The sequence below is a fragment of the Nonomuraea sp. N2-4H genome, from assembly GCF_045291505.1.
Lineage (GTDB): Bacteria > Actinomycetota > Actinomycetes > Streptosporangiales > Streptosporangiaceae > Nonomuraea > Nonomuraea fastidiosa.
This window is the reverse complement of sequence record NZ_CP147987.1, coordinates 6,382,922-6,438,626: the sequence shown is the minus strand read 5'-3', so window position 1 is coordinate 6,438,626 and position 55,705 is coordinate 6,382,922. Positions and strand designations below refer to the sequence as shown.

Annotated in this window: 53 protein-coding genes, 1 tRNA gene, 3 pseudogenes and 1 riboswitch (2 of these 58 cut by a window edge); of the genes and pseudogenes, 30 read left to right on the top strand and 27 right to left on the bottom strand. The window is 70.9% G+C overall.

What is annotated here, in order from left to right; translation table 11 throughout:
* Nucleotides 1–7, top strand: partial view of a hypothetical protein gene (locus tag WBK31_RS29470; RefSeq protein WP_378790282.1) — the 3' portion only. It extends 248 nt beyond the left edge of the window; 7 of the gene's 255 nt are visible here — the last part of the coding sequence; its start codon lies beyond the left edge, outside the window; it ends in the stop codon at nt 5–7.
* On the opposite strand, the pseudogene WBK31_RS29465 reads toward WBK31_RS29470, so the two are convergent.
* Nucleotides 1–96 (bottom strand): annotated as a pseudogene (locus WBK31_RS29465) (hypothetical protein); its annotated part reaches 15 nt to the left of the window's first position; the annotation flags it as partial. The gene WBK31_RS29470 and the pseudogene WBK31_RS29465 overlap by 22 nt on opposite strands.
* Nucleotides 97–275: 179 nt before the next feature.
* Complete coding sequence (locus WBK31_RS29460) at nt 276–449, bottom strand: hypothetical protein (RefSeq protein WP_364060449.1); 174 nt, start codon at nt 447–449, stop codon at nt 276–278.
* Between the two features lie 105 nt (nt 450–554).
* On the opposite strand from WBK31_RS29460, the gene WBK31_RS29455 reads away from it, so the two are divergent.
* Together WBK31_RS29455 and WBK31_RS29450 are read left to right on the top strand one after the other, a co-directional pair.
* The gene (locus WBK31_RS29455; RefSeq protein WP_364060451.1) at nt 555–1,340 is read left to right on the top strand and encodes an SURF1 family protein; all 786 of its coding nucleotides are present in this window, start codon (nt 555–557) and stop codon (nt 1,338–1,340) included.
* Between the two features lie 2 nt (nt 1,341–1,342).
* Nucleotides 1,343–1,657 carry a DUF3817 domain-containing protein gene (locus WBK31_RS29450; protein ID WP_364060453.1) on the top strand — a complete coding sequence of 105 codons (315 nt, stop codon included), beginning with the start codon at nt 1,343–1,345 and terminating at the stop codon, nt 1,655–1,657.
* A 42-nt stretch (nt 1,658–1,699) separates the two neighbouring features.
* Here the strand turns inward: WBK31_RS29450 and WBK31_RS29445 are convergent, their stop codons facing one another.
* The 3 genes from WBK31_RS29445 to WBK31_RS29435 form a co-directional block, all read right to left on the bottom strand.
* Nucleotides 1,700–1,891, bottom strand: coding sequence for a hypothetical protein (locus WBK31_RS29445; protein ID WP_364060456.1), 192 nt, complete (start codon nt 1,889–1,891; stop codon nt 1,700–1,702).
* A gap of 127 nt (nt 1,892–2,018) precedes the next feature.
* Nucleotides 2,019–3,086 carry a protein kinase domain-containing protein gene (locus WBK31_RS29440; protein ID WP_364060459.1) on the bottom strand — a complete coding sequence of 356 codons (1,068 nt, stop codon included), beginning with the start codon at nt 3,084–3,086 and terminating at the stop codon, nt 2,019–2,021.
* 39 nt (nt 3,087–3,125) lie between these two features.
* Nucleotides 3,126–3,980, bottom strand: coding sequence for an arylamine N-acetyltransferase (locus tag WBK31_RS29435; RefSeq protein ID WP_364060462.1), 855 nt, complete (start codon nt 3,978–3,980; stop codon nt 3,126–3,128).
* A gap of 72 nt (nt 3,981–4,052) precedes the next feature.
* Here WBK31_RS29435 and WBK31_RS29430 point away from each other — a divergent pair, with 72 nt between their 5' ends.
* The 8 genes and pseudogenes from WBK31_RS29430 to WBK31_RS29395 all read left to right on the top strand — a co-directional run bounded on the left by WBK31_RS29430 (nt 4,053) and on the right by WBK31_RS29395 (nt 12,533).
* The gene (locus WBK31_RS29430) at nt 4,053–4,736 is read left to right on the top strand and encodes a response regulator transcription factor (RefSeq protein ID WP_378786425.1); all 684 of its coding nucleotides are present in this window, start codon (nt 4,053–4,055) and stop codon (nt 4,734–4,736) included.
* Nucleotides 4,733–6,805 carry an ATP-binding protein gene (locus WBK31_RS29425; protein WP_406673491.1) on the top strand — a complete coding sequence of 691 codons (2,073 nt, stop codon included), beginning with the start codon at nt 4,733–4,735 and terminating at the stop codon, nt 6,803–6,805. The genes WBK31_RS29430 and WBK31_RS29425 overlap by 4 nt, the downstream gene beginning before the upstream one ends.
* Entirely contained in the window at nt 6,798–8,225 is a 1,428-nt protein-coding gene (locus WBK31_RS29420) for a DUF4153 domain-containing protein (RefSeq protein ID WP_406673490.1), read from the top strand. The genes WBK31_RS29425 and WBK31_RS29420 overlap by 8 nt, the downstream gene beginning before the upstream one ends.
* Nucleotides 8,226–8,237: 12 nt before the next feature.
* Nucleotides 8,238–9,416: pseudogene (locus WBK31_RS29415) on the top strand (amidohydrolase family protein); the annotation flags it as partial.
* Between the two features lie 109 nt (nt 9,417–9,525).
* Nucleotides 9,526–9,765, top strand: a complete 240-nt coding sequence (locus WBK31_RS29410) for an amidohydrolase family protein (protein WP_406675539.1) — start codon at nt 9,526–9,528, stop codon at nt 9,763–9,765.
* 149 nt (nt 9,766–9,914) lie between these two features.
* A complete protein-coding gene (locus WBK31_RS29405; protein WP_406675538.1) occupies nt 9,915–10,937 on the top strand; it encodes an alanine racemase in 1,023 nt (340 codons plus the stop codon).
* Between the two features lie 9 nt (nt 10,938–10,946).
* Nucleotides 10,947–11,327, top strand: a complete 381-nt coding sequence (locus tag WBK31_RS29400; protein ID WP_364060477.1) for a Rid family detoxifying hydrolase — start codon at nt 10,947–10,949, stop codon at nt 11,325–11,327.
* A 9-nt stretch (nt 11,328–11,336) separates the two neighbouring features.
* Complete coding sequence (locus WBK31_RS29395; RefSeq protein WP_378786431.1) at nt 11,337–12,533, top strand: hypothetical protein; 1,197 nt, start codon at nt 11,337–11,339, stop codon at nt 12,531–12,533.
* A gap of 110 nt (nt 12,534–12,643) precedes the next feature.
* Here WBK31_RS29395 and WBK31_RS29390 read toward each other — a convergent pair whose 3' ends face one another.
* Nucleotides 12,644–13,204: a TetR/AcrR family transcriptional regulator gene (locus WBK31_RS29390; RefSeq protein ID WP_364060483.1), complete on the bottom strand. Its 561-nt coding sequence runs from the start codon at nt 13,202–13,204 to the stop codon at nt 12,644–12,646.
* Between the two features lie 5 nt (nt 13,205–13,209).
* Nucleotides 13,210–13,824, bottom strand: a complete 615-nt coding sequence (locus WBK31_RS29385; RefSeq protein ID WP_364060486.1) for a LysE family translocator — start codon at nt 13,822–13,824, stop codon at nt 13,210–13,212.
* A gap of 102 nt (nt 13,825–13,926) precedes the next feature.
* Here WBK31_RS29385 and WBK31_RS29380 point away from each other — a divergent pair, with 102 nt between their 5' ends.
* A complete protein-coding gene (locus tag WBK31_RS29380) occupies nt 13,927–16,716 on the top strand; it encodes an AAA family ATPase (protein WP_364060489.1) in 2,790 nt (929 codons plus the stop codon).
* 86 nt (nt 16,717–16,802) lie between these two features.
* Here WBK31_RS29380 and otnC read toward each other — a convergent pair whose 3' ends face one another.
* From otnC to WBK31_RS29360, 4 genes are all read right to left on the bottom strand, one after another.
* The gene (gene otnC / locus WBK31_RS29375) at nt 16,803–17,441 is read right to left on the bottom strand and encodes a 3-oxo-tetronate 4-phosphate decarboxylase (protein WP_364060492.1); all 639 of its coding nucleotides are present in this window, start codon (nt 17,439–17,441) and stop codon (nt 16,803–16,805) included.
* Nucleotides 17,438–18,670 carry a 3-oxo-tetronate kinase gene (gene otnK, locus WBK31_RS29370; RefSeq protein WP_378786434.1) on the bottom strand — a complete coding sequence of 411 codons (1,233 nt, stop codon included), beginning with the start codon at nt 18,668–18,670 and terminating at the stop codon, nt 17,438–17,440. Before otnK ends, otnC begins: the two co-directional genes overlap by 4 nt.
* Before the next feature lie 113 nt (nt 18,671–18,783).
* The gene (locus tag WBK31_RS29365; RefSeq protein WP_364060498.1) at nt 18,784–19,674 is read right to left on the bottom strand and encodes a hypothetical protein; all 891 of its coding nucleotides are present in this window, start codon (nt 19,672–19,674) and stop codon (nt 18,784–18,786) included.
* Between the two features lie 53 nt (nt 19,675–19,727).
* Nucleotides 19,728–20,690 carry an AraC family transcriptional regulator gene (locus tag WBK31_RS29360; protein WP_378786437.1) on the bottom strand — a complete coding sequence of 321 codons (963 nt, stop codon included), beginning with the start codon at nt 20,688–20,690 and terminating at the stop codon, nt 19,728–19,730.
* A gap of 121 nt (nt 20,691–20,811) precedes the next feature.
* Between WBK31_RS29360 and WBK31_RS29355 the strand changes: the two genes are divergently transcribed.
* Nucleotides 20,812–21,369 (top strand): NADPH-dependent FMN reductase, encoded by a 558-nt coding sequence (locus WBK31_RS29355; protein ID WP_406673489.1) that lies wholly within the window; start codon nt 20,812–20,814, stop codon nt 21,367–21,369.
* Nucleotides 21,370–21,650: 281 nt separating this feature from the next.
* Here WBK31_RS29355 and WBK31_RS29350 read toward each other — a convergent pair whose 3' ends face one another.
* Entirely contained in the window at nt 21,651–22,508 is an 858-nt protein-coding gene (locus WBK31_RS29350) for an SAM-dependent methyltransferase (RefSeq protein WP_364060507.1), read from the bottom strand.
* A gap of 88 nt (nt 22,509–22,596) precedes the next feature.
* Between WBK31_RS29350 and WBK31_RS29345 the strand changes: the two genes are divergently transcribed.
* Both WBK31_RS29345 and WBK31_RS29340 read left to right on the top strand, forming a co-directional pair.
* Nucleotides 22,597–23,463, top strand: coding sequence for an alpha/beta hydrolase (locus WBK31_RS29345; protein ID WP_364060510.1), 867 nt, complete (start codon nt 22,597–22,599; stop codon nt 23,461–23,463).
* Between the two features lie 447 nt (nt 23,464–23,910).
* Nucleotides 23,911–24,846, top strand: a complete 936-nt coding sequence (locus WBK31_RS29340; protein WP_378786441.1) for a helix-turn-helix domain-containing protein — start codon at nt 23,911–23,913, stop codon at nt 24,844–24,846.
* Between the two features lie 69 nt (nt 24,847–24,915).
* Here WBK31_RS29340 and WBK31_RS29335 read toward each other — a convergent pair whose 3' ends face one another.
* The gene (locus WBK31_RS29335; protein ID WP_378786443.1) at nt 24,916–25,128 is read right to left on the bottom strand and encodes a DUF397 domain-containing protein; all 213 of its coding nucleotides are present in this window, start codon (nt 25,126–25,128) and stop codon (nt 24,916–24,918) included.
* Nucleotides 25,129–25,291: 163 nt separating this feature from the next.
* Between WBK31_RS29335 and WBK31_RS29330 the strand changes: the two genes are divergently transcribed.
* From WBK31_RS29330 to WBK31_RS29305, 6 genes are all read left to right on the top strand, one after another.
* On the top strand, nt 25,292–26,365 hold the full coding sequence (locus WBK31_RS29330; RefSeq protein WP_378786445.1) for a BTAD domain-containing putative transcriptional regulator: 1,074 nt from the start codon (nt 25,292–25,294) through the stop codon (nt 26,363–26,365).
* Entirely contained in the window at nt 26,362–28,671 is a 2,310-nt protein-coding gene (locus WBK31_RS29325) for a hypothetical protein (protein WP_378786447.1), read from the top strand. The genes WBK31_RS29330 and WBK31_RS29325 overlap by 4 nt, the downstream gene beginning before the upstream one ends.
* Before the next feature lie 125 nt (nt 28,672–28,796).
* Complete coding sequence (locus tag WBK31_RS29320; RefSeq protein WP_378786449.1) at nt 28,797–29,912, top strand: hypothetical protein; 1,116 nt, start codon at nt 28,797–28,799, stop codon at nt 29,910–29,912.
* A 274-nt stretch (nt 29,913–30,186) separates the two neighbouring features.
* The gene (locus WBK31_RS29315) at nt 30,187–30,786 is read left to right on the top strand and encodes a hypothetical protein (RefSeq protein ID WP_378786451.1); all 600 of its coding nucleotides are present in this window, start codon (nt 30,187–30,189) and stop codon (nt 30,784–30,786) included.
* 5 nt (nt 30,787–30,791) lie between these two features.
* Complete coding sequence (locus WBK31_RS29310; protein ID WP_406673488.1) at nt 30,792–32,213, top strand: hypothetical protein; 1,422 nt, start codon at nt 30,792–30,794, stop codon at nt 32,211–32,213.
* A gap of 5 nt (nt 32,214–32,218) precedes the next feature.
* A complete protein-coding gene (locus tag WBK31_RS29305) occupies nt 32,219–32,623 on the top strand; it encodes a hypothetical protein (RefSeq protein WP_378786454.1) in 405 nt (134 codons plus the stop codon).
* A 134-nt stretch (nt 32,624–32,757) separates the two neighbouring features.
* On the opposite strand, the gene dnaE is transcribed toward WBK31_RS29305, so the two are convergent.
* From dnaE to WBK31_RS29290, 3 genes are all read right to left on the bottom strand, one after another.
* Nucleotides 32,758–36,312 (bottom strand): DNA polymerase III subunit alpha, encoded by a 3,555-nt coding sequence (gene dnaE / locus WBK31_RS29300; protein ID WP_406673487.1) that lies wholly within the window; start codon nt 36,310–36,312, stop codon nt 32,758–32,760.
* Between the two features lie 231 nt (nt 36,313–36,543).
* Nucleotides 36,544–37,473, bottom strand: a complete 930-nt coding sequence (locus WBK31_RS29295; protein ID WP_406673486.1) for an aminoglycoside phosphotransferase family protein — start codon at nt 37,471–37,473, stop codon at nt 36,544–36,546.
* A gap of 28 nt (nt 37,474–37,501) precedes the next feature.
* Nucleotides 37,502–37,993: a carboxymuconolactone decarboxylase family protein gene (locus tag WBK31_RS29290; protein ID WP_364060525.1), complete on the bottom strand. Its 492-nt coding sequence runs from the start codon at nt 37,991–37,993 to the stop codon at nt 37,502–37,504.
* A gap of 129 nt (nt 37,994–38,122) precedes the next feature.
* Between WBK31_RS29290 and sigJ the strand changes: the two genes are divergently transcribed.
* Nucleotides 38,123–39,028, top strand: a complete 906-nt coding sequence (gene sigJ / locus WBK31_RS29285; RefSeq protein WP_364060528.1) for an RNA polymerase sigma factor SigJ — start codon at nt 38,123–38,125, stop codon at nt 39,026–39,028.
* A gap of 149 nt (nt 39,029–39,177) precedes the next feature.
* On the opposite strand, the gene WBK31_RS29280 is transcribed toward sigJ, so the two are convergent.
* On the bottom strand, nt 39,178–39,600 hold the full coding sequence (locus WBK31_RS29280) for a response regulator (protein WP_364060531.1): 423 nt from the start codon (nt 39,598–39,600) through the stop codon (nt 39,178–39,180).
* An 83-nt stretch (nt 39,601–39,683) separates the two neighbouring features.
* On the opposite strand from WBK31_RS29280, the gene WBK31_RS29275 reads away from it, so the two are divergent.
* Together WBK31_RS29275 and WBK31_RS29270 are read left to right on the top strand one after the other, a co-directional pair.
* Nucleotides 39,684–39,755: transfer RNA gene (locus WBK31_RS29275), tRNA-Arg, on the top strand.
* Between the two features lie 226 nt (nt 39,756–39,981).
* Nucleotides 39,982–40,761 carry an aminoglycoside phosphotransferase family protein gene (locus WBK31_RS29270; protein WP_364060534.1) on the top strand — a complete coding sequence of 260 codons (780 nt, stop codon included), beginning with the start codon at nt 39,982–39,984 and terminating at the stop codon, nt 40,759–40,761.
* Between the two features lie 30 nt (nt 40,762–40,791).
* Here WBK31_RS29270 and WBK31_RS29265 read toward each other — a convergent pair whose 3' ends face one another.
* Entirely contained in the window at nt 40,792–41,157 is a 366-nt protein-coding gene (locus WBK31_RS29265) for a hypothetical protein (protein WP_406673485.1), read from the bottom strand.
* Between the two features lie 97 nt (nt 41,158–41,254).
* Here WBK31_RS29265 and WBK31_RS29260 point away from each other — a divergent pair, with 97 nt between their 5' ends.
* Complete coding sequence (locus tag WBK31_RS29260; protein ID WP_406673484.1) at nt 41,255–41,983, top strand: phosphotransferase family protein; 729 nt, start codon at nt 41,255–41,257, stop codon at nt 41,981–41,983.
* Between the two features lie 9 nt (nt 41,984–41,992).
* On the opposite strand, the gene WBK31_RS29255 is transcribed toward WBK31_RS29260, so the two are convergent.
* A complete protein-coding gene (locus WBK31_RS29255) occupies nt 41,993–42,625 on the bottom strand; it encodes a TetR/AcrR family transcriptional regulator (protein WP_364060543.1) in 633 nt (210 codons plus the stop codon).
* 159 nt (nt 42,626–42,784) lie between these two features.
* Between WBK31_RS29255 and WBK31_RS29250 the strand changes: the two genes are divergently transcribed.
* Nucleotides 42,785–44,005: an FAD-dependent monooxygenase gene (locus WBK31_RS29250; RefSeq protein ID WP_364060546.1), complete on the top strand. Its 1,221-nt coding sequence runs from the start codon at nt 42,785–42,787 to the stop codon at nt 44,003–44,005.
* Between the two features lie 81 nt (nt 44,006–44,086).
* Nucleotides 44,087–44,752, top strand: a complete 666-nt coding sequence (locus WBK31_RS29245) for an AIM24 family protein (protein ID WP_364060549.1) — start codon at nt 44,087–44,089, stop codon at nt 44,750–44,752.
* Here the strand turns inward: WBK31_RS29245 and WBK31_RS29240 are convergent.
* The 3 genes from WBK31_RS29240 to WBK31_RS29230 all read right to left on the bottom strand — a co-directional run bounded on the left by WBK31_RS29240 (nt 44,749) and on the right by WBK31_RS29230 (nt 47,176).
* Nucleotides 44,749–45,780 carry a cellulose binding domain-containing protein gene (locus WBK31_RS29240; protein ID WP_364060552.1) on the bottom strand — a complete coding sequence of 344 codons (1,032 nt, stop codon included), beginning with the start codon at nt 45,778–45,780 and terminating at the stop codon, nt 44,749–44,751. The two genes, WBK31_RS29245 and WBK31_RS29240, sit on opposite strands and share 4 nt — an antisense overlap.
* A 168-nt stretch (nt 45,781–45,948) precedes the next feature.
* Nucleotides 45,949–46,815: a universal stress protein gene (locus WBK31_RS29235; RefSeq protein ID WP_378786664.1), complete on the bottom strand. Its 867-nt coding sequence runs from the start codon at nt 46,813–46,815 to the stop codon at nt 45,949–45,951.
* A 10-nt stretch (nt 46,816–46,825) separates the two neighbouring features.
* Nucleotides 46,826–47,176: a hypothetical protein gene (locus WBK31_RS29230; protein WP_406673483.1), complete on the bottom strand. Its 351-nt coding sequence runs from the start codon at nt 47,174–47,176 to the stop codon at nt 46,826–46,828.
* A gap of 91 nt (nt 47,177–47,267) precedes the next feature.
* A riboswitch (TPP riboswitch) is annotated at nt 47,268–47,380 on the top strand.
* On the opposite strand from WBK31_RS29230, the gene thiC reads away from it, so the two are divergent.
* Both thiC and WBK31_RS29220 read left to right on the top strand, forming a co-directional pair.
* Entirely contained in the window at nt 47,373–48,917 is a 1,545-nt protein-coding gene (gene thiC, locus WBK31_RS29225; RefSeq protein WP_378786667.1) for a phosphomethylpyrimidine synthase ThiC, read from the top strand. It overlaps the preceding riboswitch by 8 nt.
* A gap of 153 nt (nt 48,918–49,070) precedes the next feature.
* Nucleotides 49,071–49,415: a hypothetical protein gene (locus WBK31_RS29220; RefSeq protein WP_364060561.1), complete on the top strand. Its 345-nt coding sequence runs from the start codon at nt 49,071–49,073 to the stop codon at nt 49,413–49,415.
* Here the strand turns inward: WBK31_RS29220 and WBK31_RS29215 are convergent.
* The 5 genes and pseudogenes from WBK31_RS29215 to WBK31_RS29195 all read right to left on the bottom strand — a co-directional run bounded on the left by WBK31_RS29215 (nt 49,412) and on the right by WBK31_RS29195 (nt 53,877).
* Nucleotides 49,412–50,263, bottom strand: coding sequence for an SDR family oxidoreductase (locus tag WBK31_RS29215; RefSeq protein WP_364060564.1), 852 nt, complete (start codon nt 50,261–50,263; stop codon nt 49,412–49,414). The genes WBK31_RS29220 and WBK31_RS29215 overlap by 4 nt on opposite strands.
* 40 nt (nt 50,264–50,303) lie before the next feature.
* Nucleotides 50,304–51,263, bottom strand: coding sequence for a glycine betaine ABC transporter substrate-binding protein (locus WBK31_RS29210; protein ID WP_364060567.1), 960 nt, complete (start codon nt 51,261–51,263; stop codon nt 50,304–50,306).
* Entirely contained in the window at nt 51,260–52,036 is a 777-nt protein-coding gene (locus WBK31_RS29205; RefSeq protein WP_364060570.1) for an ABC transporter permease, read from the bottom strand. The genes WBK31_RS29210 and WBK31_RS29205 overlap by 4 nt, the downstream gene beginning before the upstream one ends.
* Nucleotides 52,033–53,087, bottom strand: a pseudogene (locus WBK31_RS29200) (ABC transporter ATP-binding protein). Before WBK31_RS29200 ends, WBK31_RS29205 begins: the two are co-directional and overlap by 4 nt.
* A gap of 124 nt (nt 53,088–53,211) precedes the next feature.
* Complete coding sequence (locus tag WBK31_RS29195) at nt 53,212–53,877, bottom strand: ABC transporter permease (protein ID WP_364060576.1); 666 nt, start codon at nt 53,875–53,877, stop codon at nt 53,212–53,214.
* A 384-nt stretch (nt 53,878–54,261) separates the two neighbouring features.
* Here WBK31_RS29195 and WBK31_RS29190 point away from each other — a divergent pair, with 384 nt between their 5' ends.
* A complete protein-coding gene (locus WBK31_RS29190) occupies nt 54,262–55,197 on the top strand; it encodes an alpha/beta fold hydrolase (protein ID WP_378786673.1) in 936 nt (311 codons plus the stop codon).
* Nucleotides 55,198–55,705 lie beyond the last annotated feature (508 nt).

Below are 55,705 nucleotides of genomic sequence, written 5' to 3'. Positions count from 1 at the left end.
GGGGTAGGTGTTGTCCCGCCAGGTGCCGCCCAGCTCGCCGGCCTTCTCCAGGATGACGACGTCGTGGTAGCCGGCTTGCTTGAGCTTGATGGCCATGCAGATCCCGGCGAAGCCGGATCCGGCGATGACGATGCCCGGTCCGCTCACTGGCCCTTCTCGGAGGTCCGTTATTGGACTGCGCATCCAACATAGGTCCGGATGCCCTCGGCGGGTCCAGCGTACGGGAACGACGAATCCCCGCCACGGCCTCCGCGGCGGGTGATGCAGTCGGCTGCCTACTGCAGCAGCAGGAACGCGACGACGCCGATGACGACGATGGCGGCGACGACTGCGATGATGGGGACGAGCGGCGACTTCTTCGGCTCGGCGGCGGCCTCCTGCTCGCGCGCGTTCGCGAACGCGCGGAAGGCCTGGGTGTTGCCCGCAGGATCGATGTGCTGGTCAGACATGGGCAGCAGCCTAGCGTGATCCCCTGCGTCGTTTGCGGCTTTTGGTGGGATCGATTGGGCCATCCTGATTACGAGACCTCCCTGCCCGGCAGATAGCTTGGAAGCATGCTGCGGACCCTGCTGTCGCCCCGTCTCCTGGGGCTGCACCTGCTCACCATCGGGGTCCTCGTCGCGTTCATCCTGCTCGGGCGCTGGCAGCTCGGCGTGTTCCAGGACTCCGGCAAGCCGCGCGCCACCGCCGACCCCGCGGCCGTGCCGGTCGCCACGCTCGCCCAGGTGGGCGGGCAGATGAACGGCGAGTACGTCGGCCGCAGGGTCACCGCGGAAGGCGTCTACGAGGCGGCCAGACAGCTCCTGGTCGCCGACCGGCGGGCCGACGTCGACGCGCCCGGCGGCAACGTCTCGCGCGACCACGGCTACTGGGTGCTCACGCCGCTCAGGCTCGACGACGGCACGCTGATGCCCGTCGTACGCGGCTGGACGGCCAAGGCCGACGACCCGGCGATCAAGTCCGTACCCGAGGGCAAGGTCACGGTGACGGGGCGGCTGCGTCCCCAGCAGGGCACCGACAGCGTGCAGCGGCGCGCCGAAGGGCTGCCGCCCGGTCAGGTGCAGACCGTCTCCACCGGAGAGCTGATCAACCTGTGGCAGGGGCAGAAGATCCGCACCGGCTTCGTCGTCGCGCAGCCGCCTTCGGGCTCGCTCACCCAGGTCAAGGTGAGTCCGCCCGTGGTCGGAGGAGAGCTGACCTGGCGTAACCTGGCGTATGCCGCCAACTGGTGGATCTTCGCGGTATTCGCCGTCTTCATGTGGTTCCACTTCGTCCGCGACGCGGTGCGAAGCGATCGGGACCGCCGCACGTCGTCCCCTGAAATGGTTCTGGAAGGTTAACGGTGGAATCGGCTCTCAAGCCCTTCCGGGCGCTCGCCTACGTCGTGGGCGTCATGCTGCTCGTGCTCTGCGTCGGCATGGTCCTGCGGTACGGCTTCGGCCAGGAGGCGATGTCGAAGATCGTCGCCCCGATCCACGGCGGCCTCTACATGATCTATCTCGTCGCGGCCATGAACCTGGGCATGAAGGCGCGCTGGTCGTGGCCGTACCTGCTGGGCGTCATGCTCGGCGGCACGGTGCCGTTCCTGTCGTTCTACGTCGAGCGCAGGGTGACCAGGCGCGTGGAGAACGAGCTGGCCGCGGCGGAGGCGAGCTGAGCCCTTAAGCGAGCCTCCGCCGTACGGCGATGCTCGCCGGCTCTAGCGGCCGATGCCCCGCCTGCGGGCCCTCTTGAGGCGCTCGCGCTGCGACGGGTCGAGCATCAAGTAGCCCACCACCGGGGCGGCGACCACGCCGAGGAGGACCAGCAGGGTGACCCATCCCGGCAGGAGCCACCACGAGAGCAGGACCGCGGCGCCCGCGCCGATCAGATACTTCTGGATTGGCGACATCCTCGAAACCCTCCGAACGCGGAGCGCGCGCTCCGCCTCTTTCCACATTCTGCGTCGCCTGTCCAACGTGTGAACCAGGCGGCTTGGTTCCGTCTCGCGATGTATCTCAATCGTTGCGCAACGGGCATCACGGGCGGGCACCGGCGATCTTCTGCAGGTCGTGGCGGAGCTCGTCCACAGTGGGACGTTCCAACGGGTTGCCCTTGAGCAGCCGGTACAGCACCGGAGCCAGGGGCCCCGCGTGTTTCAGCGGCGCACCGGGCGAGGGCGGCGTGCCCTCGACGGCGGCGAAGAGCGTGGCGCCGAGCGACCACAGATCCGCCGCCTGCGTCGCCGCGCCCTCGGGCGCCGAGTACGCCGGGAGCGTTCCCGCCCGCGGCAACGGCATCAGCCGTGCCCTGCCGGAGTCGTCGATGAGCACGTTGCCCGGCTGCACCCCGCCGTGGAACTCGTCCAACGACGCCAGCCGCTCCAGCACGTCGAGCCCGATCGCCGCCACCTGGGCGGGCGGCAGCGGCCCCGCCGCCTCGATCACGACGTCCAGCGGTCGATCGACCGCCAGCCGTTCCAGGGTCTCGCGCACCACCTCCATCGGCGGTGGCCCCGACGGGTGCAGCATGGCCCGCAGCAGCGACCTGAACGGGTCGGCGCCCTCCGCGGGCACCTGGCCGGGCGGGCGGCCCTCCACCGCGAAGTGCAGCGTGGCCGCCAGCGACCACAGGTCGGCCGACGGCAGCATGCTCAGGCTGGGATAGCCGAACCCGCTCAGCACCGCCCGGCCCGTCGCGGTGAGCAGCACGTTGCCGGGATCCACGCGGCCGTGCACGATGCCGGCCGCGTGGGCGGCGCTCAGCGCCGACAGCAGGCACACGCCCACCCTGGCCGCCTGGGCGATGGGCAGCGGACGGTGCGAGCGCACGACCTGTTCGAGCGACGTACCCGAGACGAACTCCATGACCAGCCACGGCACGCCGTCCTCGATCAGCACGTCGAGCACCCGCACCACGAAAGGGTGGTGCAGCCCGCTCGCCCTGCGCGCCTCGAACAGGGCGGCCTCCCGCAACTCCGGCGGCACCCGCAACTGCCTGACGGCGACGTCGCGGTGCTCCGCCTCGTCGAAGGCAAGGCGCAGGGAGCCCGAGCCAAGCGGATTGAGCAGGCGGTAGCGACCGTTGAGTTTCCTGGTCTCACCCATGTCTACGTGCACCATAGCGCCATCGACAGGGCTCGGCCATCACGAGGCCCTGGCCGCCAGCCAGGCTTCCTGCGCCGCGTGCACCTTGCTCCACAGCGCGTCCTTCTCCTGCGCGCTCACGTCGTCGAGCGGCAGCCCGAAGACGTCGTTGAGCGCCGCGAAGTAGTCGCGCGCCGAGTCGAGCGTCACCGACAGCGACGTGTTGCCGTAGCGGGTCAGGCTCAGCCCGCGCAGGCAGTCCACCCCGTACGCGTCGCGCCGCTGCACCACCGCGACCCGGACGAACCCCGACTCCGGAGACGTCGTCAAATGCTCGTGCATATCCGCGAAAGCCGACATCTCCGCAGGGTCAAGGGCGAAGTCCATGCCCAGGAACGAACCGCTCGGGTCGTGGTCCAGCCGCCAGCCGCCGGGCGCCACCTCCGAGCGGCGCAGCCCGTACGTGAAAGGCCCCTGCCGATAGGTGCCCTCGACCAGCGGCAGCGGCTCGTGCAACGCGTCGCCCAGCCCCACGTCCACCATCCACTCGCCGCCGGGATTGTCGTCCGACGGCAGGCCGCGCGCGGTCAGCACCAGGTGGTTCCCGGTGATCCCCGGCTCGCTGTGACGCATCTGCACCCCGCCGACGTGCCGGGTCACGTCGTAGCCCAGCGATCGCAGCAGCGCGGAGAACGCGCCGTTGAGGTGGTAGCAGTAGCCGCCGCGCCCCTTGAGTATCCGCGCGGCCGACTCCTCGGGATCGACGGTCGTGCGCCGTCCGAGCCAGATCTCCAGCGCCTCGTACGGCACCCGCTCGACGTGCGCGGTGTGCAGCGCCCGCAGATTCTCGGCGCTCGGAGGAGCGCCGAGCAAGGAGGGCAGGCCAAGACGAGTGAGATACGCAGTGGTGTCCATTCGGCAATTCTGCACGGAATGTGCACGACTTCGGCAGTGTCGTCTGCACAGCCCGCTTCTAGGCTTTCGTACGTGGCAGAGCAGCGACGCATCCTCGTGGTCGAGGACGACGTGACGATCGCGCTGGCCGTGCGCAACCGGCTGGCCGCCGAGGGATTCGACGTCAGGGTGGCCGCCGACGGGCAGGACGCCCTCGTCCAGTTCGCCAAGGCCGAACCCGATCTGGTGATCCTCGACCGGCTGCTGCCCGGCCTCGACGGTCTGGAGGTGTGCCGCCGCATGCAGGCCGCCAGGCCCGTCCCCGTGCTCATGCTCACCGCGCTCGGCGAGGAGACCGACGTGCTCGTCGGCCTCGGCGTCGGCGCCGACGACTACCTTGCCAAGCCGTTCAGCATGCGCGAGCTCGTCGCCAGGATCCACGCCCTGCTGCGCCGCGTCGAGCGCGCCGCCCAGCTCGCCGCCGAGGACACCGTGATCAGGGCCGGCGAGGTCGAGATCGACACCGCCGCCCGCCGCGTCTTCGTGCGCGGCGTCGAGGCCCAGCTCACCAGGACCGAGTTCGACCTGCTGCGCCGCCTCGCCGAACGCCCCGGTCACGTCTTCGAGCGCGACCGGCTGCTGTCGGACGTGTGGGGCTTCTCCGAGGCGGCCGCCACCAGGACCGTCGACAGCCACGTGCGCGCGCTGCGCCGCAAGCTCGGCTCCGACGTCGTACGCACCGTGCACGGCGTCGGCTACGCCCTGGTCACCCGATGAACCCCCTCGACTTCCTCGGCCGCATCAAGGTCAAGCTCGGCATCGTGATCGTGCTGGCCGTCGGCACCGCGTTCGTCGTCAACGAGGTCGGCATCAACTCCGGGCTCTCCCGCGAAGTGCGCATCGCCGTCGCCGTCGTCCTCGCCCTGATCATGGTGCAGGTCCTCGCCATGGGCATGACCAAGCCGCTGCGCCAGATGGCCCGCGCCGCCCAGACCATCGCCAAGGGCAACTACAACCTGCGCGTCGCCGCCACATCGCGGGACGAGGTCGGCGAGCTGGCCAGGGCGTTCAACGCGATGGCCGCCGACCTCGGCGAGGTCGATCGGCAGCGGCGTGAGCTCGTCGCCAACGTCAGCCACGAGCTGCGCACCCCCATCACCGGGCTGCGCGCCGTGCTCGAGAACGTCGTCGACGGCGTCTCCGCCGCCGACCCCGTCACCATGCGCACCGCGCTCGCCCAGACCGAACGGCTCGGCCGGCTCGTCGCCCAGCTCCTCGACCTGTCGCGGCTCGACTCCGGCGTCCGCCTCATCGAGGCCGAGGCCGTCGCGCTCGCCCCGCTCGTCGAGCAGGCCGTCCGCGAGGCCGCGCTGGCCCGCGAGGACGTCTCCATCCGGCCGTCCATGCCGGACGACCTCGTCCTGCGGGCCGACCCCGACCTGCTCGCCCAGGTTCTCGCCAACCTCCTCGACAACGCCGTACGGCACAGCCCGCCCGGCGGGACCGTCACCGTGAACGCGGCCGCCTCCGGGCCCGGCGTCCGGCTCACCGTCGCCGACCAGGGCCCCGGCATCCCCGCCTCCGCCCGGGCCCGCGTCTTCGAACGCTTCTCCCGCCTCGACGCCGGCCGCGCCGCCGACGCCGGAGGCGCCGGGCTGGGGCTGGCCATCGTGAAGGAGATCGTCGAACTGCACGGCGGCTCCGTCCGGATCGACGACGGCCCCGGCTGCCGCATGGTCGTCGACCTCCCCAACCGCATCACGCTCCCCGGCACCCCGCTGCCCGCGTCTTCCGCCGTGCGCGCCCCGGACCCGACCACGCCGCCCATCGGCACCGCATCCGGACCGGATGGCGCGAGGGCTGCGTCCGGGCCGTCGGGTGGTGCGGAGGGCACGCCCAGGCTTTCGTACGGTGAGTGCGCGCCCTCTGGGGCGGTGGGCGCGGACGGCGCGGCCGCACAGCCCGGGAGCGCCGCGTCCGGTGCTCCGGCCGTGATCGGGTCGCCGGTCGCCACGGCCGGCGGCTCCGGCGCTGAGGGCGTGGGCAGCCCGCCGTACGCCGCCGCTCCGGACAGCGCAGCCGGACTGCCAGACGCGCCCGCCACTGACCTGGCCGCCCACACCCGCAACGCGGACGCGCGCACCGGGGGTGTGGACGCGCCCGCCAGGGGCCTGGGCACGTGGAGCAGCGGTTCGGAGGATGCGGCCAGCGGCACGAGCGCGGGCGCCTGCAACCTGGACGCGCACGCCTGCGACCTGGACGTGCGCGCCGGCGGACCGGCCGCTGAGACCGGCGGCGAGGACTCTGGCGCCGCCGGCGAGGACGTTCGCGCGGGCAGCGCGGAGGCCGGCGGCGGTGGCGCGGCGGGTGCTCTGGCGGCGGTGGCGTATGCGGGTGGGCCCAGCGGGTTGGTGCGGCTGATCGTGGGCGGGCTGATCGGAGTCGTGGCCGGGTTCCCGGTGGGGCTCTTCGCCGCTGTGCCGGCCGCCGCGGTCGTGAGCGATGCGGGGGCGTTCCTCACGCTGGCCGGCTGCGTCGGGGCGTGCGGGGCCGCCGGTGCCGCCCTGGGGGTCAGGTCGGCTCGGCGTGCGGCCGCGGCCGAGTACCACCGGCGCCAGATCGCCTACCAGCAGGGCTCCGCGCATCACCTGGTCCCGGCGAGCCGGCTGGGTGAGGTGGCCGCAGGCGGCGCAGGGGTCGTAGGCGGTGCGGGGGCCGGAAGCGGCGCGGGAGCCGTAGGGAGCGCAGGCCAGACGGCGCCGGCCGGGCGCCGGCATGGGCGGTGGGGGATATCGGGGGGCGGCTTATGTGCCGCCGCCGCTCTTCCCCAGGCCGGAGGTGCCTGAGGCGCCGAAGTGGGTGTTGCCTGCGGCGGCCGGGGCCGGGGCGTTCGCGGCGGTGGCGCTGCCGGAGGCGCAGGCAGGGCTGGGCCTGGTGCTGGTCGCGGTGGTGCTGGGAGGGGCGGCGCTGCCGGCGGTGCTGCGGCGGGTGACGCCGTGGACGGTGGCGTTCGGCGCGACAGCGTACTGGCTGGTCGCGATGGCGGCGGTGCGCGACGCGGACTGGCTGGTCGCGATCCTGCTGCCGGCGGGGGCGGGGCTGGGCGCGCTGGCCGTGTCGGGCGCGGGCAAGGGCTGGATGGGCGTGATCAGGGGCGGCCTGTCGGTGCTGCTGGCGCTGGGCCCGGTGCCGTGGTTCCTGGCCGGGCCGATGAAGCGGCTGACGGCGCGGCGGCGGGTGCTGCCGACGCTGGCCGCGCTGGGCATCACGGCGGTGCTGCTGCTGGTGTTCGGGGTGCTGTTCGCGTCGGCGGACGCGGTGTTCGCCACGTACGTGGAGCGCCTGACGGCGGCACCCGCCTGGGTGGAGCAGGTGCCGGTGCGGATCTTCCTGTTCGGGGTGTTCGGGGTGCTGCCGGCGGCGGTGGTGCTGGTGGCGCTGCGGCCGGTGGTGGATCCCGCGGGGCCGGCGACCAGGTTCGAGGTCAGCAGGAGCGTCTGGCTGGTGCCGCTGACGGCGGTGAACCTGCTCTTCGCGGCGTTCGTGGCGGTGCAGATCACGGCGCTGTTCGGCGGTGACGCGCTGGTGCTGGAGACGGCGGGGCTGACCTACGCCGAGTACGCCAGGCAGGGGTTCTTCCAGCTCGTGGTGGTCAGCGTGTTCGTGCTGGGCATCGTGGCGGTGGCGGCGGGCCTGCTGAAGGTGGGGCGCCGGGAGCGCTGGGTGCTGGCGGCGCTGCTGGGCGTGCTGTGCGGGCTGACCATGGTGGTGCTGGCCTCGGCGCTGCACCGCATGAACCTCTACACCGACGCCTACGGCCTGTCGCGGCTGCGGCTGTCGGTGCAGGCGACGGTGTGGTGGCTGGGTGCGCTGTTCGCGCTGGTGCTGGTGGCCGGCGCGATACGGCTGGCGGGCCGCGGCATCGGCTGGCTCCCCCGTACGATCGTGCTGGTCACGGGCCTGAGCCTGGGTGCGTTCGCGCTCGCCAACCCCGATCTGCAGGTCGCGCGGACGCAGGTGGAGATCCGCGGCGTCACCAACCTCGACTCGGACTACCTGGGCGACCTGGGCGCGGAGGCGGTGCCGGCGCTCGACCGGCTGCCGGAGCCGCAGCGCAGTTGCGTGCTGCGCGACGTCGTACGCGCCAACGGCCTGGCCGAGCCCGACCCGTGGAACGGCTGGAACCTGGCCCGGGCCCAGGCCCGCGCCCTGCTCGCCGAGCGCCCGTTGCTGCCCCAGACCTCATGTCCGGCGCGGCGGCTCTGATTGAATCCTGGAGTGACCTTCGACGTAGTGATCAGCGGCGGCCGGGTGCTCGACGGCACGGGCGCCCCGCCGTTCCGCGCGGACGTGGCGATCACGGGTGATCGCATCGCGGCGATCGGCAGGATCGACCCGGCAGGGGCGGGCACGGTGATCGACGCGACCGGGCGGTTCGTCGCGCCGGGGTTCGTCGACTGCCACGCCCACGGCGACGCCGCCGTGTTCGACAAGGCGGTGCAGCGGGCGGCGCTGCGGCAGGGTGTGACGACGTTCGTGCTGGGCCAGGACGGGCTGTCGTTCGCGCCCGGCTCGGCGGCGACGGTGGCCTACGCCGCGCGCTACTTCGCCGCCGTCAACGGCGCGCTGACCGACGGTCCGCTGAGCGTGCGCGAGCTGCTCGACGGCTACGACCGGGCGGTGGCGCTGAACACCGCGTACCTGCTGCCGCACGGCACGATCCGCTACGACGTCATGGGCCCGTCGCCCGACCGCGCCGCGCCCGGCGACCTCGACGAGATGGTGCGCCGCGTCGAGCGCGGCCTGTCGGAGGGCGCGGTGGGTCTGTCGAGCGGCCTCGAATACCTGCCAGGACGCTACGCCGACGCGGCGGAGCTGGCCGCGCTGTGCGCCCCGCTGGGCGGGCTGCCGTACGTCACCCACATGCGCGCCTACGGCGAGCGCGCCGAGATCGGGATGACGGAGGTGATGGAGATCGCCGAGCGGTCGGGGGCCGCCGTGCACGTCTCCCACCTGCACGGCCCTGCCGACGTGCTGCTGCCGCTGGTCGAGCGGGCGCTCGCCGAGGGCGTGGACCTGACCTTCGACACCTACCCCTACCTGCGCGGCAACACGATACTCGCGATGGTCGTGCTGCCGCCCCAGGTGCCGGGCGCCGAGCCGGACGCGGCGATCGAGATGATCGGCTCGGGCGTGCTCGACGACTGGTGGCCGACGCTGGACGCCGTCTGGCCGCGCCTGACCGTCTCGCACGCGCCCGGCCTGGAGTGGGCCGAGGGCCTGACCATGGTCGCGGCGGCCGAGCGTGCCGAGGTGACGCCTGCTGAGTTCTGCCGCCGGCTGCTGGTGGAGACGCGGCTGGAGGCGGGCGTGGTCTCGGCCCGTCCCGACGAGGGCCCGAAGGGGGAGGAGTCCGTACGCAGGATGCTGCGCCACCCCTCGCAGACCGGCGGCTCCGACGGCATCTACGTGGGCGGCCACCCCCATCCGCGCGGCTACGGCGCGTTCGCGAGGTTCCTCGGCCTGGCACGTCAGGGAGCTGGGCGACTGGACGTGGGAGCAGGCGGTGACGCACCTGTCGGCCCACCCGGCGCGCCGCTTCGGCCTGCTCGACCGCGGGCTGCTGCGGCAGGGCTGCGCCGCCGACGTGGTGATCTTCGACCCGGACACGGTGACCGACCTCGCGACCTACCCGGCGCCGCGCACGCTCGCCGAGGGCGTGGACGACGTGCTGGTGTCGGGCGTGCCCGTGCTGGCGCGCGGCGAGCTGACCGGCGCCACCCCGGGCCGGGCGCTGCGCCCGTGAGCGCGCGGCCGGAGCGTACGGCGACCGGACGGCCGGTGAGCGCGCGGCCGGAGCGCCCGGTTGGGATAGGGTCGGACGCGGACGAAGGGGGTGTGGTGCCGGCGATCCTCGGTCAGTCGGTCTTCGGCGGCGGCCTGGAGTTTCCCGCGATGCTGGTGCACCGCGACGCGCTGGAGCACAACGTCGCCACGATGGCCGCGTTCGTCCGCGATCACGGCATGGAGCTGGCGCCGCACGCCAAGACGCACATGTCGGCGGAGATCGCCGCGATGCAGCTCGCCGCGGGGGCGTGGGGGCTCACGGTGGCGACGCTGAAGCAGGCCAGGACCGTCAGGGGTTTCGGCGTCGGCCGCGTCATGGTGGCCAACCAGGTGGTCGATCCGGCGGGGCTGGCCTGGGCGGCGGCCGAGCTGGACCGCGACCCCGCGTTCGAGCTGCTGAGCTTCGCCGACTCCGAGGCCGCCATCGACATCCTCGCCCGCCATGCGGGCGCGCGGCCGTTCCCGGTGCTGGTGGAGCTGGGCCACGAGGGCGGGCGGGCCGGCTGCCGCTCGCTGGAGCGGCTGCTGGAGGTGGCCGCGTACGCGCAGCGCACGCCCGGCGTCGAGCTGGCCGGGGTGGCGGGCTACGAGGGCGGCCTGAAGAGCGCCGAAGAAGTCCGGAAATATCTGGCCGCGCTGCAGGAGGCCGTCGAGTACGTCCGGCTCAAACGTCCCATCCTGACCGTCGGCGGCAGCCAGTGGTTCGACGTGATCGGCCGCGAGCTGGTCGCCACCCAGGCCCGCATCCTGCTGCGCAGCGGCGCGTACGTCACCCACGACGACGGCTTCTACCGCGAGCGCACGCCGTTCAACCGCATCGACGGCGAGCTGCGCCCGGCGCTGGAGGTGTGGGCGCACGTGCTGTCCACGCCCGAGCCGGACCTCGCGATCGTCGGCATGGGCAAGCGCGACGCCCCCTACGACGAGGGCCTGCCGATCCCGCGCAGGGGCGGCGTGACGATCCTGAAGATGCAGGACCAGCACACCGTGGTACGCGCCGCCGGGCTCAAGCCCGGCGACCTGCTGGCCTTCGGCATCTCCCATCCCTGCACGGCCTTCGACAAGTGGCGCGTGCTGCCGCTGGTGGACCGGGATTACCGTGTCGTTGGCACGATACGCACCAACTTCTAGGGAGATCTCGTGAAAAAGGAGCTCAGGACCACGGAGGGCGCAGCCCCGGTCGGCGCCTACTCCCAAGGGCTCGTGGTCGGGGACTTCGTCTTCACCTCCGGCATGGGCCCGCTCGACCCCCACACCGGCGAAATCGTCGGCGACGACGTCGCCACCCAGACCCACCAGGTGATGCGCAACCTCGGCGCCATCCTCGCCGCCCACGGCCTCGGCTACGACGACGTCATCAAGGCCACCGTGCACCTCCAGCACGTCAAGCGCGACTTCGCCGCCTACAACGAGGTCTACAAGTCCTACTTCACCCCGCCCTACCCGGTGCGCACCACCGTGGGCTCCGAGCTGATGGACATCCTCGTCGAGATCGACTTCGTCGCGCACAAGAGCGCCTGAGGTGCGGCTGTGGACAGTTCGGTGTACGTCTTCGTCGAGGACCTGCGCGGCGAGGGCGTCGAGCGGGTGCTCGACAGGATCAGCGGCTACGGCGTGTCCGGCGTCACCGTCGGCGCCGTCCACCACGCCTCCCGCGACGTCACCCCCCACGGGCTGTCCCGGCTGACCCTGCGCCACGACGGCGCCCACTTCACGCCGCCGCCCGAGCTGTTCGACGGGCTGCGGCTGCGGCCCGTCCCCGGCTACACCGACGCGCTCGACGGGCTCGCCGAGGCGTGCGCGAAACGGTCGCTGAAGCTGCACGCCTGGACGGTCTTCCTGCGCAACGCCACGCTAGGCACCGAACACCCCGACGTGACCGTGCGCGACTGCTTCGGCGACCGCGGCTCGCTCACCGACCTGTGCCCGGCCCACCCCGACGTGCGCGCGTACGCGGTCGCGCTGGCCAGGGCGGTGGCCAGGCTCGGCGCCGACAGCGTGGTGGCCGAGTCGCTGCACTTCAGGCCGCTGAAGCCGCAGCGCTCCTTCGTGCCGCTCGGGCCCATGGACGCCTACCTGTTCGGGCTCTGCTTCTGCGACTACTGCATGCGCCGGGCCACCGACCTCGGCGTCGACGCCGAGGTGGCGCGCGAGGAGTGCGCGCGCATCGTGGGCGGCGTCTTCGACGGCGACCCGCCCGCGCAGGGCGAGGTGACGAGGGCGGCGCTGACCGCGTACGCGGGGCCCGACGTGGTGGCCTACGCCCGCGCCCGCTCCGAGACCGTCACCACGCTGGTGTCCGAGGTGGCATCGGCGGTGGCCGATGAGGGCTCGAAGCTGGTGTTCATCGACTCCACGGGTGCGGTCAAGGGGTACGCCGACGGCCTGCCCACCCCCGGCCTGGCCGCCCACGACGCCTGGCAGTTCGGCGTCGACCTGGTGGCGCTCGGCGACCTCGTGCCCGCGTTCGGCGTGCTCGCGTACGCGCGCGACGCGGCGCGGGTGGCCGACGACGTCGCCGCCTACCTGCGTTCGGTGGGCAAGGACCGCGAGGTGCGCGCGGTGCTGCGGCCGGGCCATCCCGACAGCGACTCCACCGACCGGCTGGTGGCCAAGGCGCGGGGCGCGAAGGCGGCCGGCGCGATGGCGATCGACTTCTACGCGTACGGGCTGGTGCCGTACCCGGTGCTCGACCGCATCCCGGCCGCGCTGTCCGAGACCCCCTGACGCTCGGCTCGCCGGGGCGGCCTGGGCGCCGAACATGGCCGCCGAACATGGCCGCCGAACATGGCCGCCGAACAAGGCCGCAGCCTCCCGGCGCCGAGGTGGTCAGCGAGCTACGGGCGCTCCGCGACCTGTGACGCGCCGTCGAGGACCAGGGCGACGGCCTCGGCGGCGAAGTCGTCGCCGACCTTCATGCCGCGCAGCACCGCCCGCATCCACACCGCCCCGGCGAGCAGGTCCATGATCAGCAGCGGGTCGGCGGACGCGGCGGGCTCGCCCCTGCGGGCGGCGCGCTCGAAGATCTCCCGCTCCTTGGCGAACCGGTCGGCGAAGAACCGCCGCCCGTCCAGCTCGGGGTGCCGGACGGCGGCGGCGAGCGCGGCCACCGCGATGTCGCTGCCCGGCGGCTCGGTCAGCAGCCGCCGTACGCCCTCCACGAGGGCGATCAGGTCACCGCGCAGGCTCCCCGTGTCGGGCACGGCGAAGCCGAGCACGTCGGACTCCACCAGCGCCGCACCCAGCAGCGCCGCCTTCGACGGCCACCAGCGGTAGATCGTGGTCTTGTTGACGCCGGAGCGCTCGGCGACCCCCTCGACGGTCAGCCCGTCATAGCCCCGCTCGGCCACCAGCCGCAGGGTCGCGTCGAAGATCTCCCGCTGCTTCCTGGGCGCCATGGAGGCTATTCTCGCGCGGCGAACGCCGTGAGCACGCCCAAGGCGAGGTAGACGCCGCCGCTGGCGTACCGCATGGGCTTGGCCGCTCGGGTGAGGCGGCGGCCGATCGCACCGGCGGTGACGGCGTACGCGACATCAGAGATCAGGCCGACCAGCAGCAGCGTGAGGCCGAGCACCACCACCTGCAGCGCGGGCGAGCCCGCGCGGGGGTCGACGAACTGCGGAAGGAACGCCAGGAAGAACAGCGCCACCTTGGGATTCAGCACGTTGACCAGCAGTCCTTCGAGGAACACCTTGCGCAGCGGCTGCGGCTCGGGCGCGCCGGCCTGCTGCTCCTTGCCGGTGAACGCGCGCACGCCCAGGTAGACGAGGTAGGCGACGCCCGCCCACTTGATGATCGAGAACAGCGTGGCGGACTGCGCGATCGCGTACGACAGGCCCGCGGCGGCGGCCGCGATGTGCAGGAGCGTGCCAGTCTCCACGCCGAACGCGCTGGCCAGACCGGCCGCCCGGCCCTGGGAGAGCCCGCGTGCGGTGATGTAGAGGTGGTTGGGCCCGGGGATCAGGACCACGGTGATGCTGACCGTCAGGAAGACGGCGAACGTCGTCGGATCAATCACGGGGAGCAATCTAGGCCCGGTTTGGTCCGGCCAGGAGGGCCAATCGCCGGGCGGTCCCGTGGACCAATCGGCTGTCGGTGGAAAATGGCATAGTTTGCAGGCGTGACAGGTCTTTTCGTCGGGCGAGCCGCTGAGCTGGCCGGACTGCTGCGAGCGCTAAGCTCGGCCGCCGACGGCGTGGCGGGTGTGGCGCTCGTCGGCGGCGACGCCGGCATCGGCAAGACCCGGCTGGCCGCCGAGCTGGTCGCCGAGGCCCGCTCGCGCGGCTTCCACGTCCTGGTCGGCCAGTGCGCCGAGCTGGGCGACGCGCTGCCCTACCTGCCGCTGGCCGACGCGCTGCGCAGCGCCGAGCCGGCCGTGCGCGAGGCCGCCGCCGCCCACCCCATGCTGGGCCAGCTACTGCCCGGCACGGAGAGCGCGCCCGCCACCGGGCTCACCCAGCAGCGGCTGTTCGGCTCGCTGCTCGGGCTGCTCGCCGACGTGCAGCCGGTGCTGTTCGTCATCGAAGACCTGCACTGGGCCGACCGGTCCACCCGCGACCTGCTGGTCTTCCTCAGCCGCATGCTGCAGAGCGAGCGGGTGTGCGTGGTCGGCACCTACCGCACCGACGACCTGCACCGCCGCCACCCGCTCAGGCCCGTTCTGGCCGAGCTCAAGCGCCTGCCCACGGTGACGAGCGTGGAGCTCGGGCCGCTGGGCGACGGCGAGATGGCCGACTACGTCGCCACGCTGGGCGACATCGACGCCCAGAGCCTCGGGCTCATCGTCTCCCGCGCCGACGGCAACCCGTTCTATGCCGAAGAGCTTTATGCCGCCATGGCCGAGGGCGACGACCTGCCCGACGAGCTGGCCGGTCTGCTGCTGTCCAGGGTCGAGGTGCTGTCGGAGGCCGGTCAGCGGGTGCTGCGCGCCGCCGCCGTGGCCGGGCGCAGGGTGGAGGACGAGCTGCTGCGCGAGGTGTCGGGGCTGCCGCTCGCCGAGTTCGAGGAGGCGGTCAGGGAGATCGTCTCGCGCGGCCTGCTCAAGGTGCGCGGCCACGGCTACGCCTTCCGCCACGCGCTGCTCCAGGAGGCCGTCTACAACGACCTGCTGCCGGGCGAGCGCACCCGCCTCCACGCCGCCTTCGCCCGCCTGCTCACCTCGCCCGCCGAGCTGGCGCACCACCATCTGGCCGGCCATGACCTGCCGGGCGCGCTCGCGGCCTCCGTCGAGGCGGGCAGGGAGGCCGAGCGGGTCGGCGCGCCCGCCGAGGCCCACCGCCACTACGACCGCGCGCTGTCGCTGTGGGAGCGGGTCGACGACGCCGAGCGGCTGGCCGGGGAGAGCCGCGTGAAGCTGGCGTTCCGCAGCGCGGTCATGGCGGCCGACAGCGGCGACAAGCACCGCGCGGTGACGCAGCTCCGCGTGCTGCCGCAGACGTCCGAGGTGTGCGAGCGGCTCGCCTATTACCTCTACGAGATGAACGACGAGGACGCGGCGGTTGAGGTGGCCGAGCGCGCCGTCGAGAGCGCGGGCGAGCCCGCGACGCTCGCCCGCGCCATGGCCACCTACGCCCGCACCCTGCTGTGGAGCCCGCGCCATCACGAGGCCGAGGAGCTGGCCACCCGGGCGCTGGAGCTCGCCCGCGCGGCCGGGGCCAGAGACGCCGAGGTCGGCGCTCTGCTCACGCTGGCCGTCTACGCCGAGGTGGCCGGCGACATGCACCGGGCTCACGACCTGGTCGACCGGGCCATGGCGGGGCCCACCGGCGATCTCGCCATGGACCTGCGGGCCCGCTTCCACCACGCCCGCATCCACTACGAGCAGGGGGTGCTCGAACACGCCGCCGAGGTGGCCGACGACGGCATCCGCCTGGCGTCCGAGACCGGGCTCATGTGGAGCACGTACGGCACTGACCTGCGCTTCCTGCGCTTCCTCATCCACTACGTCGCCGGCGAGTGGGACGCGGCCGAGACCATGGCGGCCGGGTTCGGGGCCAGGGTCGGCACGGTCCCCGAGGCCATCCTGTCGTCGTTCGCGCTGTTCATCGAGGTGGCGCGCGGCCTGCCCGCGGTCGAGTCGCGGCTGAGCTGGCTGCGGCCGTTCTGGTCCGACGCGCTCGCCTCCTACATGTCGCGCGGGCTGGCCGCCGAGCACGCGCTGTGGCACGGCGACCCCGCCACCGCGCTCGACCACGTACGCGCGGTGCTCGCGGCGCAGCAGCCCGGCGACGCCGGCAACGTCCGCATCGCCGCCATCGGGCTGTGGGCGCTGGCCGAGCTGGGCACCACCGAGGGCGCCGACGAGCTGCGCGCCCAGGCCAGGCTCTCCGCCGAGCACGGCCCCACCGGCGGTGGCGGGCACCTCGGCCCCGAGGGGCGGGCGTGGACGCTGCGCGTCGAGGCCGAGTGGCACCGCGTGCACGGGCGGCTCGACGTCGAGCTGTGCCGCAAGGTCGTCGAGGCGTTCGACTACGGCTTCGTGTACGAGGCCGCGCGCGCCCGCTGGCGGCTCGCCGAGGCGCTGCTCGCGGCGGGCGACCGCGAGGCGGCCCAGGCGGAGTGGGAGGCGGCCAGGGAGGTCGCGGGCAAGCTGCGGGCCGTGCCGCTGGAGAACGCGCTGCTCGACTTCGGGCGTCGCGCCCGCTTCGGCATCGCCGCCGGCGGCGGCTCCCGTGCGGGCGAGCCCCGGGCGGGGGCGGCCGTTGAGCCGGCCGAGGGGCGGCTGACCGCGCGGGAGATCGAGGTGCTGCGGCTGGTGGCCGAGGGGCTGACCAACAGGGAGATCGCCGAGCGGCTGTTCATCGCACAGAAGACGGTGAGCGTCCACGTGTCCAACATCCTCGGCAAGCTCGGCGTCTCAACCCGCACCCAGGCCGCCGCCACCGCCCGCCGTCTGGGCCTGCTGCCCTGACACGGCGCACGCCCGGTCAGCCAGGGCTCCGCGGTCAGGAGCATCTCCTGTTCCGCGGAGCCGGGACCATGGAGCCAGAGCGACGATCACGTGCGCGGATCGGCGAGAGCTTCACGCTGCTCCGGGGTGAGCGGGCGGGTGGGCAGGCCGCGCAGGAGGAGGAAGAGCTTGGCCGTCTCCTCCAGCTCCTCCACGGCGTCCATGGCCGCGCCGAGCGTCTTGCCCGCGACGATCGGGCCGTGGTTGCTCAGCAGCAGCGCCCGGTGCGTGCGCGCCTTCTCCTCGGCTGCCGGGCCCAGCGCCGGATCGCCCGGCGCGTAGTAGGGCAGCAGCGGCAGCCGCCCGACCCGCATCGCGAAGTACGCGGTCAGCGGCGGCAGCGCGTCGTCGGGGTCCAGCCCGTCCATGCACGACACGGCGGCGGCGTACGTGGAGTGCGTGTGCACCACCGCGCCCGCGTCCGGCCTGGCCCGCAGGAGCGCGGCGTGCAGGAACGCCTCCTTCGACGGTTTGGGCCCGGCCACGTGCGCGCCGGTCAGGTCGATCAGCGACAGGTCGGCGGCCTCGACCGTGCCCAGGCTGGAGCCGGTCGGGGTGACGAGCACGCGGTCGCCGACCCGTACGGACAGATTGCCGGTACTGCCGTGGGTGAGGCCGCGCGCGAACAGGGAGCGGGCGGCGGCGATGATCTCCCGGCGCTGCCCGTCGAATTCCGGTGATGTCATCGGGACGCCTCCACCAGCAGGTCGGGTTCGCCGAAGTTGCCGGACTTGAGCAGCAGCGACAGGCCGTCCGGGGTGTGGATCCACGGCACGCCGCGCGCCGCCTCCGCGCCGATCATGCCGCCCGGCACGCCGAGCGCGCTCACGATCGCGCCCGAAGTCTCGCCGCCCGCCGAGATCACCCGCGTGACGCCCCGCTCCACCAGGCCGCGCGCGATGTCGCCGAGCGCGTGCTCCAGGATCGTGGCCGAGCGTTCGGTGCCGAGGATCTGCTGGACGCGGCGCAGCGCCGCCGGTTCGAGCGAGGAGTAGATGAGGGGCGCCCCCGAGCCGGGCGGCAGGTGGTCGTACCAGGCCAGGGCGCCGCGGGCCAGCGAGACCGGGTCGCGGTCGGTCAGCGCGTCCAGCCGGTACGCCGGCCTGCCCGCCTCGATCATGGCCGCGACCTGCTCCAACGTACGGGCCGAGCAGCTCCCTGCGAGCACCGCGGCCACCCCGGAGGGCGCGGGCGCGGGCGGCTCGCCGCCACCGGTGCGCGCGTGCGCCGCCGCCAGCCCGCCGGCCAGCCCCGCCGCGCCCGCCACCAGCCGCGCTCCCGCCAGCGCCCGCCCCGACACCTCCAGGTCGGAGTCGTCCAGCGCGTCCACGAACGCGTACCGCACGCCGTGCTCGCGCAGCTCGGCCAGCCGCTGTTCGACCACGTGCCCGCGGACCTGGTCGAGCGTCACGACACCCGCCCGGTAGGCGCTCTGCGCCTCGAGCAGCCGCGGCAGGTACGAGTCGGTCATCGGCGTGAGCGGATGGTGCCGCATGTGCGACTCGCCGAGCAGCACGTCGCCGACGAACAGGTAGCCGTTGTACTGCGTGCGGCCGTGCTCGGGAGAGCTCGGCGTCATCGCGACCAGCGGCACCTCCATGGCGTCGGCCAGCGCGTCGAGCACCGGGCCGATGTTGCCGTCGCGGGTGGAGTCGAACGTCGAGCAGTACTTGAAGTAGACCTGCCGCGCCGCGCCGTGCGCCCGCAGCCAGCGCAGCGCGCGCAGCGTCCGCGCCACCGCGTCGGCTTTGGGGATCGTACGGGTCTTGAGCGCGATCACGACGACGTCGTGCTCGGGCGGCTCGGTGCCCTGTGGCGGCAGCCCGAAGTACAGGACGGTACGCAGGCCGCGGCGGCGCATGGCCACGGCCACGTCGGTGGCGCCGGTGAAGTCGTCGGCGATGGCACCGATCATGGACGCCTCTCGGTGCGGGGGAGGTGGTCGAACATAAAGCCGACGTTATCGGCGCAAAAGTGGATCAGTGACGATGGGGCGGAACTCCTTCGGATATGTCAGCTCGTGATGGTCTAGTCGCGGAACAGGAAGGCGGCCTCGTGATCGGCCTGCAGGTACCCGTGGAAGCTCCGGGCCTTCTTCTCGGCCGTCCTATCGGCGGTCACGATGGTCACGACCACGTACTTCTTCGAGGCGCCCGAGAGGATCTTGCCGTAGACGTACTCGGAGTGCGCCTTGTCATGGCGCCACCTGATCGCGTTCGACGAGAGCTTGGCCAGGCGGTCGGCCGTGGTCTTGGCGGCCTGGTCGGTGGGGAACTGCATGAGGAGCGTGACCGCCTTGAGGTGGCCTTTGTAGGCCGAGTACGCGAGCTGCACCGCGCGCTCGCACCTGTTCGCGCGCAGCACGCGCTCCTTGCCGTCCACCGGGGTGCAGGAGTCGTAGGTCCAGCCGGCCACCTTGTCCGCCCGGAACTTGGCCGTCCCCATCATGAAGTTCCAGTCGCCGAACTCGTCGGCCGTGATGGGGGAGCCGGGCTCCGGCACGGTCGTCGACGGGGACGGCGTCTGCGACGGCTGCGGCGTCCGCGCGCTGGGCGTGGAGACGGGCAGGGCGATCTCGTCGATCTTGTCGTCCATGGACGTGAAGAGGTAGACGAGGATGCCGATGATGCCCGCCACGGTGAGCCCCATCAGGGTGAACACCACCGCCGCGATCTTGTTGCCGGTGCCGGAGCCGCTCGGATACGCGGGCGGGGGCCCGTAGGCAGGGCCGCCCTGGCCGTACGGTGAGCCTTCGTAGGCCGGCTGGGTGGCGGGCCCGTACGGGGAGTGGAGCTGCTGGGTCGGCTGCTGAGGGCCGGAGGGTGACTGCTGCGGGCCGTACCCTTGCGGCGCACCCTGGCCTGGTGCGCCGCCCCATGGGCCGGGCTGCTGGGGCTGCGGCTGTGGAGGGTATGCCATCCCCCCATTCTGGTGCAGGCCATTACCATCCGCCCCAAAGACCCCACCAATCGTCATCGTGCGGCGATGCTTCGGCCGGTGCCGGCGGCGGGGGCCAGGGCGTGGCGGCGGCGGAACCGGCCGGGCGCGAGGCCGTACTCGCGCTTGAACGCGTTGCCGAAGGCGAACTCCGAGCCGTAACCCACGCGCGCGGCGATCTCCGACACCGGCGCGTCCGACTCGACCAGCAGCCGCGCCGCCGTGGCGAGCCGCCACCACGTCAGGTACGCCAGCGGCGGCTGTCCCACCAGCTCGCTGAAGCGGCGGGCGAACCCGGCCCGCGACAGGCCCGCCTGGGAGGCGAGCGACTCGACGGTCCAGCGGCGCTCGGGGGCGCGGTGCATGGCGTCGAGCGCCCGCCCGACGGCCGGGTCGGCGAGCGCGGCGGCCCAGCCCCCGTGCGTGCAGACCTCGCCGGAGGTGAACCAGGCGCGCAGCACGTAGAGCTGCACCGCGTCGAGCAGGGACGTCACGATGGTGTCCGCGCCGAGGCGCGGGTTGTCGATCTCCCCGGCCAGCAGCTCGACGGCCGCCCGCAGCTCGGGGTGGCAGCCGAGCGTCGCGGTCAGATGGATCACCGGGGGCAGCGAGCGCAGGATCGGGTGCGCCAGGCGGGGGTCGAGCCGGTAGCCGCAGACGAGGGTGACGGTCTCGGCCCCGCTGCCGCCGACTCCGGCCGAGGTGAACAGCTCGGGGTCGTCGTGGCGGCAGCCGGTGGGCGGCGGCAGCGGCCGTTCGGGGTCGTCGGTGAGCCCGTACGAGTCGCCGTGCGGGAGGAACACCACGTCGCCGACGCTGAGCGGGATGGGCTCCCCTTCGCTGGGGACGAACCAGCAGGAACCGCGCAGCACGATCTGGAAGCTCGCCGAGCCGGGCGCGGAGGGGAACGTCTGTCCCCAGGGGGCGCGCCAGGAGACGCGCGCGGAGACCGGCCGTCCGGTCCGCATCAGGGCGACCACGTCGCTCAGGACATCCATGCGAGCAGTCTAAGTCTGTGGACGATGACGTATAAATCATGGACGACAGCGCATTCACCATCTCACCATCGCCCGCCTACGGTGGTCGGCGTACCGACACCTTGCTGAGAGGAACGTTGCCATGCCGAAGGTGGGCATCATCGTGGGCAGCACCCGTCCAGGCCGCAACGGCGAGGCGGTGGCGCGCTGGGTGCACGAGCTTGCGACCAAGCGTGGCGACGCCGAGTACCGGCTGCTCGACTTGCGGGACTTCGACCTGCGCCACCTGGACGAGCAGATTCCGGCGGCCGCCGGCGTCTACCAGCACGAGCACACCAAGCGCTGGTCGGCGGCCATCGCGCCGCTCGACGCGTACGTGTTCGTGACGCCCGAGTACAACCACTCGATCCCGGGCGCGCTCAAGGACGCGATCGACTTCCTGTACAACGAGTGGGCCGACAAGGCGGCCGGCTTCGTCAGCTACGGGGTCGATGGAGGCGTGCGCTCCGTCGGGCACCTGCGCGACATCCTGTCCACGGTGCAGGTGGCGACCGTGCAGGCGTACGTCGCGCTCTCCGTCGCCACCGACTTCGAGAACTTCACCGACTTCCGGCCCGCCCCGCAGCACGAGGAGCGGCTGAACCTCATGCTCGACCAGCTGCTGGCATGGGGGTCCGCGCTGCAGTCGCTGAGAGGATGACCGCAAAGACGTATCTATGTATCTATCCGGACAGTTGCCCCCTCTACGGAAACGATCCTGATGACAGGACCGGGCCCGGAAGAGCCGGGGCAGACCGTGCCCGTGCCGGTGACCAGGATCACCGTGGCCCCCGCCGGGCCGGGCGCGGTCGAGCTGCGGGACGGTGTCCGGCCCGGCGGGCAGGGGGAGGTGCGCCCTGCCGCAGGGAGGAGGGGGCAGGGCGCACCGGCTCAGGGCCGGCGTGCGCGGGGACGCGGGGCGCCGTGGTACGGCTGGGCCGGTCAGCGGCGGCGACCCACGCCGGCCAGCACGTTGTAGCGGGTCACGTCCTGGCGGATGAGGTCTTCAGGTTCGGAATGCCAGTCCGCCAGCGGCACCAGGCCGGGCTCGATCAGCTCCATGTCGCCGAAGTACCCGGCGATCTCCGTGCGGGTGCGCCAGCGGCCGGTGCCGAGGTTGCGGTTGAAGTCCCGCTCGGCCTCGATGGCGATCTCGGACGCCTCGGGGTGCTCGTCGCCCGGGTTGTGGAAGTGCACGATGGCCAGGTGGCTGCCCGGCGCGAGCACCGAGCGGAACCGCTTCATGATCCCCTCGGGGTCCTCGTCGTCGTTGACGTGGTGCAGCACCGACACCAGCAGCATCCCGACCGGCTTGCTGAAGTCGATGAACTCCAGCACCTCGGGGTTCTCCAGGATCTCGGCGGGCCTGCGGATGTCGCCGTCGACGACGGTGGTGACGTCGTTCGTGGCCAGCAGCGCCCGGCCGTGGGCCAGCACGACCGGGTCGTTGTCGACGTACACCACGCGCGCCTCGGGGGCGATGGCCTGCGCGATCTCGTGGACGTTGCCCTGCGTCGGCAGCCCGGAGCCGAGGTCGAGGAACTGGCGGATGCCGGCCTCGGCCGTCATGTACTCGACGGCGCGGCGCAGGAACGTACGGTTGGCCCGGCCCGCCTCGCGCGCGTCCGGCGCGATCTTCAGCGCCTCCTCGGCCACCTTGCGGTCCACCGCGTAGTTGTCCTTGCCGCCGAGGAAGTAGTCATAGACGCGGGCGATGCTGGGGACGGTCGGGTCGATCCCGGGTGGCACCGGCGGGTCGCCGGCGTCGCTCGGCTCCGTGATCTTTCCGTTCTCACCCATGGCACCTCACGTCGGCCGACTCATGGTGGTTGACTCGGAGATCAACGGCATCGTAACGCGGGGCGTCGAACGGCAGAAGTGGATGATTGTGGAAGATCACCTTGACGTCGGCCAGAACCCGGACGTACGGCTCTTCGTGACCAGGACCGGTCCCGGGCCGGGGCGTTCGCCGCTGCTGGTGATCCATGGCGGGCCTGATTGGGATCACAGCTATCTGCGGGAGCCGCTGGTGCGGCTCGCCGACCACCACGACGTGATATTTCCGGATCTACGGGGCTGCGGGCGCTCCACCCAGGGCCTGGCCGTTCACCACTACACGCCCGCCGCGGCCACCGGCGACCTCGTCGCGCTGCTCGACGCCCTCGGCCTGGCGCAGGCCGACGTGCTCGGGTTCTCGTACGGCGGCCTGCTCGCGCAGCGGCTCGCCGTGCTCGCTCCCGGCCGCGTACGCCGCCTGGTGATCGCGTCGAGCAGCGTGCCGCCGGTGCCGAAGGACGCCTACGACGGCTGGGCGGAGCGCGAGCGCCGGACGGCCGCCGAGCGCCGCGTGTGGTCGGAGTCCACGCTGACCGGGCCCGAGCTGACCAGGGCGGCGGCGTACGCCGGGGCCGAGGCCGACGTGTGGCGGGCGGAGATGCTGGACGGCTATCGCGAGCGCCTGGCCGCCGTACGCTTCTCGGGCGAGTGGCTGCGCGCCTGGCAGGCGGGGTCTTTGCCGTCCGCGCGGATCGACGACGCCGCCCGGCGGCTGGCCGAGCTGGGCGTGCCCATCCTGCTGCTGCACGGCCGGCAGGACATGACGTTCCCCGTCGCGCTGGCCGAGGAGGCGAGCGTGCTCATCCCGTCGGCCCGCGCGGTGATCCTGGAGGAGGCCGGCCACATGGCCCACGTGGACCAGCCGGAACGCTGGCTGGCCGCCGTCACGTCCTTCCTGCGCGAGGACCTTCCCGCCTGAGCCCTCTGGGCGAGGACCTTCTGGTCCGAGCTCCGTGGACGAGCCCTTTCTCGGCCTGCACGGCCTCAGCGTCCTGCTGGCGGTGGTCGCCGTCCTGTTGCTGTCCCTGACCCTCGCCGACCGCTCCCTGACCCGCGTCGGCACCTGACCGCCGGGGTCCGCCCACACACTGCGCGCAGCCTCGGTGAGGTCACCGTCGACAGGTGTCCGGAGCCCCGCAGGGCTTCGTAAGCCACATATGCCACAACTGTCCTCACCTGTGACAGCAAACACGGCGAATCATGCTGAGTCGTTATAACTCAAACTTTCCTGACTTACTTGCATCCTCCTGGTGGTTGATGCATGTACCGTGAGTGACTACCGCGCCGATGCACTCATAGCTGCATCACTATGACTTAGACTGAATCACAGTGAATCAGCCGAACCGGATGTGGAGGCATGTTCCCTGTGGTGCTGGACGACGGCGCGGATCCCCAGGTCAAGCGTCAGGTGCTTGGAGCAGAGTTGAGACGGTTGCGCGACATGGCCGGCATCTCCGGGCGTGAGCTTGCGGATCGGATCGGGATCAGCCAGTCGAAGGTGTCGCGCATCGAGTCCGGCGCGACCATGCCGTCAGCCGTCCAGGTGGCTGATTGGGCAGAAGCGGTCAACGCGCCGCCCGATGCGCGTCAGGTGCTCGACTCGCTGGTGCAGACCGCGTTTACTGAGGTGCGTACGTGGCGGATGGCCACGCGTACCCGGCCCCACATACAGGGCGAGATCCAACTCCTGGAGCAGCAGGCTGGTCGAGTGCGCGTGTTCCAGCACTCGCTCGTCCCAGGATTGCTGCAGACGGCCGAATACGCCAAGCGAGTGTTGAGTCTGTTCCAGCCTGGATATGCGGAAAGCGCCCTGGCGGAGGTGCTGGCCGCTCGCCTCGACCGCCAACTCGTCCTGTACGACGAGAGCAAGCGGTTCGAGTTCCTGATCACGGAGGCGGCGCTGCGCTGGCGGCCGGGACCTCCTCGGCTGCTGCTGGCCCAGCTTGACCGCATTGCCTCGCTGAGCACGTTGGAGAACGTCTCGATCGGCCTCATCCCACAGGGCGTCGAGGCCGTGACCAGCATGGCGCACTCGTTCGTGATGTACGAGCCGGATGCGGACCAGGCCGCCGAGGAGGAGGGGGGCGACGAGGGCGGCGGCACCGACGGCGGTGACGGCGGTTCCCATGAGGACACTGTCGTCACAGTCGAGACGGTGCACGCCAACCTCGTCGTCAAAGGTGCGGAGAGCGTCGGCCTATACAACACGCGCTGGTCGCTGCTACGCCGCATGGCCGTCTTCGATGACGCGGCCCGGGCATTCCTGTCCGAGGTCGCCGCCACCGTCAGGGCGGGAGGCTGAGCCATGTCCGCACGCTCTCGTGAACGTGTGGGGGTGCCGGGGCGGCATTGCCCCGGCACCCCGTCTGGATCAGCTGGTCACGAACCAGTCGGCCTCCTCGTCGTACCTGCCGGCCTTCACGGCCTCGACGTGCGCACGCCACTCGGCTTCGGTGAAGACCAGCACCGGCCCGTTCGGGTCCTTCGAGTCGCGGATGAGACGCACCCTGGCGACCTCGACGCAGGAGCCGCCGTCGCACGCGCTGATGAAGTCGACCTGTCCGTTCAGCTTGATCTGGGCCATTGTTTTCGTTCCTTTCTTGCCCGAAGACTTGTTGGGACTGCAACTACCTTCGCGCATGCTCATGGACAGAAACCCGGACGTTTGCAGTGTGAATGCTGGACGTTCTCTGGGGGCCTTTCCAAGTCGCGTGGAGATTTCACGGAGAAAACGCGGAAGGAGAGAGATGACGGTGGAGGCAGCGGGCCCGGACAGCCTTTTGCGGCTGTTCGGCTCCGTGGAGGTCTGGGAGGGTGAACGACCCAGGTCGCTTGGGCGGCCACAGGCGAAGCGCCTGATCGCTGCGTTGGCATATGCGAAAGGCAATGCGGTCGATCTGGCCGAGCTCATCGACTGGATCTGGGACGACGGCGGTGATGACGACCACACCGAGCAGGTACAAAAGCTCATTAGCGATGTCCGGCGCAGTTTGCGCGAGGCTGGGATGCCCGTGCAGTTGCCATGCGAGGGAAAGGCGTATCGGCTCGATTTGGATGACGATCGCGTCGACGCCTGGCTGCTCAGCAAGACCGTCGCGCAGGCGGAGGAACTGGCGGCCGATGGTTGCGAAAGACAGGCGGGCATACTGCTGGACCCCGTTCTGGATTTCTGCCGGGGTACGCCGCTGACCGGCCTTCCCGGCACGCGAATCGAGACCTATCGCAGGGCGCTGACCCAAGAGGTACGCCGCGCGCGGCTGCTGCTGTCGGCCATCGATATCCGGGCGGGTCGACACGTCCGGCAGATCGGCCCCCTCACAACGCTGCACGAGGAAGATCGGGGTAACGCTGCGGTGGCGGAGCTGCTGATGCACGCCCTCTACCGCGATGGCCGACTCGAGCTGGTGCAGGAGGTGCAGCAAAGGGTCCAGGCCTACCTGAACGATGTCTCCGGGACGACTAGCCCGCGACTGCGGGAGCTCGGGCTGCGGATGTTCGAGGGAGACGCTGATCTGATGAGACCGGAGGCGGTCGAGCTGCCGGGCGTCCCGAGAAGAGCGAAGACCACGGTCATCCGCGCGGAGCGGGTGGACGAATCTGTCGGCCAGGCCGGTGCCAAGGAGACGGTTGCCGAAGAGGAGGCGGTGGGTTCGCGGAAGCAGGAAGCGCAGGACCGACCGGACTCGAATGAGGAGCACGCGGGGAAGGAACGAGGCGCGACCCGCGCCGGCACGATGCGTGACAAGGTCACGAACTTCGGCCAGCACATCCAGAGCATCCACGCCGAAACCATCACCATGAACTTCGGAGAGCGGCCGTGACTGTCCACGAGATGCAGCCTGTTCGGGGCGACCCGGAGCGCGACGGCGGCAGTGAAGTCGAACTGTGGTCTGATCCCGCGGCGGATGCGAAGGCTTTCGAATCGGAGCAGAAAGAAGGTCCGGTCCCGTCCGCTCATCGGCTGGAGGAAGAGCCCGGCAGCGAGGAAGAGCAGAGCCGAGCGGACGCCGACCGCGACCGGCGGGCACGCGGGTTACGGTATTTCCTCGGCCCCGCCTACTACGCGGGCTCTGGAGGAGCCCGCGACAGCACGACATCGTGGGCGGGGCGGGATGCACACAGCTACCACGGCGACGACATACGCATCAACCAGACGTACAACTACTACATCGACTCCAGCTTCGGCACTCCGCCTCACTTCGGTGGCCTGACGAGAGAGCGGCTCGAGCAGCGGCAGGAACTGCACGTGTGGACCGGATCCGACCAGACGCTGCGGAGCCGTCTGCGGGCGGAGCGAGCCGTGATTCTCTGCGGCGACGACGGCACCGGCAGGCGTGATAGCGCGCTCTGGGCTCTGGCGGAGTTCGTTCCGATCACTAACAAGGAAGGTGCGGCGCACGAGTTCCCGGTGGAGATCGCCGAGGTGGACACCATCGACGCGCTCTTTCCCCGGGCTGAGGGCTGGCAGGCGGAGCAGGGGCGCGGCTACGTGCTGGACGCCTCCGGGCTGCGGGGCAGGATCACCCGCTCACAGCTGGACAAGCTGCGCCGGGCCGTGAGCGCTGACGCATGGGCGGTCGTTCTGGCGGCGGACTTCGCGCTGGCGGACGATCTGCGCAGCGAGCCGGATGTGATCTCGCATGTGGCGCCGCCCGTGCTCGACGTCTTCGAGCGGCACTTGTGGACACGCCTTCGACGCGCACCGTCGGCCGTCGTGCGCGAGGCAGAGAGGCTGCTCAGTGCGACCGCTCTGGAGGACGAACTGGTCAGGGTTCGGCACCCGGCGCAGGCTGTCCGGCTGGCAGGAGATCTCGCGCTGCAGCTCCTCGACGGTGTGACCGCATCACAGCTCCTTTCCTGGTTGCCGGGCAGGCGCAGGGAGGACCTGCGTGAGGAGATCCGGAAAGTCGATCCCCCGCACCGGGTGCTGCCGCTGGTCGCCGCTGCGGTGTTCCAGGGGCAGCCGGTCGGCAAGGTGGTGCGCGCCAGCGAACGGCTGTTGTGGCTGGCGCCGCCCAAGCGGGTTCGCCTCGACCCGTTCGCGGACGTGTTGCCGAAGGAACTGCACGGTTTCGTCAAAGGTTTCAAAGGTCTGGACGAGCCGGAGGCGCAGCAGGGCGTCGATCCACCGGTGATCCTCCAGCCCGAGTCACTGGGGCGTGACGTCCTGACCGTGGCCTGGCGTGACATGCCAGGCCTGCGGCGGGCGCTGCTCGCGTGGCTGGAGGACATGGTCGAGGACAAAGACCCGGCGCTCCGCGTCCAGGCCGCGCAGGCAGTCGGCATGTTCGCGGTGCTCGACTTCGACCACATCGCCCACACGACGCTGGATCGCTGGCAGAAGTCCGGCAAGCGTCTGCACAAGCAGGCGTTCCGGTGGGCGCTGGAGGCCGCGGCGGGCGCCGACGAACGCACCGCCGAGCGAGTCCGCCGCCTGCTCAGGACCGGTGGACCGCTCGCGACCCTGGTCGACGCATACGGCACTCGCATCGGCGCCTTGTTCCCTGGCGACGCCCTACGCGCCATCGACAAGCTGCTGCGCGAAGCCGCTCGGCAGGTCGACGTCGGGGACGGCTCCGCACTGAGCGTGGACACCGCGAAAGTACGGATCGGCGGCCTCCGTTTCTCGGACATGCTCCACCGCATAGCCGCCATCGTCACGGAGATCTTCGCCGAGGGTGCCAGCCGTCAAGTCCTCAACAAGCTGCACGACTGGGCCAGTGGTCCGCCGCGCAATAGGGAATCGGCCGAGGCCCGGGTCAAACGCACGGTGGCGGCTATGACCATGGCCCGCGTGGCGAGGCTGACGGCTCTCGATCCCGGCGGTCCGCACCCGCCGACGCTCCTGCTCATGCTCGCTCAAGGCGAGGTGAGCGCGGAACGCCTGCACCCCATCTGGCGGGTTGCGCTCGCCGACCGCGAAGCGGGCAAGCGGGCCTGGAACGTTCTGCGCCTCTGGCTGGAGGCGGCCGACGGCAACGAGACGCTGATCGAGCCCGTACGCAGCATCGTGCATCCCATGGCCACCGCCCACGGCGGCCTGGAGCTGCGCCGTTTCTACCACCAGATCCAGCAGTGGAAGCGACGCCGTGGAGGCGCCCCCTTCCGCGCTTTCCCCCTCATCTGACCTTCTCGATTGGAGATCGAGCACCCATGAGCGCAACAGCGACCGTGGCCGGTCCCGCGCGTCCGGGTATCGGGTCGCGTCTGCTCCGGTTGTTCCGGCGCAGGCACTATCCGGAGGTGCCGCCGGTGAACGTCATCGACGGCTTCAGATTCCTCACCCCCGCCCGCGACGACGCCTTCCCCTTCACCGTGACCGTGAGCTGCTGCTGGTGTGCGAGCGGCGGATACGACAGCACGTCTCTCAGGCAGCTCATCGATGAGCGCCGTGCGCTGGACGAACGTGTCATCCGCCGTGTCATCCGCAGCGCCACCCGCCTGTACGAGCCGTACGACGCCAAGGGAGCCGAGGAAGCCGCGAACAAAGCGCTTCAGGAGGAGAGCGACCGGGCACTCGGCAGCGTCTCCAGGGACGGCCGGACAGCGACCTGTTCCGCATGGGCGGAGGTCGATCTGGTCGACCCCGTGCGGACATACCAGCAACGCGAGTGGCGGGCCAGACTACGCCTGGAAGCGCACCGTTCGGCATCCCGGCGCACCATCCAGACCCTCGCCGAACTGCGAGACCACTGGCTGGTGTTCCTCGGCGCCGATCCGAATGATCTCAAGAACGACTGGCGGGTACCGTTCGCCATCAGGCTGGCGGAGCGCGGTCAGCAGGTGACCGAGACGGTGGCCAGCATGCACTGGCGGCGCAGGCGTGACGTGACGTTCGCCGCCGGGTTCTACAACGACGTGATCAAGCAGTACCGCGATGCCGGACAGTACGACTTCGCCAGCGCGGTCGAGGACATGCTGAACAAGCTGGTCAAGGCGTACAACCTGCCCCGGTACGACCTCGTGGGGGAGATGCTCCAGAAGGAGCTCATGCCGTACACCGAGAGCGACCCCATGGCCCACGTCTTCGGCCTGCGGCCCGACCAGGAGCCCGCAATGTCGGACCCCCAGCCGGAGATGTTCGGCGCTCGCCTCAGCGACGGCGGCGGATACGACGGCGTCTATGACGGGGTGGGACGGTTCGCCGAGGAGCCGGAGGACTTCTGGCCGGAGGAGGATCCGCACGAGCAGGACGCCGACGAGCGTGGCGGGCCGGAACCGGACGGCCATGACGAGCCTGCCAGCGATCAGCGGGGGCAGGACGCCGCCGACGGCGGTTCCTCCACCGGCCCGCCACATACCTCCCCCAACGGGCATGCGGGCAACGGAAGCGGGCCGCAGCCCCGGCCGGACGACGAGAGTCTGTGAGGGAACGATGATCGTACAGAAGCGAGGCCCGGCCGTCCTGGCGGCTGTGGCCGCCGTGACCGCGGCGCTCTCCCTCAGCGGCTGCCTGAGCACTGTAGACCCCACTGCCGGTGGCGACCCGTGCTGGGCAATGGCCCAGCCGTCCTCTGCAGCAGCCGGAGAATCTACGGGAACCACGCACGCCATCCTGATCGACCGCTCCGGTTCGACCGTGGCCGAGGATAGCGCTGAATTCGTCCCGGACTGGGCAAAACGCTTGGGTAAGGACGTGCCGGTGAACGGCGGTGACCGGTACCTCATCGTCCCCTTCGCCGGTGAGCGCTTCCTGTCCTGGCCGGACCAGCCGTTGGTGGCGCCGCCCATCAGGGGGACCGCCAAGAAGCAGGGCGAGCTGCGACGGGCCGTGATCGACTGCATCGAGCACAGCGTGCGGCAGACGGCGCTCAAGAAAGGTGTCTCGCGGCGTACCGACGTGCTGGGGGCGCTGCACGCGGCGGGTGAGCAGCTCGCCGTCGAGCGAGGCGGGGCCAAGGACATCTACGTCGCCACGGACGGATACGCGAGCAAGGGCTGCGCCCGCCTGAAGATCGGCAAGGTGCTGAGCGACGACGACATCGCCCGCATAGTGGAGGGCTGCCACGCAGAGCTGCCGCGAAACCTGAGCGGTGTTCCCGTGCACATCGTCGGCATCGGCACGTCCTCCAGCAAGATGCGCGAGGCCTCGCCGGTCGCGATCGCCTCGGTCGGACGGCTCTGGGAGGCCCTGTGCCGCCAGATAACGGAGACCTGCTCCGTAAGGACCGGCGCGCCGAGCGGTGACGCGGCCGACCCATCGCCTCAGGCCACCCGGCCGGAACGGGAGGGGGACACCTGATGGTCATGACCGATGAGCAGCCGCGGAATGGCTCCCTGTGGAGGCGGCCAAGCCGCGCGGCTCCCGTCTACTGCGCCGAGAGCTGCCGCTGCGCCTTGTGGGAACTGCCTCGTGAGGAGCCGTTCTCGGGCACCGAGACACCCGCCGAGCCGCGCGAGTATCACCCCGATCCGGCCGTGCTCAGCTACGCCGAGACGTGTGCCCTCCTCGGCGGCACCCAGACCGGCCTGCGCCGCTTGCTGGAGGTGGCCGATGCGATGCGAGAGGGCAGGAACAACCTCATCGCAGCCCACCACGACGCCGTCGCTGCGCTGGACTCTTACGAGATGTTCGTGACGGAGGGCAGGCACGCCCATCTCGTGGGCCGAGCCTGCCGCGCCGAACGGGCCCGCACCGAACAGGCCTCAGCCGCCCCGCCCCTGTGGCTGCGGGTTCTGCGCTGGCCGGCGATCATCATGATCGGCGCGTTCGACGTATGGTTCTTCCAGCAGTACTTCCTCGACATCGGCTACACCGGCACCGACGAGGACCCGAGCTGGGTGCACTATGCGATCGCGCTGGTACCCGGCATCGCGGTGGTGTTCATGATTCTCTTGGGCGCCACTCTGGTCGGCGGGCTGGTGCGCAGATGGTCACGCCGGGCTGATGGCGGCGGCCGTGCGCTTAAGGCGGTACGGGCCGTCGTCGCTGTGGGGTACCTGGCTCTCGTCATGAGCATGGTGGGGTACTTCGCCTATCTCAGGGCGTACGAGTCGTTCGCCGAGCTTCGCCGCTCGATTGCGCCCGAGCAGCAGGTCCTGCTGGTCGCCGGGCTGATCGGGCTGCTCACGCTGACCTCCATCCTGATGAAGGTGAAGGGGGACGACCCGGAGGCTGACGCGGTGTTCGTGGCCCGGCTGCGGCGCCGGCGCAGTGATCGGGCGTGCGCCAGGATTCAGGGCCAGGTCAGGGCGGCGCTGGCGCGACTCGGCCAGGCGTACTCGGATCTGCGGGCCGTTCGGGATGAAGGCCTGAGCAGATTCAGGGACGCGATGCTGGAGGCGTACCGGCGGGGGATTCTTGAGCCACGAGCGCAGTACAGGCCCGGCACCGAGGTGCCACCTGCGCTCACCCTGCCGCCCAGCCTGCAGAACGGTGTGCGGGAGATCCATCGCGAGGGTGTACAGGAGGACGGGGCCGTCAACGGGTCGGCTCCGGCGAAGGGGGCCGCAGCCCGCGAGTACGCCAGACTTCTGGACGACTCCCTGGTCGACGGGGCAGGGCCGCTTCTTCCCGAGTTCGAGGACATCCGGCAGCCTCGGCCTTCGCTTGGACCGCTTCCGGAGATCTGCCGTGTGCTGGCCACCTCCGACCCTGGCCCCCTGCACCAGCGGTGGCGGGAACTCGACGAGCGGCTCAACGCCGACGTGACCCGGCTCTCGGGGTGAGCGGCATGGCCGAGTGGGCACGATTCATCGATTCTCTGGCCGGGCTTGTGACGGCCGTCGCCTGGCCGGTGGCGGCCGTCGTGGCAGTGCGCTTCCTGGCCAGCCGGCATCGGGCGGCGTTCGAGCGGCTGCTCGATCGGGTCACCGCAGTGTCGTATCCAGGAGGGCAGATCGACCTCGCCGTCTCCGAACAGGAAAAGCAGGTGGAGGAACTGGCCGAGCGGCTGGCCGGCTCCGAGGCCGACCCGGAGGAGCGGCTACAACTGGTGCGGCGGGTGGTCGAGCGGGCCGAAGACCTGGGGCGGCTGCGCGAGGCGACCTGGTGGAGGGCGCGGTACCCGGAGGAAAACGGGGTGGCGCGGCGGGTCCGCCAGGCCGTCCGCTCCGACCTCCGCGACCGTTCACCATGACCTCGCTACCTCGACGCCGGCCACGCTGTCCTCGCCTACCTGGCGCAAGCTCTGGCCGAGATTATTTTTCCACCGTAGGTGTACGAGGACCGCCCGCGCCGTCCCCGTGGAGGACGGCGCGGGCGGTCGCGCGGTCAGAGCGAGATGGACTCGGGGCCCAGGAGGGCCTTGATGTCGGCGGCGAAGCTGGGGGCCGCGTTGACCGGCCAATCCGGCAGCGCCAGCACCATCGTCTTGCCCGCCTGCTGCCGCAGGTTGATCTGCAGCGGCACCTGCCCTTGGTGGGTCTTGAGCACCTGGCGCAGCTCGTCGAGCAGGCCGGGCGTGATGCGCTCCTCCCGCATCTGCAGCGTGATCGGCGCGCCGTTCTCGCTGTTGACGCCGGAGACGTCGATGAGCGTCATGTCCTGGGCGAAGACGCTGATGGCGCCGTCGCGGTTGTTGATCTGCCCGCGTACGGACACCACGATGTCGGGCCGCAGCTCGGGTCCGTACAGCTCGTAGTTGCGCGGGAAGAACAGGCACTCGATGGCGGCGTCCATGTCCTCGACGGTGATGATCGCCCAGGTGTTGCCCGCCTTGTTGACCCGCCGGTCGACCTTGGTGACGAGGCCGGCGACCTGCACGTCGCCGCGGTCCTCGCGGCCGCTGTCGAGCAGGTCGGCGATGGTGGTGTCGCGGTTGCGGGCGAGCAGGCGTTCGGTGCCGGCCAGGGGGTGGTCGGACACGTACAGGCCGAGCATCTCGCGTTCGAAGTCGAGCTTGGTCTTCTTGTCCCACTCGCCGTCGGGGACGGCGATGGTGAAGATCTCGTCGTCGCCGTCGTCGGCGAGGCCGCCGAAGAGCGAGTCCTGGCCGTGGGCCTCGTTCTTCTTGATGTCGATGACGGACTCCACGGCCTGCTCGTGGATCATCATCAGGCCCTTGCGCGGGTGGCCGAGCGAGTCGAACCCGCCCGCCTTGATGAGCGATTCGATGACCCTCTTGTTGCAGGCGGTCAGCGGCACCTTGGCGAGGAAGTCGTTGAAGTCGGTGAAGCGGCCCTTGTCGGTGCGGGCCTTGATGATGCCGTCCACGACGTTCTCGCCGACGTTGCGCACGGCGCCCATGCCGAAGCGGACCTGGGTGTCACCGACGGCGACGAAGTCGAGCTGGGAGTCGTTGACGTCGGGCGGCAGCACCTGGATGCCCATCTTGCGGCACTCGGCGAGGTAGACGGCCGCCTTGTCCTTGTCGTCGCCGACGGAGGTGAGCAGGGCCGCCATGTACTCGGCGGGGTAGTTGGCCTTGAGGTAGGCGGTCCAGTACGCGACGAGGCCGTCGCCGGCGGTGTGGGACTTGTTGAACGCGTAGCCGGAGAACGGCAGCATGACGTCCCACAGCGCCTGGATGGCCTCGTCGGAGTAGCCGTTGCCGCGCATGCCCGCCTGGAAGTTCTCGAACTCCTTGGCCAGGATCTCCGGCTTCTTCTTGCCCATGGCGCGGCGCAGCAGGTCGGCGCCGCCGAGGGAGTAGCCGGCCAGCTCCCGCGCCACCGCCATGATCTGCTCCTGGTAGACGAGCAGGTGGAAGGTGGGGCCGAGGATCGGGTCGAGCGCCTCCTTCAGCTCGGGGTGGATCGGCTCGATGTCCTGGCGGCCGTTCTTGCGGTGGGCGTAGTTGGTGTGGGCGTTGGCCGCCATCGGGCCGGGCCGGTAGAGGGCGAGCACGGCCGCGATGTCCTCGAACCGGGTCGGCTCCATCAGCTTCAGCAGCGAGCGCATGGGCCCGCCGTCCAGCTGGAACACGCCCAGCGTGTCGCCCCTCGCCATGAGCTGGTACGTCTTGGCGTCGTCGAGCGGGATGGTGAGCGTGTCGAGCTCGATGCCGCGGTTCTGCTTGATGATCTGGATGGCGTGGTCGATGATGCCCAGGTTCCGCAGGCCCAGGAAGTCCATCTTGACCAGGCCCATGTCCTCGCAGGACGGGTAGTCGAACCCGGTGATGACCACGCCGTCCTTGTCCCGCATGTGCATCGGGATCAGGTCGAGCAGCGGCGTCGACGACAGGATGACCGCCGCCGCGTGCACGCCGGTGCCGCGGATCAGGCCCTCGATGCCGCGCCCGGTGTCGATGACCTTGCGCACGTCGGGGTCGGACTCGTACAGGGCGCGGATCTCGGTGCCCTCGACGTAGCGGGGGTGGTCTTCGTTGAACAGGTCGGCGAGCGGCACGCCCTTGCCCATCACGTCGGGCGGCATCGCCTTGGTGATCTTGTCGCCCATGGCGAACGGGTAGCCGAGGATGCGGCTCGCGTCCTTCACGGCGGCCTTCGCCTTGATGGTGCCGAACGTGTTGACCTGGGCGGTGTACTCGCTGCCGTACTTCTGGGTGACGTAGGCCACCATGCGGTCGCGCTGGCGGTCGTCGAAGTCGAGGTCGATGTCGGGCGGGTTGATGCGCTCGGGGTTGAGGAAGCGCTCGAACAGCAGGCCGTGCTCCAGCGGGTCCAGCTCGGTGATGCGGGTGGCGTACGCGACGATCGAGCCGGTGGCGCTGCCTCGGCCGGGGCCGACCGGGATGCCGTTGTCGCGCGCGTACCTGCAGATGTCGGCCACCACGAGGAAGTACGAGGAGAAGCCCATCGGGCCGATGACCTTCATCTCCGTCTCGTAGCGCTCCATCACCTCGGCCGGGATGGGGGAGCCGTAGCGCATCTCCAGGCCGCGCTCGACCTCCTTGCGCAGCCACGACTCCTGCGTCTCGCCCTCGGGCACGTCGGGGTAGTCGGGCATCCGGTCGACGTGCGCGAACACCTCGCCGTAGTCGCCGATCATCTCCGCGACCAGCAGCGTGTTCTCGCACGCCTCCGGCAGCTCGGGGAAGAGGCGGTACATCTCCTCGGCCGACTTGAGGTAGTAGCCGGAGCCGTTGAAGCGGAAGCGGTTGGGGTCGTCCTTGTTCTTGCCGACGCCCACGCACAGGAGGCTGTCGTGCGCGTCGGCCTGGTCCTCGGTGACGTAGTGGGAGTCGTTGGTGACCAGCAGCGGGATGTCGAGCTGCTTGGCCAGCTTCAGCAGGTCCTGGCGGACCTCGCGCTCGATGTCGATGCCGTGGTCCATCAGCTCCAGGAAGTAGTTCTCCTTGCCGAAGATCTCCTGGTATTCGGCGGCCACCTTGACGGCCTCGTCGTACTGGCCGAGGCGGATCCTGGTCTGCACCGCGCCGGACGGGCAGCCGGTGGTGGCGATGATGCCGGAGGCGTACTGGGAGATGAGGTCCTTGTCCATGCGGGGCTTGGAGTAGTAGCCCTCGAAGCTGGCCAGCGACGACAGCCGGAACAGATTACGCAGGCCGCCCGCGTCCTTCGCCCACATGGTCATGTGGGTGAACCGGCCGCCGCCCGAGACGTCCTTGCCGCCCTCGGCGTCGGCCACGCCGGTCTCCGCGCGCTGGCCCCAGAAGACCGGCTTCTTGACGAAGCGGTTCTCCGGCGCGACGTACGCCTCGATGCCGATGATCGGCTTGACCGGGGAGCCCGAGGCGACCTTCTGGAACTCGTACGCGCCGAACATGTTGCCGTGGTCGCTCATCGCGATGGCCGGCATCTCCAGCCGCTCGGCCTCTTTGAACAGCGGTTTCAGCTTCGCCGCGCCGTCGAGCATGCTGTATTCGGTGTGCACGTGGAGGTGCACGAAGGACTTGCTCACCCGGTCCCCTAAACCTCGCCCCGCCAGATCTACCCCACGACCCTATGCCGTCTCAGGCGCCACTCGAAGCCCCCGGATGGGGCCTCACGGGGTGCTCTCCGGCGGTCTGCGGAGGTCAGCCGCGGTGTGCCGGCGCGGAAAATCTCGCGGCCAGGATGGCAGCGGCCGGGGAGCATCCCGAGGTGCGCTTCGCCGGGGCCATCACCGGCCGTACGAAGCCGGCCGTCTCGGTCACTCCGTCAGCAGCCCCGCCAGGTCGTCGGCCAGGTCGAGCAGCGGGGCGAGCTCGACCTCGCCCGCCCTCGACGCCGCGAAGCCGCACCGGCGCCCGTGGAGCGCCCCCTGCACCGCGTGCAGCTGCGCCCACCGCCCCACCCGCGCGCGGTCCAGCCCGGCCGACTCGGCGAACACATCCAGCGCGCGCTGTAGCGCCTTGGCCAGGTCGCCGGCCGCCATGAGCTGCAGCACCAGCGCCTTGACCAGCGAACCCACGTCATAGGCGGGGTCACCGGCGACGCCCTTTGGATCGACGGCCAGCCACGGCTCCCGCTCGCCGCGCAGGATGTTGCCCGCGTGCAGGTCGCCGTGGACGAGGACGTCGGGCTGGTCGGCCGCCATCTCGCGTACGGTCGCCACGGCGGCGTCGATCACCCGCGGCGGCATGGTGTGCGGCAGCTCCGCCGCGTCCTTGAGCAGCTCCGCCTCCCAGGTCCCGGCCCGCTCCCGCAGGTGGGGCAGGCCGGGCGGCGCGGGGACGGCCAGGCGGCGGCTCAGCTCGCCCGCCACCGTCACGATCTCGTCCACGTCGTCGAGCTCGGCGAGGGCCTGGGGCCGGGCCCGTTCGAGCAGCATGGCGTAGCGGTCGTCGGCCCGCTCGTACAGCAGCACCGCGCCGCGCCCGCCCCACGCCGCGAACGCGTCCGGCTCGTGCACGTTGCCGGGGTGCGGGAACGACACCTTCATCACCGCGGGCCTGCTGCTGGAGCGGCGTACGGGGACGATGGCGCCCACCTCCCCGTGCAGCACGTCGCCGTCCGGCGCGCACCGCCACCGCTCCAGCAGCTCGGCCACGATCGCGGGCAGCTCGGCGATCCACGCCGCGCCCGGCTCTCCCTCACGCGCGATGGTGCCCCGCGCGAACGCCTCCGGGATTCGGATCATCCCGGCACAGTACCGCCCTGAGGGCGGGTCAGCCGGTGTAGTTCTGCCCGATAGGTCGCCCCGGCACCGGCTTGGCGATGAGCGCCACGGGGATGAAGAAGCACATCTGGCCGATCGCCACGATGAGCGTCCACAGCGCCTTCTCGTCGTAGTGCGCGGCCGCCCTGGCGAACAACTCGTCGGGGACGCGTTCCCCCGACGGGTTCGGGGTCAGCACCGCCTCCACCAGCTCGAGCGCCACCTTCTCCGCGTCGGTGAAATAGGGGGCGTCCCGCCACGACGCCACCGCCGTGATCCGCTCCTCCGTCTCACCGGCCGCGCGCAACTCCTCTGTCTGCCGCACCGTGTGGTACGTGTTGCCGACGAGCTGCCCGGCACGCAACTGCACCAGGTGCACGGTCGTCTTGGGGATCGTGCCGTTCATGAGGGCCCTCGCCATCGCCCCGGCGATCTCCCCCACCTCGGGGATGAACGTGGCGGGATCGGGCAGCCGCGACCGCCCCTGCTCGACTGCAGACATCAGGCTTCCTTCCTCGGATATGTGAACGTACGGGACTCCGACGACGCAGCCGAGGGAGATGTGAGCCTCACATCCCCGGCCCCTGTGTCGTCATCCTGGTGAAGGACCGCCGTACCGAGGGACCATGCGATGACCAGCCCGTCCGACCCGAGCCTCGCCGCCGTCGTCAGCGAGCGGCGCCACCTCATCAGCCTCGCCTACCGCCTGCTCGGCTCCCTGTCCGACGCCGAGGACGTCGTCCAGGAGACCTACGCCCGCTGGTACGCCATGTCGCGCGAGGAACAGGAGGCCATCGAGGTGCCGGCCGCGTGGCTGACCAAGGTCGCCGGACGCATCTGCCTCGACCTGCTCGGCTCGGCCAGGGTCCGCCGCGAGCGCTACGTGGGGGAGTGGATCCCCGAGCCGGTGCCCGAACGTACCGACTGGATCACCGTCGGCGACGGCACCGCCGACCCCGCCGACCGCGTCACCCTCGACGAGTCGCTCAGCATGGCCTTCCTCGTCGTCTTCGAGTCGATGACCCCCGCCGAGCGGGTGGCGTTCATCCTGCACGACGTCTTCCGCTACCCCTTCACCGAGGTCGCGGAGATCGTCGGCCGCACGCCCGCCGCCTGCCGCCAGCTCGCCACCTCCGCCCGGCGCCGCATCAACGCCGCCCAGCGCCCCGCCACCTCCAACGCGCAGCGCGCCGGCGTGGTCAGGAACTTCAAACAGGCGTGGGAAACCCAGGACATCGCCGCCCTGATCGGCCTCCTCGACCCCGCCGCCACCCTCACCGCCGACAGCGGCGGCCGCGTCCCGGCCAGGCTGGAGCCGATCAGGGGCGCCAACGCGATCGCCCGCCACGCGCTGGAGATCATGGAGATGACGCCGGGGCTGGCGTTCAGCGAGCGGATGGTCAACGGCCGGCCGGGGCTGGTGGCCGAGCAGGACGGCAAGATGCTGGCGGTGCTGGCCTTCGAGGTGGCGGGGGACCGCATCACGGACATCTGGGCCGTACGCAACCCCGACAAGCTGAGGGCGTGGACCGCGTAGCCCTGCGTCGTGGTGTCATCCCGGCGGTGCGACGGCCCGGCAGGGCGGAGCACACCGCCGGGCCGAAGATCGCTGGCGTGCCGGTCCGGCGGGATTTCGGTGATGTGCCGGACCGGCTGGTTTCGATGGTGTGCCGGACCGGCTGGAGATCACTTCTTGACCGCCCCGGCCGCCAGATCCCGTACCACCTGGATCAGTTCGGCCGGATCGAACGGCTTCGTCAGATACGCGTCCACCCCGATGCCCTTGCCGCGCAGCTTGTCATCGTCCTGCGCCCGGGCCGTGATGAGCACCACCTTGATATGCCGGGTGGCCTCGTCCGTCCGCAGCCTCTGCGCCGTCGTCCACCCGTCCAGGTGCGGCATCATCACATCGAGCGTGATGACGTCGGGCATCACGTCCAGCACCCGATCCAGGCAATCCTGCCCGTCGGTGGCGGTGACGACCTCGAACCCCTCCAGGTTGAGGTTCACCGCGATGAGCTGACGGATGACCTCGTCATCGTCTACGACCAGTACTTTTCCAAGAGCCTCGCCCACGGCCGCAAAGCTAACCGGTAGCTGGCCGGTCACGCGTGGTTTTCGCGTGATGCGTTCATGGAGTGTTATCTGGTGCGTAGTGGTCCTCGGATGCTGGTAGCCTTATCACCTGTTGAGCCCCCTTAGCTCAGGGGATAGAGCACCGGCCTCCGGAGCCGGGTGCGCAGGTTCGAATCCTGCAGGGGGCACTCACGATCTGTGGTTCAAGACCTGCGGAAACGCAGGTCTTTCTGCCGTCTGAGGTGTGTCACCCGATGGGGCGCGGGTGCTGGTCCGGCACCGGGGCGGCCCGTTCCAGCCGGCCTGCCTCCGCTGTCGCCGCCGGTCGTGGCGGTAGTCTCGGCTTCTTCCCTCCCGCCCGTTGGATATGCCTGGAGGAGCGCGTACTCCGGAAAGAGGAGGCGAGACGGGCGTATGACGGTTGGCCGGTGCACGCACAGCCTCGACATCCGAGACCACGTCGTCGTCAAACGCTACGTCTCGTGGAGCCGGGGCGAACCCGGCCGGGAGTGGGCGGCTCTGAAGCTGCTCGCCGAGCACGCGCCTGGCCTTGCGCCCGTACCGCTGGAAGCCGCGCTCGACGCTCATCCTCCCGCGATCACGATGAGCAGGCTGCCCGGTACGGTCCTGCGGGGCCGGAGCGCCACCGACGAGCAGATCAAGGCGGTGGCCGCCGCGCTCACCCGGTTGCACCGGATCCCGGTCAGCGCGGTGGAAGCCGCCGCCCCCGCGCCTTGGGGTCCCGCCGTCGCGGTGAACAAGACCAGGGCATTGGCCGGCAGGCGACCCGGCCTCGGCGACGACCCCGTGGTGCTGGAGGCGTTCCGAGCAGGGGCCGCATGGCTGGCCTCCGCGGACCCCGACAAGCTGACCGCGAACCCGTTCCCGCCCGTGCTCGGGCTGGCGGACGGCAATCGGGCGAACTCCATGTGGGACGAGCGCGAACGCTGCGTGCGGCTGATCGACTGGGAAGACTCCGGACGCAGTGACCGTGCCTTCGAGCTCGGGGAGCTTTGCGAGCACATCTCCCGCGTCGACGGTGGCGACGATGGTCAGCGGTCCGTACGCGAGCGCGAACGCCAGCCCCAGGATGATCATCGTGGGGAACGTCGCGAGGTAGACGGTGTCCATCGCGATGGGCAGGAACAGCACGTGACGGGCATCGGATCCGGCGGGGAGGATTGTCTCGGCTGACGAGGAAAAGCCGAATCACGGACTGTCCGCTCAGCCGACGGTGAAGCCGTTCGTCGCCGCGCGGCAGAAGTCGCGGAAGGTCCGTAGCCAGTCGGCCGTCGCGGAGTAGTTGCGGCTGAGGTCGTCGCGGTGCAGTTCGTACGTGTCGGGCTCCGTGGTGGTCGAGCCGTCCAGCATGACCCGGCCGTCGCCGGGAAGGCCCGCGAGGTACGTGTCCAGGAATTCGGCGATGCGCCTGGCCTGCTCGCCGGACAATTCCACGTCGATGTTGCAGCCCAGCAAACCGGCCGTCTCGGCGTCGATGATGCCGGCCCGCTCAAGCAGTTCCACGGTCGGCCGCCAGTTCCACGCGTTGACGCCGAGCGAGGCGCCGGCCGTTTCCAGTGTCCACGACATCGGCTCCACCCTAGCCGGGGCGGCGAAAGCCTCACCCTAGCCGGGCGGCGAAAAAACGAGGCGACGTTCGCGCCCTTCGTCGCGTTCAATGGGCGACGTGGATGAGGTTCAGGTCGTCGTCGCCCATAAGGAACGTACGACCCTCCGGGTCGGGGACGTGTTCCTGAAGGTCGACGCCGATCAGGCCAGGATCGATGCCGAGGTCGAGGCGATGGCCATGGCGCCGATCCCCACTCCCGAGATCCTGTGGCGCAAGCCGCCCGTGCTGGCGCTGGCCGCCCTGCCGGGTAAGGCGCTCGGCCGCCTGGAGGCGCCGTCGGCGGCGTCGCGGGCGGCGTGGGCCGCGGCGGGCGCGGCCGTACGGAAACTGCACGACGCGCCGCTGCCCGAGCGGGTCGGCATGAGCCTCGACGAGATCCTGCCGAAGCTGGAGGCCGCCTGCCAGTGGCTGGTCGCGAACGAAGTGCTGGGCGCGGACGTGGTGACGCGCAACCGGCGGATCGCCGAGGCGGCGCTGCGGCCGTGGACGCCGGTGTTCGTGCACGGAGACCTGCAGATCACCCACGTGTTCGTGGACGGCGACGAGGTGACGGGAGTGATCGACTGGTCGGAGGGCGGCCAGGGCGATGCGATGTTCGACCTCGCCACCCTGACCCTGTGTCACGAGGAACGGCTGCCCGACGTCATCGCGGGCTATGGCGGTGAGGTGGATCTCGACGTGATCCGCGGGTGGTGGGCGGTGCGCTGCCTGCAGGCCACGCCGTGGCTGATCGAGCACGGCTTCGACCCCTGGCCTGAGCTCTCGGTGCTGCGCGCTCAACGGTGACGGTGGCTCTCAGGCGGGCCGGTACGCGCGCAGGAAAGCGCGTATGCCCTCCACGATCAGCGGACGGACGCGGGTGTCCTCGGCGGCGTTCGCCGAGCCGAGCCTGCTGATCGCGACGCCGAACGTCAGCGCGATGAAGTGGTCGGCGGCGAGCCGGGGGTCGGGGACGTCGAGGAGCCCGGCGCGGCCGAGCTCGGCCAGGCGTTCGGCCAGGGCCTCTTCGGGCACGTGGGACATGGGCTGCTCGACGGGGGCGGGCAGGTTGGCGGATTCGGCCGCGACCAGGCGCTGCAACGTCGCGTACTCGGCCGAGTCGAGCATGTCGGTCGCTATCCGCATGGCGAACGTGACCAGGGCGTCCTCCAGGTCGGAGTGCCGGGTGACGTCGATGAGGGTGTCGTCGAGCGTCTCCTTGATGGCGGTGATCAGCGACTGGCCGATCGCCTCGACGACCGCGCGCAGCAAGGTCCGCTTGTCGCCGAAGTAGTCGTAGACCGTGCGCGTGGACACGCCTGCCTTGGCGGCGATCGCGCCGATGCTGGAACGGTCGAAGCCGTCGGTGAGGAACAGCTCCCTGGCCGCCGAGAGGATGGCGGCCCGCTTGTGCGGCGAGCCCTCACGCAGGGTCTTCGTGGTCTGCATGGAACCGATCGTAGCGGAATTACACTGACCATTGTAGTGTTAACTACACTGCACGTTGTAGTGCAGTGAGCGCCGCGGACCCGCGGATCGGGCTTCGTCCACGGGGCCGTCACCGCCCAACCCCTGCTCGCCACGACCAACAGAAAGGGAAGATCAGTCATGACAGCGAAGCGCGAGATCCTGGTCTCCGGCGGCGGCATCTCCGGCCCGGCGGTGGCGTACTGGCTCAACCGGTACGGCTTCTCCGTCACCGTCGTGGAGCGGGCCGGCGGGCTGCGCGGCGGCGGCTATCCGATCGACGTGCGCGGCACCGCGCTCGAAGCGGTCCGACGCATGGGGATCGAGCCCCGGCTGCGCGAGGTGAACGTGGACATGCGCCGCTTCACGTTCCTCGGCGCCGAGGGGGACGAGGTCGCCGTGCTCAACCCGCGCCTCATCGACGGCGGCGTGGAGGGCCGGGACCTGGAGGTGCGCCGGGGCGACCTGGCCGACGCCCTGTTCGCGGCCACCGGCGGCGAGGTGCGGTTCGTGTTCAACGACTCCATCAAGACCATGACCGAGACGAAGGACGGGGTGGAGGTCACCTTCGCAAGCGGTGCGCGGCACACGTACTGGGTGGTGATCGGCGCGGACGGGCTGCACTCGCGCACCCGGGAGGCGCTGTTCGGCCCGGAGGAGCAGTTCCACCACTACCTCGGCTACGTTTTCGCCGGCTTCACCATGCCGAACGTCCTCGGGCTCTCCCACGAGGCGGTGCTGTGGAGCACGCCCGGCAGGGCCGCGGTCCTCTACGCGCCCGGCGACGAGAGCGAGGAGGTGCACGGGTTCCTCAACTTCGCGCGCAAGGACCCGCCGTTCCACGCCTTCCGCAACCCCGAGGCGCAGCGGGACCTGGTGGCCGAGACCTTCGCCGACGCGGGATGGAAGGTGCAGGACCTGGTGGCCGCCATGCGCGAGGCGGACGACCTGTTCTTCGACACGGTCAGCCAGATCCGCATGCCGCGCTGGTGGAAGGGGCGGGTGGCGCTGGTCGGCGACGCGGCGTACGCGCCGTCGTTCCTGACCGGGCAGGGCACCAGCCTCGCGCTCGTCGGGGCGTACATGCTGGCCGGGTCGCTGGCCGCGTACCCGGACCCCGAGGCCGCCTTCGCCGCGTACGAGCGGGAGACCCGCGAATTCGTCACCCTGAACCAGGCGTTCGTGGACGACGGCGGCAGCCACATCTTCCCGGCGACCGCCGAGGACATGGAGCGGCGCGACGCCATGCTGCGCGAGCTGGTGGAGGCGCCCGCCGCGCAGGAACGTCCCGCGCACTCGGCGCTCATCCTGCCCGACTTCACGCCCGGCGCGCACCTGCTCGACGGCGCCGCGGGAAGCTGAGCCGCACCGAAGGGAACGGCGGGAGGCCCGCGGCCGTTGATCCCTTACGTACGCCGCCCGACGAAGGAAGGTTCACACCAGGTGCGCGGTTCGGTTTTCGGCAACCTCGACCCCCGGCAGCTCCCTCCCGGGTTCGCGCTGGAGAACGCCAAGATGCTGCGCGTCCAGCTACCCGACGACGTGCTGGCCAAGCAGGGCTCGATGGTCGCCTTCCAAGGCGAGATGGACTTCGACTACGAAGGCGGCGGGCTCGGCAAGCTGCTCAAGAAGGCCGTCACGGGCGAGGGCGCCTCGCTGATGCGCGTACGCGGCCAGGGCCTGCTCTACCTCGCCGACAACGCCGACGACATCCACCTGTTCTACCTGGAGAACGAGGGCATCACGGTCAACGGCCGCAACCTGCTCGCCTTCCAGCCGCAGCTGTCGTGGGACATCAAGCGGGTGCAGGGCGCGGGGGTGGCGGCCGGCGGGCTGTTCAACACCACGGTCACCGGCACGGGGTGGGTGGCGGTGACCACCCACGGCACGCCGGTGCTGCTCGACGCGTCGCGCATGCCGACGTACGCCGACGGGCAGTCGGCGGTGTGCTGGAGCACCTCGCTGCAGGTCGGCATCAACCGGACGGTGAAGATGGGCGCGCTGATCGGCCGGGGGAGCGGTGAGGCCATGCAGCTCGCGTTCAGGGGGCAGGGGTTCGTGCTGGTGCAGGCCAGCGAGGGGCCGCCGGTGGTGAAGGCGTCCGCCTAGCTCGAACAGGCGGGCGTGGGGGCGGTGTTGGCGCCCTCGTACGAGCCGAGGAAGCCGAACGTCGTGGACGCCCCCGGCGCGAGCGAGCCGTTCCACGCCGCGTTCCGCACGGTCACCGACGAGCCGTCCGCGCTCAGCGTGCCGCCCCAGAGCTGGGTGAGGTGCTGGCCATCGGCGTACGTCCAGGTCACCGTCCAGCCGGTCATCGGCTCGGCGCCGGTGTTGGTGACGGTGACCTCGCCCTGGAAGCCGCCCTGCCACTGACCTGTCGTCTTGTACGTGGCCGTGCAGTCACCGTCGGGCACGGTGGGCGTGTCGGTGGGGGTCGGGGTGCCGGACAGCGCCTCGACCAGGGCCGGATACCACTTGTCGGCCATCTTCTGGTCGCCGGCGGCGTTCGGGTGCACCCCGTCGTAGGTGTCGGTGGCGGTGTCGAAGCCCGTCCACTGGTCGACCACGGTGATCGGCGACTGGTCGGTGGTCGTCGCGGCGGCCCAGGCGGGGATGGCGTCGTTGAGCGCCACGGCGCGCTGGGCGCAGTCGGGGCAGGTGGCCGGGTTCATCGGAATGATCTTGGCGACGAGGATCCGCATGTTGGGGTTGCTCGCCCGCATCTGGTTCACCAGCGTGGTGAACGCGCTGATGATCGTCGCGGGCGGGATGTTGCTCCACACGTCGTTGGTGCCGAAGTGCATGAGCACGATGTCGGGGCGCGTGGCCGAGAGCCAGCCGGGCAGCAGGTTCTGGTTCGCCACGTTGGTGGCGAGGTAGCCGCCGTGTCCCTCGTTGTCGCCGTCGTGCTCGACCCCGCAGCCCTGCGGCGGCAGCGTGCCGACGAAGTCGATGTTGGTGTGGCCGGTGCTCAGCAGCCGGTTCCACAGCAGGGCGCGCCAGCAGCCGGGGGAGCCGGTGATCGAGTCGCCGAGCGGCATGATCCGTACGGCCGCGGCGTCGGCCGGCGTCGTCGCGAACAGCACGGCCGCGATCACGGCCACCATCCCGGCCAGCACGGCACCGATCTTGCGCATGGTCCGCTCTCCCGTCGTCAACCTGCGCGCAGATCGTAAATTTCGCCTATGGGTGCGGAAAAGGGAATGATCGGCTCACCCGGGGCGACCTGGGGAGACGCATGTAACTTTCACGTTTGCGTGCGCGGGCCGGGCCCGCTCGGGGCGGGGGCCGCGCGGGGTAAGGCGTCAGACCGGTGCTCCGGGCTGCGACGCCGTGTCGGGGGCGCGGACCACCGCGAGCGGGCAGGGCGCATGGTGCAGCATGGCCTGGCTGATCGACCCGAGCAGCATGCCCGCGAGCTGCCCCCGCCCGCGCGAGCCCACCACCAGCAGCTCGGCGCCGGCCGCCGCCTCCTTCAGCACCTCGACAGGATGCCCGTGCACCACCTCGGCGGTCACCTCCACGCCGGGATGTTCGGCGCGCAACGGGACGAGCGCGCTCTGCAACGCCAGCAGGTGACCCTGTTCGCTGTCGTCGTCGGCGGGTTCGAAGCCGCCCGGCTGGGGCCAGGCCCACGCCTGCACGACCCGCAGCCGCGCCCCGCGCAGCTCGGCCTCGGCGAAGGCGAACTCCAGCGCCTTGCCCGCGCGGGCGGACAGGTCGGTGCCCACCACCACCTCGCCGGGCGTGGCGGCGCGGTCGCGGATGAGGACGACGTTCGTCTCGGCGTGCGCGACGACCCCGTACGCGACGGAGCCCACGAGCAGCCCGCGCACGCCGCCGAGGCCGCGGCTGCCGACGACCAGCAGCTCGGCTTCGGCGGACGCCTTGACCAGCGCCGCGCGGGGATCGCCGGGGAGCAGGACGGTCTCCACGCGGACCTGGGGCCGCTCGCGCAGCGCGCGGTCCTTGGCGGAGGTCAGCACGGACTGCGCGTTCTCGCGCATCCACCGCGCGACCTCGGCGTACCGGACGGAGGTGCCCTCCTCGCACACCCACGCGGGCACGACGTGGGCGACGGTCAGCGGCACCTGGCGCAGCGCGGCCTCGGTGGCGGCCCAGCCGGCCGCCTCAAGGCCGGGGCGGGAGCCGTCCACACCAACGATGATCACGCTCGGCTCCTCAGGACTGGACGTAGCATTCCACCTCGGCGCGCCGGAACGACAGCCCCTTGGCTTCGGAGCCGCGGACGCAGGCCCGCTCGGCGGCGCTGAGCTTGAGCGTGCCGCAGACGGTCACGCCGGCGTAGGTGCGGCAGTCGAGGGTGGGGTCGGTACGGCCGACGCGGTAAAGCTCTCTGACGTTCGCGCGGCACTTGGCCTTGCCGGTATCGGAGTAGCGGCACTGGGCCATCAGGATGTCGTACTGCTCCTGGCTGACCTCGTGCTGTTGCATGCCGTCCCCGGCGGCGGCGGTGGCGCCGGATGCGGCCATCACGACGAGTAGTCCTGCGACAGCGGCGATTCTCATCATGTTTCCCCTGATGGGGTCCGTACCGCTGAGAAGTGCCCCCAAACCTTTTCGGGTGGGTTTGGGACCTTGGCGGGGGTGGGTACGATCAGCGCCGTCCGAACGCGGGAGCCCGGTGGAGACCGGGCTGAGAGGACGGCTGCGAGCCGCCGACCGCCAGAACCTGCTCCGGGTAATGCCGGCGAAGGGAGTTTGCGCGATGAGCGACGCGCGCTTTTCCAAGATCTACTGCGGTGAACTCCGGGTCCCGATGCGCCAGGTGCGCCTGTCGAACGACAAGACGGTCACCCTGTACGACACCTCGGGCCCGTACACCGACCCCTCCTACGAGCCCGATTTGCGCCGGGGCCTGCCGCGCCGCCGGGCGGAGTGGATCGAGGAGCGGCGGGCGGCCGGCCATCCGGTCACCCAGGTCGCCTGCGCCCGCCGGGGCCTGGTGACCAAGGAGATGGAGTTCGTGGCGGTACGCGAGGGCGTCTCGCCGGAGTTCGTCCGCGAGGAGGTGGCCGCGGGCCGGGCCATCATCCCCGCGAACGTCAACCACCCCGAGTCCGAACCCATGATCATCGGGCGTAACTTCCTCGTGAAGATCAACGCCAACATCGGCAACTCGGCGGTCACCTCCTCCATCGAGGAGGAGGTGGAGAAGATGACGTGGGCCACCCGCTGGGGCGCCGACACGATCATGGACCTGTCCACCGGCGCGGACATCCACGAGACCCGCGAGTGGATCCTGCGCAACTCCCCGGTCCCGGTCGGCACCGTGCCGATCTACCAGGCGCTGGAGAAGGTCAAGGGCCGCCCTGAGGAGCTGTCGTGGGAGGTCTTCCGCGACACCCTGATCGAGCAGTGCGAGCAGGGCGTGGACTACGTGACCGTGCACGCGGGCGTGCGGCTCGCGCACGTGCCGCTCACCGTGGGCCGCAAGACCGGCATCGTCTCGCGCGGGGGCTCGATCATGGCCGCCTGGTGCCTGGCGCACCACCGCGAGAGCTTCCTGTACGAGAACTTCGCCGAGATGTGCGAGATCCTGGCCCGCTACGACGTGTCGTTCTCGCTCGGCGACGGCCTGCGGCCCGGCTCGATCGCCGACGCCAACGACGAGGCCCAGTTCGCCGAACTGCGCACGCTGGGCGAGCTGACCAAGATCGCGCGCGAGCACGACGTCCAGGTGATGATCGAGGGCCCGGGCCACGTGCCCATGCACAAGATCAAGGAGAACGTCGACCTCCAGCGCGAGCTGTGCGACGACGCGCCGTTCTACACGCTCGGCCCGCTCGTCACCGACATCGCGCCCGGCTACGACCACATCACCTCGGGCATCGGCGCCGCCATGATCGGCTGGTACGGCACGGCCATGCTCTGTTACGTCACCCCCAAGGAGCACCTCGGCCTGCCGGACAAGGACGACGTGAAGACCGGCGTCATCACGTATAAGATCGCCGCCCATGCCGCCGACCTGGCCAAGGGCCATCCGAAGGCGCAGGAGTGGGACGACGCGCTGTCGGACGCGCGCTTCGAGTTCCGCTGGGAGGACCAGTTCGACCTGTCGCTCGACCCCGACACGGCCCGCTCGTTCCACGACGAGACGCTGCCCGCCGCCCCCGCCAAGACCGCGCACTTCTGCTCGATGTGCGGGCCGAAGTTCTGCTCGATGCGGATCAGCCACGACATCAGGCAGGCCGGTTACGCGGCGAAGGCGGCCGAGTTCCGCCGCCTCGGAGGCACGATCTACGTGGAGTGACACATTGTCCAATTGTCCAGAGGCTGTCCAAAACCGCAGGTCTGGACAAAGTTCGCGGGATATCCGGCCCATTCGATGGCACGGTGAGGAGCGAGCCCGGCAGCGGGGTGCCGCCGGGCGTTCCTCACACCACCGGAAAAAGGGGGATTTCCTGTGTCCATCACTGCTCGTATGGCCGGCCTGCGCAAGCGCGCGGCGGTCGTCGCCGCCGCGTCCGCCGTCGCCGTGGGGCTCGGCGCCGGGCTCGGCGCCACGCCGGCCTCGGCGGGCGTCCACCGGGGGGTGGCCGGGTGCTTCGCCTGGTCATGGGGAGACGGGAACACGTCGGTGACCGTTTACTGGCACAACCGGTGCAAGACCAAGCACAAGATCACCATCAAGTACAGCCTGGGCTGGACGACCAAGACCTACTCGGCGAACGTCGCCGGGGACGGCAAGGGTCACAAGAAGTTCCAGACCGCCTCGATCGTGTCCATCAAGGACTCGGGCCGCGTCTAACCGGGGAGCGTCTCGCCGCCGATCGGGGCCAGCACCTCGCCCGTGTAGTACGAGGACAGCCGGTCGGAGGCGAAGAACACGTACGAGGGGGCGATCTCGTCCGGATGGGCGGGTCGCCCCATCGGCACCTGCTCGCCGAACTTCTCCACTTTCTCCTCCGGCATCGTGGCCGGGATGAGCGGCGTCCACACCGGTCCGGGAGCCACCGCGTTGACCCGGATGCCGCGCTCGACCAGGTTCTGGGCCATGGAGTAGGTGAACGCGTTGATCGCGCCCTTCGTGGCGGCGTAGTCGATGAGCGACTTGTTGCCGCGCAGGCCGTTGATCGACGAGGTGTTGATGATGGCCGCGCCCTCGCGCATGTGCGGGAGCGCGGCCTTCATCACGCGGTAGTAGCTGTGGATGTTGACGGCGAACGTGTGCTCCCACTGCTCGTCGTCCAGCTCCTCCAGGCCGCTCACCGGCTGCTGGTAGGCCACGTTGTTCACCAGCACGTCCAGGCCGCCCAGCTCGGAGACGGTCTGCTCGACGACCGAGACGCAGTGCGCGCGGTCGGCGAGGTCTCCGGGCAGCAGCACGCAGCGCCGCCCGGTCTCCTCGACCAGCTTGCGGGTGTGCGCGGCGTCCTCGTGCTCGCTCAGGTATGCGATCGCGACGTCCGCGCCCTCCTTGGCGAACGCCACGGCGACCGCCCTGCCGATGCCCGAGTCGCCGCCGGTGATGAGCGCCTTCTTGCCGGCGAGCAGGTCACGGCCGACGTAGTCGCGCATCTCGTCGCGCGGCTCCGGCGCCATCTCGCCGGTGCTGCCCGGGTAGGGCTGGTTCTGGGGTGGTGGTGTCTGTGACATGACCTGCGGGCTGCCCGCGGTCAGGTATGGCTAACGCCTCTCATCGGACGAATCCCTGTGACCTGAGCCAGTCGCGGGCCACCAGCACGGGCATGTCGCCGTCCACGTCCACCTGCGCGTTCAGGTCGCGCATGACGTCGTCGGTCAGCTTCGCGCTGATGGGCGCGAAGATCTTCGCGATCTCCGGGTGCGCGTCGAAGAGCTGCCGCCGCATCGTCACCGCCGCGTTGTACTGCGGGAAGAAGTGCCGGTCGTCCTCCAGGAGCACCAGGCCGAGCGCCTTCACCCGGCCGTCCGTGGTGGTGACCATGCCGAACGTGCACTGCCCGGTGGCCACCGATCGGTAAAGCACGCCGACCGACAACCTGCGCACGTTGGCCCTCGGCACGTCCTTGCCGTACTGCAGGCCGTAGCCCCGCAGCATGCCGAGGAAGCCGTCGTCGCGGCCGAAGGTCTCGTGGTCCACGCAGAACGTGCGCTGCGGCAGCGGCACCTTGGTGATGTCGGAGATCTTCGACAGGCCCCACTTCTCGGCCGACGCCTTGGTGACGCCGAGCGCGTAGCTGTTGTTCAGCGGGGCGGGCGGCAGCCACACGATGCCGTTCTCGCGCAGGTCCAGGTCGCGTACGGCCTCGTACTGCGCCTGCGCGCCCTCCACCGGCTTCTGCTGCCCCAGGTAGGTGATCCAGCCGGTGCCCGTGTACTCCCACATCAGGTCGGCGTCGCCGCGGATCAGCGAGGCGCGGGCGTTCACGCTGCCCTGCACGTTCGTCTGGTCCACCACGTCCGCCCCGGCCGCGGTGAGGGCGACCACGGCGATCTTGCCGAGCACGAGCTGCTCGGTGAACTCCTTGGAGGTCACCCGCACCCGCTTGCCCTCCAGATCGGGGATCGGGCGGATGCTGCCCGGCTCGATCGGCGGCACGAACGACGACGCCGGCCGCAGCCCGCACCCGGCGGCACAGAGCAGGACCGCGAGGGCGGCGGCGAGAGCCCTCATGTGAGGCCCTTCGGGGACAGCAGGCGCTGCGCCAGCCCGGCCCCCCAGTCGATGAGCAGCGCCAGCACCGCGATCAGCACGCATCCGGTGACCAGGATCAGGTTGCGCTGCGTGCTCACCCCGGTGGTGATCAGGTCGCCGAGCCCGCCCGAGCCGATGAACGCCGCGATGCCCGCCGTGCCCACGTTCAGCACCAGCGTGGTACGAATGCCCGACAGGATGACCGGCACCGCCATCGGCAGCTCCACCTTGAACAGCACCCCCGACGCCGACATGCCGATGCCGCGCCCGGCGTCCACCAGGCGCGGATCCACCTGCTCCAGGCCCACCATCGTGTTGCGCAGCGTGGGCAGCAGGCTGTAGGCGAACAGCGCGGCGACCGCCGTCCAGAACCCGATCTGGAACAGCACCGCGAGCAGCACCACCAGGCCCACCGCCGGGGTGGCCTGGCCCAAGTTCACCAGCGACAGCACCACCGGCGTGGCCTTGCGCAGCGCGCCCCGCGTCAGCAGCACGCCCAGCGGCAGCGCCACCGCGAGCACCAGCACGGTCGAGAAGAACACCAGCTGGATGTGCTCCCACGTGCGGCGCATCAGGAACGGCAGGCTCAGCGAACCCCGCTCGATGCCGTCGAGCGGCACGATCTGCGTGTAGCCGACCATCGCGGCGGCCACCGCCAGGTAGCACAGCGGGGGCAGGAACGCGCGCCACGACCGCCCGATGCGCGGCTCCGGAGTGGTCGCCTGCCTCTCGGCGGCGCTGTCGACCGTCATCCGGCACCGCTCCTCTTCAGCCGCCGCTCCCGCTCGCGGGCCTTGATCGACTGGACCGCGTTCTGCACCGTGCTCAGCGACAGCGCGCCCGCGTACGTACGCCGCCTGCCCTCCACCGGCAGGATGTCGGTGTCGGCGTTGAGCAGCGCCTCCAGCGCGTCCTGCAAGGTGCTGCGGTGACTGATCGTGCCGGTCACGGGGGCGCCCGCCGAGCCGGCAGGACCCGTACGGCCCTCGAGGTCGGCCGTGCTCACCCAGCGCAGCGGGCGGCGCATCCCGTCGGTGATCAGCGCGTAGCCCCGGCCGTCGCGCTCGACCTCGCGCAGCACGTCGGCGCAGTCGCGGTCCTCCGGGAAGAACGGCACCTGGTCCAGCTCGATGTCGCCCACCTTGGTCAGGCGCAGCAGCCGCATCGATGAGCCGCTGCCGAGGAACTGCTCGACGTACTCGCTGGCCGGGTTCGTGAGGATCTCGGCGGGACGGGCGTACTGCACGATGTGCCCGGGGCGCTGCATGATCGCGATGCGGTCGCCGATCTTGAGCGCCTCGTCCACGTCGTGCGTGACGAAGACGATCGTCTTGGCCAGGTCGTCCTGAAGACGGAGCAGCTCGTCCTGCAGCCGCTCGCGGGTGATGGGGTCGAGCGCGCCGAACGGCTCGTCCATGAGCAGCACCGGAGGGTCGGCGGCCAGCGCCCTGGCCACGCCCACCCGCTGCTGCTGGCCGCCCGACAGGCGGCGCGGATAGGTGTCGCGGAACTGCTCGGGCTCCAGACCCACCAGCGTGAGCAGCTCGTCCACCCGCTCGGCGATGCGCTCGCGGTCCCAGCCGAGCATCTTGGGCACCTGGGCGATGTTCGCCGCCACCGTCATGTGGGGAACAGGCCGGCCTGCTGGATGACGTACCCGATGTGGCGGCGCAGCCGGTCGGGGTCGATGTCGCGGGAGTTCTGGCCGTTGATGATGATGTCGCCCGACGTCGGCTCGATCAGGCGGTTGATCATCCGCATCGTGGTGGTCTTGCCGCAGCCCGACGGGCCGAGCAGGACCACGATCTCGCCCGCCGCGATGTCCAGGTCCAGCTCCTGTACGGCCGGCTCGCCGCCGCCGGGGAACGCCTTGGTCACCTTGCGCAGCTCGATCGGCACGCCGTGAGTCGTCGCGGCCGGCCGCTGGTCAGGCACGTGCACCTCCCGAGGCGGGCCGCCGGCTCGGCGTGGTGAGCCGGCCGATCAGCACGAAGACACCGTCGAAGACGAGCGCCAGGATCGCCACGCCGATCGTGCCGGTCAGCGTGGCGTTGAGCGCGTTCGCGCCGCCGAGCCTGGCCAGCCCGGAGAAGATCTGCTCGCCGAGCCCCGGGCCCGAGACGTACGCGGCGACCGCGCCGATGCCCATCGAGAGCTGCGTGGCCACGCGGATGCCCGTCAGGATCACCGGCCAGGCGAGCGGCAGCTCCACCTTGAGCAGCGACCTGCGGCGGCTCATTCCGATGCCGCGCGCGGCGTCCACCAGCAGGGGATCGACGTCGCGCAGGCCGACGATCGTGTTGCGGACGATGGGCAGCAGGGCGTACAGCACGATCGCCGTCACCGCGGGGGCCACGCCCAGGCCGAGCGGCGGGATCAGCAGGCCCAGCATGGCCAGCGACGGCACCGTGAACAGCACCCCGGCCGCCGCCGTGGCCAGTGCCGAGGGCCTGGGGCGGCGGTAGGTGGCCACGCCGATGAGCACGCCGAGCACGGCCGCCACCAGCACGCATTGGGCGACCATGCTGGCGTGCTGCCACGTCTCGAAGACGATGAGATCCCACCTGTCCTCGATGTACTCCCACAGTGTCATCGCCTGACCTCTAACCGTGACACCCAGCATCAAACGCCCCATCTGTCACTTCTTGCACAAAGATGGAGCGGGGAGGGTTGCCTGCTGCGGTGCTCTTGACCTGCGGCAGAAGGCATCGGCCAGTCCGGCGGCGCCCGCCTCCTGCGCGGCCGGCCCGCCAACCGCCGGCGCCCGATCCTTGACCGCTACCTGATCCCCGCCATGGCCTGCTGATGCGGCGGTTGTCCCCCTTGAGAGCTACCGGAGGTTGTCCACCGAGCGGTGACGACCGGCAGGGGGCCGAAACCATAGCGTTCTCTGTGTCGGCGGCGATCAACGAAATCGCCCGCCGGCACCGCCGGCCGGACCAGCCCGGCGGCCTGACATCTCGCTTGGGAGGACGACATGAAGCGCACGTTCAAGGCAGCCGCCGTGATCACTCTGTGCACCGCCGTCGGGATGGGCATCGCCGCCGGACCGGCCGCCGCCGCTCCGCAGACGTGGGACCCGCTGGCCGGCACCGGCCTGTCGAACTTCGACCCGTTCGGTGGCAAGCGCAAGGCCGACCCGTTCGTCGGCACCAAGAAGATCAAGGTTGCCGGCAAGTCGGTGAACGTGTCGTGCTCCGGTCGTCCCGCCACGGGCCGCAAGCCGGTGATCGTGCTGCTGGCCGGCATGGGTGACGGGCTGGACAAGCTGGCCTCCCTGCAGAAGACGCTGAGCAAGAAGAACCGCGTCTGCTCCTACGACCGGCTCGGCGAGGGCAAGAGCGACAAGCCGACCCGCAAGCAGACCTTCGCCGACACCGGGCGCATCCTCACCGGTGTGCTCGACCGGGTCGCCGGCCGCCAGCCCGTCGTCCTCGCCGGGCACTCGCTGGGCGGGCTCATCGCCGCCAGGTACGCACCCGAGCACCGCGACCGCGTCAAGGGCCTGGTGCTGCTCGACGCCACCCCCTCCACCATGCAGCGCGACGTCAAGACGGCCATCCCCAAGTCGGCCACCGGCCCCGCCGCCGAGCTGCGGGCCCAGAACCTCGCGGTCTTCCAGGGGCAGAACCCTGAGATGCTGGTCGTCCCCGACGGCAGGGTGCGTTCGGCCGGGCGCATCCCGGTCGAGGTGATCCGGCACGGCAAGCCGTACCTCGCGGCGATCCCGACGTACGGGCCGAAGCTGGAGAAGGCGTGGGCCGCCGGCCAGCGCAAGTGGCTCGCCCTCTCCCGCAACAGCCGCCTGACCGTGGCGAAGAAGAGCGAGCACTACATCTACGTCGACCAGCCCGAGCTCGCCGTCAAGGCCATCCAGACCGTCGCCGCCAAGGCCCCCCGCTACGCCCGCTGACCCCGCCCTCGTTGCCGGGGATCCGGTCGGCGCGGCCGGCGGGGCAACCTGGCGCAGGGCGCTGAGGCTTTCGGCGCGGACGCTGAGAGGGCGGGCGCAGGCGCCGTGGCATCGGTGCGGGGTGGCGGGAGGGCCGGTGTAGGGGCCGGGCGTCGACACGGGTGCTGGGTGTCGGCGTAGGGCTGGGTGTCGGCGCTGGTGCTGAGCGGCCGACAGGGGTGGAGGTGGGGTGAGGGAAGCCGGCGCGGCCTTCAGCGGAACGGCGAGGGTGCTGAGGGCCGCGCCGGCGCTGGGAGAACCGGCGTTCGGCCGGTTGGGTGAACTCGGGCCGGGGCTGCCGAGCGGCACGGCCGCCGTACGGGAAGTGGTCCTGCCCGTGCGGCGGCCGGTTCGCGCCAAAGGGGAGGCATCGGCGCCCCGGCCCGTGGGGCGGCCGGTCCCCGTTGAGCGGGGGCATCGGCGCCCGGCACTGTGCGGCGGGTCGGCGTTGCCGGCTGTTCGTGCCGTT

What these genes read in the sequence shown, in the direction of transcription:
- WBK31_RS29460 (WP_364060449.1), bottom strand. Translation starts at nt 449, where the DNA reads ATGTCTGACCAGCACATCGATCCTGCGGGCAACACCCAGGCCTTCCGC.
- WBK31_RS29455 (WP_364060451.1), top strand. Translation starts at nt 555, where the DNA reads ATGCTGCGGACCCTGCTGTCGCCCCGTCTCCTGGGGCTGCACCTGCTC.
- WBK31_RS29445 (WP_364060456.1), bottom strand. Translation starts at nt 1,891, where the DNA reads ATGTCGCCAATCCAGAAGTATCTGATCGGCGCGGGCGCCGCGGTCCTG.
- WBK31_RS29440 (WP_364060459.1), bottom strand. Translation starts at nt 3,086, where the DNA reads ATGGGTGAGACCAGGAAACTCAACGGTCGCTACCGCCTGCTCAATCCG.
- WBK31_RS29435 (WP_364060462.1), bottom strand. Translation starts at nt 3,980, where the DNA reads ATGGACACCACTGCGTATCTCACTCGTCTTGGCCTGCCCTCCTTGCTC.
- WBK31_RS29425 (WP_406673491.1), top strand. Translation starts at nt 4,733, where the DNA reads ATGAACCCCCTCGACTTCCTCGGCCGCATCAAGGTCAAGCTCGGCATC.
- WBK31_RS29405 (WP_406675538.1), top strand. Translation starts at nt 9,915, where the DNA reads ATGCTGGTGCACCGCGACGCGCTGGAGCACAACGTCGCCACGATGGCC.
- WBK31_RS29390 (WP_364060483.1), bottom strand. Translation starts at nt 13,204, where the DNA reads ATGGCGCCCAGGAAGCAGCGGGAGATCTTCGACGCGACCCTGCGGCTG.
- otnC (WP_364060492.1), bottom strand. Translation starts at nt 17,441, where the DNA reads ATGACATCACCGGAATTCGACGGGCAGCGCCGGGAGATCATCGCCGCC.
- otnK (WP_378786434.1), bottom strand. Translation starts at nt 18,670, where the DNA reads ATGATCGGTGCCATCGCCGACGACTTCACCGGCGCCACCGACGTGGCC.
- WBK31_RS29365 (WP_364060498.1), bottom strand. Translation starts at nt 19,674, where the DNA reads ATGGCATACCCTCCACAGCCGCAGCCCCAGCAGCCCGGCCCATGGGGC.
- WBK31_RS29360 (WP_378786437.1), bottom strand. Translation starts at nt 20,690, where the DNA reads ATGGATGTCCTGAGCGACGTGGTCGCCCTGATGCGGACCGGACGGCCG.
- WBK31_RS29355 (WP_406673489.1), top strand. Translation starts at nt 20,812, where the DNA reads ATGCCGAAGGTGGGCATCATCGTGGGCAGCACCCGTCCAGGCCGCAAC.
- WBK31_RS29350 (WP_364060507.1), bottom strand. Translation starts at nt 22,508, where the DNA reads ATGGGTGAGAACGGAAAGATCACGGAGCCGAGCGACGCCGGCGACCCG.
- WBK31_RS29335 (WP_378786443.1), bottom strand. Translation starts at nt 25,128, where the DNA reads ATGGCCCAGATCAAGCTGAACGGACAGGTCGACTTCATCAGCGCGTGC.
- WBK31_RS29330 (WP_378786445.1), top strand. Translation starts at nt 25,292, where the DNA reads ATGACGGTGGAGGCAGCGGGCCCGGACAGCCTTTTGCGGCTGTTCGGC.
- WBK31_RS29310 (WP_406673488.1), top strand. Translation starts at nt 30,792, where the DNA reads ATGACCGATGAGCAGCCGCGGAATGGCTCCCTGTGGAGGCGGCCAAGC.
- WBK31_RS29305 (WP_378786454.1), top strand. Translation starts at nt 32,219, where the DNA reads ATGGCCGAGTGGGCACGATTCATCGATTCTCTGGCCGGGCTTGTGACG.
- WBK31_RS29295 (WP_406673486.1), bottom strand. Translation starts at nt 37,473, where the DNA reads ATGATCCGAATCCCGGAGGCGTTCGCGCGGGGCACCATCGCGCGTGAG.
- WBK31_RS29290 (WP_364060525.1), bottom strand. Translation starts at nt 37,993, where the DNA reads ATGTCTGCAGTCGAGCAGGGGCGGTCGCGGCTGCCCGATCCCGCCACG.
- sigJ (WP_364060528.1), top strand. Translation starts at nt 38,123, where the DNA reads ATGACCAGCCCGTCCGACCCGAGCCTCGCCGCCGTCGTCAGCGAGCGG.
- WBK31_RS29270 (WP_364060534.1), top strand. Translation starts at nt 39,982, where the DNA reads ATGACGGTTGGCCGGTGCACGCACAGCCTCGACATCCGAGACCACGTC.
- WBK31_RS29265 (WP_406673485.1), bottom strand. Translation starts at nt 41,157, where the DNA reads ATGTCGTGGACACTGGAAACGGCCGGCGCCTCGCTCGGCGTCAACGCG.
- WBK31_RS29255 (WP_364060543.1), bottom strand. Translation starts at nt 42,625, where the DNA reads ATGCAGACCACGAAGACCCTGCGTGAGGGCTCGCCGCACAAGCGGGCC.
- WBK31_RS29250 (WP_364060546.1), top strand. Translation starts at nt 42,785, where the DNA reads ATGACAGCGAAGCGCGAGATCCTGGTCTCCGGCGGCGGCATCTCCGGC.
- WBK31_RS29240 (WP_364060552.1), bottom strand. Translation starts at nt 45,780, where the DNA reads ATGCGCAAGATCGGTGCCGTGCTGGCCGGGATGGTGGCCGTGATCGCG.
- WBK31_RS29230 (WP_406673483.1), bottom strand. Translation starts at nt 47,176, where the DNA reads ATGATGAGAATCGCCGCTGTCGCAGGACTACTCGTCGTGATGGCCGCA.
- thiC (WP_378786667.1), top strand. Translation starts at nt 47,373, where the DNA reads ATGAGCGACGCGCGCTTTTCCAAGATCTACTGCGGTGAACTCCGGGTC.
- WBK31_RS29215 (WP_364060564.1), bottom strand. Translation starts at nt 50,263, where the DNA reads ATGTCACAGACACCACCACCCCAGAACCAGCCCTACCCGGGCAGCACC.
- WBK31_RS29210 (WP_364060567.1), bottom strand. Translation starts at nt 51,263, where the DNA reads ATGAGGGCTCTCGCCGCCGCCCTCGCGGTCCTGCTCTGTGCCGCCGGG.
- WBK31_RS29205 (WP_364060570.1), bottom strand. Translation starts at nt 52,036, where the DNA reads ATGACGGTCGACAGCGCCGCCGAGAGGCAGGCGACCACTCCGGAGCCG.
- WBK31_RS29195 (WP_364060576.1), bottom strand. Translation starts at nt 53,877, where the DNA reads ATGACACTGTGGGAGTACATCGAGGACAGGTGGGATCTCATCGTCTTC.
- WBK31_RS29190 (WP_378786673.1), top strand. Translation starts at nt 54,262, where the DNA reads ATGAAGCGCACGTTCAAGGCAGCCGCCGTGATCACTCTGTGCACCGCC.